The sequence below is a fragment of the Pontibacter qinzhouensis genome (assembly GCF_008017455.1).
GTDB lineage: Bacteria > Bacteroidota > Bacteroidia > Cytophagales > Hymenobacteraceae > Pontibacter > Pontibacter qinzhouensis.
Genome location: NZ_VRTY01000019.1, coordinates 1 through 57,671, shown reverse-complemented (window position 1 = coordinate 57,671; position 57,671 = coordinate 1). Strand labels below are relative to the sequence as shown.

The 57,671-nt window shown below is 48.5% G+C and carries 40 protein-coding genes (1 of these 40 running past the window's edge); 15 read left to right on the top strand and 25 right to left on the bottom strand.

Annotated elements, in window-relative coordinates:
* From FVR03_RS07015 to FVR03_RS06990, 6 genes are all read left to right on the top strand, one after another.
* Positions 1–1,040: the 3' portion of a tagaturonate reductase gene (locus FVR03_RS07015; RefSeq protein WP_147921027.1), read on the top strand. It extends 394 nt beyond the left edge of the window; 1,040 of the gene's 1,434 nt are visible here — the last part of the coding sequence; its start codon lies beyond the left edge, outside the window; it ends in the stop codon at positions 1,038–1,040.
* A gap of 427 nt (positions 1,041–1,467) precedes the next feature.
* Positions 1,468–2,715, top strand: a complete 1,248-nt coding sequence (locus tag FVR03_RS07010; RefSeq protein ID WP_147921026.1) for a tagaturonate epimerase family protein — start codon at positions 1,468–1,470, stop codon at positions 2,713–2,715.
* A 75-nt stretch (positions 2,716–2,790) separates the two neighbouring features.
* Positions 2,791–4,188, top strand: a complete 1,398-nt coding sequence (gene uxaC / locus FVR03_RS07005; protein WP_147921025.1) for a glucuronate isomerase — start codon at positions 2,791–2,793, stop codon at positions 4,186–4,188.
* Positions 4,189–4,432: 244 nt separating this feature from the next.
* A complete protein-coding gene (locus FVR03_RS07000) occupies positions 4,433–5,785 on the top strand; it encodes an MFS transporter (RefSeq protein ID WP_147921024.1) in 1,353 nt (450 codons plus the stop codon).
* A 237-nt stretch (positions 5,786–6,022) separates the two neighbouring features.
* A complete protein-coding gene (locus FVR03_RS06995; RefSeq protein WP_147921023.1) occupies positions 6,023–7,033 on the top strand; it encodes a Gfo/Idh/MocA family protein in 1,011 nt (336 codons plus the stop codon).
* Between the two features lie 268 nt (positions 7,034–7,301).
* Positions 7,302–8,669: a Gfo/Idh/MocA family protein gene (locus FVR03_RS06990; protein ID WP_147921022.1), complete on the top strand. Its 1,368-nt coding sequence runs from the start codon at positions 7,302–7,304 to the stop codon at positions 8,667–8,669.
* Positions 8,670–9,153: 484 nt separating this feature from the next.
* Here the strand turns inward: FVR03_RS06990 and FVR03_RS06985 are convergent, their stop codons facing one another.
* The 4 genes from FVR03_RS06985 to FVR03_RS06970 all read right to left on the bottom strand — a co-directional run bounded on the left by FVR03_RS06985 (position 9,154) and on the right by FVR03_RS06970 (position 15,583).
* A complete protein-coding gene (locus tag FVR03_RS06985; protein WP_147921021.1) occupies positions 9,154–11,370 on the bottom strand; it encodes a xanthine dehydrogenase family protein molybdopterin-binding subunit in 2,217 nt (738 codons plus the stop codon).
* 220 nt (positions 11,371–11,590) lie between these two features.
* Positions 11,591–13,813 carry a xanthine dehydrogenase family protein molybdopterin-binding subunit gene (locus tag FVR03_RS06980; RefSeq protein ID WP_147921020.1) on the bottom strand — a complete coding sequence of 741 codons (2,223 nt, stop codon included), beginning with the start codon at positions 13,811–13,813 and terminating at the stop codon, positions 11,591–11,593.
* Positions 13,814–13,949: 136 nt separating this feature from the next.
* Positions 13,950–14,933: an FAD binding domain-containing protein gene (locus tag FVR03_RS06975; RefSeq protein WP_147921019.1), complete on the bottom strand. Its 984-nt coding sequence runs from the start codon at positions 14,931–14,933 to the stop codon at positions 13,950–13,952.
* On the bottom strand, positions 14,930–15,583 hold the full coding sequence (locus FVR03_RS06970) for a (2Fe-2S)-binding protein (RefSeq protein WP_147921018.1): 654 nt from the start codon (positions 15,581–15,583) through the stop codon (positions 14,930–14,932). The genes FVR03_RS06975 and FVR03_RS06970 overlap by 4 nt, the downstream gene beginning before the upstream one ends.
* A 444-nt stretch (positions 15,584–16,027) precedes the next feature.
* Here FVR03_RS06970 and dnaK point away from each other — a divergent pair, with 444 nt between their 5' ends.
* Entirely contained in the window at positions 16,028–17,962 is a 1,935-nt protein-coding gene (dnaK, locus tag FVR03_RS06965; RefSeq protein ID WP_147921017.1) for a molecular chaperone DnaK, read from the top strand.
* A gap of 249 nt (positions 17,963–18,211) precedes the next feature.
* On the opposite strand, the gene FVR03_RS06960 is transcribed toward dnaK, so the two are convergent.
* The 4 genes from FVR03_RS06960 to FVR03_RS06945 form a co-directional block, all read right to left on the bottom strand.
* On the bottom strand, positions 18,212–19,063 hold the full coding sequence (locus FVR03_RS06960; RefSeq protein ID WP_147921016.1) for a universal stress protein: 852 nt from the start codon (positions 19,061–19,063) through the stop codon (positions 18,212–18,214).
* A 607-nt stretch (positions 19,064–19,670) separates the two neighbouring features.
* Entirely contained in the window at positions 19,671–20,105 is a 435-nt protein-coding gene (locus FVR03_RS06955) for a hypothetical protein (RefSeq protein ID WP_147921015.1), read from the bottom strand.
* A gap of 38 nt (positions 20,106–20,143) precedes the next feature.
* A complete protein-coding gene (locus FVR03_RS06950; protein ID WP_255474102.1) occupies positions 20,144–20,947 on the bottom strand; it encodes a thermonuclease family protein in 804 nt (267 codons plus the stop codon).
* Between the two features lie 129 nt (positions 20,948–21,076).
* The gene (locus FVR03_RS06945; protein WP_147921014.1) at positions 21,077–22,144 is read right to left on the bottom strand and encodes a DUF6687 family protein; all 1,068 of its coding nucleotides are present in this window, start codon (positions 22,142–22,144) and stop codon (positions 21,077–21,079) included.
* Positions 22,145–22,422: 278 nt separating this feature from the next.
* Between FVR03_RS06945 and FVR03_RS06940 the strand changes: the two genes are divergently transcribed.
* On the top strand, positions 22,423–23,916 hold the full coding sequence (locus FVR03_RS06940) for a nicotinate phosphoribosyltransferase (RefSeq protein ID WP_147921013.1): 1,494 nt from the start codon (positions 22,423–22,425) through the stop codon (positions 23,914–23,916).
* Between the two features lie 8 nt (positions 23,917–23,924).
* Here FVR03_RS06940 and FVR03_RS06935 read toward each other — a convergent pair whose 3' ends face one another.
* From FVR03_RS06935 to FVR03_RS06915, 5 genes are all read right to left on the bottom strand, one after another.
* On the bottom strand, positions 23,925–24,224 hold the full coding sequence (locus FVR03_RS06935; RefSeq protein WP_147921012.1) for an HNH endonuclease: 300 nt from the start codon (positions 24,222–24,224) through the stop codon (positions 23,925–23,927).
* Positions 24,225–24,628: 404 nt separating this feature from the next.
* The gene (locus FVR03_RS06930) at positions 24,629–25,048 is read right to left on the bottom strand and encodes a response regulator (RefSeq protein WP_147921011.1); all 420 of its coding nucleotides are present in this window, start codon (positions 25,046–25,048) and stop codon (positions 24,629–24,631) included.
* An 11-nt stretch (positions 25,049–25,059) separates the two neighbouring features.
* Positions 25,060–25,860: a sensor histidine kinase gene (locus FVR03_RS06925; RefSeq protein WP_147921010.1), complete on the bottom strand. Its 801-nt coding sequence runs from the start codon at positions 25,858–25,860 to the stop codon at positions 25,060–25,062.
* Positions 25,857–26,504: a hypothetical protein gene (locus tag FVR03_RS06920; protein ID WP_147921009.1), complete on the bottom strand. Its 648-nt coding sequence runs from the start codon at positions 26,502–26,504 to the stop codon at positions 25,857–25,859. The genes FVR03_RS06925 and FVR03_RS06920 overlap by 4 nt, the downstream gene beginning before the upstream one ends.
* Before the next feature lie 6 nt (positions 26,505–26,510).
* Positions 26,511–26,831: a hypothetical protein gene (locus FVR03_RS06915; RefSeq protein ID WP_147921008.1), complete on the bottom strand. Its 321-nt coding sequence runs from the start codon at positions 26,829–26,831 to the stop codon at positions 26,511–26,513.
* Positions 26,832–27,088: 257 nt separating this feature from the next.
* Between FVR03_RS06915 and trxA the strand changes: the two genes are divergently transcribed.
* Together trxA and FVR03_RS06905 are read left to right on the top strand one after the other, a co-directional pair.
* The gene (trxA, locus tag FVR03_RS06910) at positions 27,089–27,403 is read left to right on the top strand and encodes a thioredoxin (protein ID WP_147921007.1); all 315 of its coding nucleotides are present in this window, start codon (positions 27,089–27,091) and stop codon (positions 27,401–27,403) included.
* A 125-nt stretch (positions 27,404–27,528) separates the two neighbouring features.
* The gene (locus FVR03_RS06905; protein WP_147921006.1) at positions 27,529–28,494 is read left to right on the top strand and encodes a nucleoside hydrolase; all 966 of its coding nucleotides are present in this window, start codon (positions 27,529–27,531) and stop codon (positions 28,492–28,494) included.
* A 58-nt stretch (positions 28,495–28,552) separates the two neighbouring features.
* Here FVR03_RS06905 and FVR03_RS06900 read toward each other — a convergent pair whose 3' ends face one another.
* From FVR03_RS06900 to msrB, 7 genes are all read right to left on the bottom strand, one after another.
* Positions 28,553–30,160 (bottom strand): family 43 glycosylhydrolase, encoded by a 1,608-nt coding sequence (locus FVR03_RS06900; protein ID WP_147921005.1) that lies wholly within the window; start codon positions 30,158–30,160, stop codon positions 28,553–28,555.
* A 112-nt stretch (positions 30,161–30,272) separates the two neighbouring features.
* Positions 30,273–31,661 carry a family 43 glycosylhydrolase gene (locus tag FVR03_RS06895; RefSeq protein WP_147921004.1) on the bottom strand — a complete coding sequence of 463 codons (1,389 nt, stop codon included), beginning with the start codon at positions 31,659–31,661 and terminating at the stop codon, positions 30,273–30,275.
* Positions 31,662–31,961: 300 nt separating this feature from the next.
* The gene (locus tag FVR03_RS06890) at positions 31,962–33,821 is read right to left on the bottom strand and encodes a glycoside hydrolase family 2 protein (RefSeq protein WP_147921003.1); all 1,860 of its coding nucleotides are present in this window, start codon (positions 33,819–33,821) and stop codon (positions 31,962–31,964) included.
* A 561-nt stretch (positions 33,822–34,382) separates the two neighbouring features.
* Entirely contained in the window at positions 34,383–35,456 is a 1,074-nt protein-coding gene (locus tag FVR03_RS06885; RefSeq protein WP_147921002.1) for a glycoside hydrolase family 43 protein, read from the bottom strand.
* 231 nt (positions 35,457–35,687) lie between these two features.
* A complete protein-coding gene (locus FVR03_RS06880; protein ID WP_147921001.1) occupies positions 35,688–37,235 on the bottom strand; it encodes a RagB/SusD family nutrient uptake outer membrane protein in 1,548 nt (515 codons plus the stop codon).
* 26 nt (positions 37,236–37,261) lie between these two features.
* Positions 37,262–40,429: a SusC/RagA family TonB-linked outer membrane protein gene (locus tag FVR03_RS06875; RefSeq protein WP_255474101.1), complete on the bottom strand. Its 3,168-nt coding sequence runs from the start codon at positions 40,427–40,429 to the stop codon at positions 37,262–37,264.
* A 985-nt stretch (positions 40,430–41,414) separates the two neighbouring features.
* Positions 41,415–41,972 carry a peptide-methionine (R)-S-oxide reductase MsrB gene (gene msrB / locus FVR03_RS06870; RefSeq protein WP_147921000.1) on the bottom strand — a complete coding sequence of 186 codons (558 nt, stop codon included), beginning with the start codon at positions 41,970–41,972 and terminating at the stop codon, positions 41,415–41,417.
* 400 nt (positions 41,973–42,372) lie between these two features.
* Here msrB and arsS point away from each other — a divergent pair, with 400 nt between their 5' ends.
* On the top strand, positions 42,373–43,416 hold the full coding sequence (arsS, locus tag FVR03_RS06865; RefSeq protein ID WP_147920999.1) for an arsenosugar biosynthesis radical SAM (seleno)protein ArsS: 1,044 nt from the start codon (positions 42,373–42,375) through the stop codon (positions 43,414–43,416).
* A 236-nt stretch (positions 43,417–43,652) separates the two neighbouring features.
* Positions 43,653–44,255, top strand: a complete 603-nt coding sequence (locus FVR03_RS06860; protein WP_147920998.1) for a TIGR04282 family arsenosugar biosynthesis glycosyltransferase — start codon at positions 43,653–43,655, stop codon at positions 44,253–44,255.
* A gap of 2 nt (positions 44,256–44,257) precedes the next feature.
* Here the strand turns inward: FVR03_RS06860 and FVR03_RS06855 are convergent, their stop codons facing one another.
* Positions 44,258–44,956 (bottom strand): TIGR04283 family arsenosugar biosynthesis glycosyltransferase, encoded by a 699-nt coding sequence (locus FVR03_RS06855; protein WP_147920997.1) that lies wholly within the window; start codon positions 44,954–44,956, stop codon positions 44,258–44,260.
* A 502-nt stretch (positions 44,957–45,458) separates the two neighbouring features.
* On the opposite strand from FVR03_RS06855, the gene FVR03_RS06850 reads away from it, so the two are divergent.
* The 3 genes from FVR03_RS06850 to FVR03_RS06840 all read left to right on the top strand — a co-directional run bounded on the left by FVR03_RS06850 (position 45,459) and on the right by FVR03_RS06840 (position 50,887).
* The gene (locus FVR03_RS06850; protein ID WP_147920996.1) at positions 45,459–47,315 is read left to right on the top strand and encodes a M61 family metallopeptidase; all 1,857 of its coding nucleotides are present in this window, start codon (positions 45,459–45,461) and stop codon (positions 47,313–47,315) included.
* 444 nt (positions 47,316–47,759) lie between these two features.
* Entirely contained in the window at positions 47,760–50,081 is a 2,322-nt protein-coding gene (locus tag FVR03_RS06845; RefSeq protein ID WP_147920995.1) for a TonB-dependent receptor, read from the top strand.
* Positions 50,081–50,887, top strand: coding sequence for a DUF4249 domain-containing protein (locus FVR03_RS06840; RefSeq protein WP_147920994.1), 807 nt, complete (start codon positions 50,081–50,083; stop codon positions 50,885–50,887). Before FVR03_RS06845 ends, FVR03_RS06840 begins: the two co-directional genes overlap by 1 nt.
* A gap of 15 nt (positions 50,888–50,902) precedes the next feature.
* Here the strand turns inward: FVR03_RS06840 and FVR03_RS06835 are convergent, their stop codons facing one another.
* The 4 genes from FVR03_RS06835 to FVR03_RS06820 form a co-directional block, all read right to left on the bottom strand.
* Entirely contained in the window at positions 50,903–51,715 is an 813-nt protein-coding gene (locus FVR03_RS06835; protein WP_147920993.1) for a purine-nucleoside phosphorylase, read from the bottom strand.
* A gap of 438 nt (positions 51,716–52,153) precedes the next feature.
* Positions 52,154–53,917, bottom strand: coding sequence for a signal peptide peptidase SppA (gene sppA / locus FVR03_RS06830; RefSeq protein WP_147920992.1), 1,764 nt, complete (start codon positions 53,915–53,917; stop codon positions 52,154–52,156).
* A gap of 192 nt (positions 53,918–54,109) precedes the next feature.
* Complete coding sequence (locus tag FVR03_RS06825; RefSeq protein WP_147920991.1) at positions 54,110–55,378, bottom strand: replication-associated recombination protein A; 1,269 nt, start codon at positions 55,376–55,378, stop codon at positions 54,110–54,112.
* 412 nt (positions 55,379–55,790) lie between these two features.
* Positions 55,791–57,671: MBG domain-containing protein (locus FVR03_RS06820; RefSeq protein ID WP_147920990.1), on the bottom strand; the 1,881-nt coding region annotated here is incomplete at its 5' end.

Sequence of the window (57,671 nt, the reverse complement as noted above, 5' to 3'; positions counted from 1 at the left end):
ACAAAGACATGGAAACTCTGCCAAGCAGCTTCCCTGGCAAACTGACGGCCCTGCTTTACCACCGCTTTCAGCACTTTAACGGTGCCGCCGACAAAGGCCTGTACCTGATACCCTGCGAGCTGATCGAGAAAAACGGTGAGAACCTTAAAACGACTGTGCTGCAATTTGCCAGCCACTGGAACCTGCCAGAAACATTTGTAGCCTGGATTAACGAAAGCAACATTTTCTGCAACACCTTGGTAGACCGCATTGTGCCAGGTTTCCCAAGAGATACCATCAAAGAAATTCAGGAGGAGATTGGCTACGAAGACAACCTGGTTGTAAAAGCAGAGCCTTTCCACCTGTGGGTAATAGAGGCTCCGGCCGCCGTAGAAGCTGCCTTCCCGACGGAGCAAGCAGGCCTGCAGGTGAAGTTCGTATCTGACCTGACGCCTTACCGCACCCGCAAAGTAAGAATCCTGAACGGTGCCCACACGGTGCTAGTGCCTGCTGCTTACCTGCAAGGCTTGCGTACGGTGCGAGAGTCTGTAGAAGATGCCACAGCCGGAAAATTCATCAGAGAAGCCATTTTCGAGGAGATTGTCCCTACCTTAGATTTGCCTGCCGAAGAGCTGGAGCAGTTCGCAAACGATGTGATTGAGCGTTTCCAGAATCCGTTTATCCGCCATGAGTTGCTTTCTATTGCGCTTAACTCTGTTTCTAAATACAAAGTGCGTGTACTGCCATCGGTGCTGGAGTTCCACCATCGCACCGGTAAACTGCCGCAGCGCCTCCTGCACTCCCTTGCGGCCCTTATCTTGTTCTACAAAGGCGAGTGGAACGGCGAGCAAGTGCCTCTAAACGACACACCAGAAGTGCTGAACTTCTTTAAGAGCGCCTGGGAAAAAGAATCTGCAGAAGAGACTGTTGAAGCCGTACTGGCTAACACCTCTTTCTGGGGAACCGACCTGACCCAGGTAGCAGGCCTAACAGCAACTGTAGCAGCCGAAGTGAAGCAACTGCAGCAAACTGCCCAAACAGAAAAATTAGGATCAGTTTAAATAGAAAAGATGTACCTGCCCTGCCTGCGGCACTTACCTACCCTAAAACGGGGCAGGTACCTTTTAGCTTTTTAAGCGGCCTATACACTTCCAATAGGGCTTAGCACCCTTGGATATTTTTCCAGGAAATTCTGTCGGAAGGCCATTTTCATTAGAATAATTGAAGGTTGCACTCCTGGCACAATACAAAAGCGGTTATTAGTTTAATGAAGGCAAACCGAATTGTCCTGTGGTTGATGGCAGGAAAAAGCCTATGCAGCAAGTTTGTGAAATCTGAATTAAATAGTTACTTAGTACTTTCATGCATACTAGTGGCCTTTAGCTTATATTTTAACAGCTAAGTTCGGTGCATACCATAATAAAAGCCACATCATCTACAACTAACAGCACACATCTACTACGCGTTTAACTTTAACAAGAAAACTCCATGAAAACAATCGGAAAGTACTCCTTCGGTATCGGCGATCGCTTTGCACACCAGGGCGAGGCCCAGTTACAGGCTTTTATTAAGGCAAAAGAAGCAGGCGTTGAAATTACACCTACCTGGAACAAATCGAACCGGGAGCACCTTACCGTAAATTCGTCACCAGCCGATGTACGTGCCGAAGCTGATGCCGCCACCAAAGCCTTAGGCTGGCAAGGCGATTACCTGGTTGATGCCGACCACATTAACCTGAAAAATGTAGATCCGTTTCTGAGTGTTTCCGACTTTTTCACCATAGACGTAGCAGAGTTTATCGGCAAGCCGGCCAGTGCCGAAGAAACAGAGGCATTTCTGGAAGAAAACAAAGATCACCTGGGCGAATTCTCAATTCCGGGTATCTCACAACCGTTTTCTATAGATGAAAACCTGCTGCGCAATGTTGCAGCGCAGTTCCTGTATGCTACCAGGGAGGCTAAAAACATTTATGAGTACATCGCCAGCAAAAAAGGAGGCGATACCTTTATTACAGAGGTGTCTATGGATGAGGTAAGCCAGCCGCAGAGCCCTGTGGAACTTTACTTTATTCTTAAAATGCTGGCCAAGCAAGGCGTACCGGTTCAAACCATAGCTCCTAAATTTACAGGCCAGTTCTACAAAGGCGTAGATTACGAAGGCGATGTAAATCAGTTTGCCAAGGAGTTTGAAGAAGACATACTCGTTATTAACTATGCCATCGAAAAATTCGGGCTGCCGAAATCGCTTAAGCTGAGCGTGCACAGCGGCTCCGACAAGTTCTCGATTTACAAGCCCATCAGGGAGCTTATTCAGAAACACGACGTGGGCATACATGTTAAAACAGCCGGTACCACCTGGCTCGAAGAACTGGCAGCACTGGCAACCGCAAGTGAAGAAGGCCTCCAAATGGCAAAAAGCATTTACGCCGATGCCCTGGAGCACTACCAGGAACTGACAGAGCCTTATGCCACGGTGCTTTCTATTAACAAAGAGGAATTGCCGTCTGCAACCGAAGTAGCCGGTTGGTCTGGCGAACAGTATGCCGCGGCAGTACGCCACGATCAGCAAAACGCTGCCTATAACCCCAATTTCAGGCAGCTTATCCATTGCTCTTACAAACTGGCAGGTAAAAAAGGAGCAGCCTTTACCGATGCCCTTAAGGCAAACAAAGAGGAAGTAGGCAAGCACGTAACGGAAAACATTTTTGACCGCCACATTAAGCCACTTTTCCTGTAAGCAGGGTAGCTGCCAAAACATGGCCAGCACTTCATTTAAAGTATTATATTTAGTTATACATTATTATAAAACACCATGTCATTTTTAGACGAGAATTTTATCCTCAAGACCAAAACGGCACAAAAACTATATCATGAGCATGCCAAACACATGCCGATCATCGATTACCACTGCCACCTTCCCCCGGAAGATATCGCCTCCGACCGCAAGTTTAAAAACCTGACGGAGATTTGGCTTTACGGCGACCACTACAAGTGGAGAGCCATGCGCACCAACGGCATTGATGAAAAGTACTGCACCGGCGATGCCGATGACTATGCCAAGTTTGAGAAGTGGGCCGAAACAGTGCCTTACACTATGCGCAACCCACTCTACCACTGGACGCACATGGAGCTGAAAAGACCTTTCGGAGTTGAGAAGATTCTGAAGCCTGAAACAGCGCGCGAAATTTACGATTCCTGCACCGCCATGCTCCAGACAGACGAGTTCAGCGTTCGCGGCATCCTGAAAAAGATGAACGTAAAGGTGATCTGCACCACCGACGATCCTGCCGACAGCCTGGAGCACCACCAAAAAATAAAGGCTGATGACTTTGGTATTAAAGTGCTGCCTACCTACCGCGCCGACAAAGCCATGGCTCCGGAAGCAGACGGTTACGCAGAGTACCTGCAAAAACTGGAGAAAGCATCCGGTGTTGCTATCAACAACTTCCAGGGTCTGAAAGATGCCTTGAAACAACGGCATGATTTCTTCCATGAACAAGGTGGCCGTTTATCGGATCATGGCCTGGAAACAATCTATGCCGCTGACTACACCGACGAAGAAATAAACAGCATCTTCGACAAAATACTGAGCAAGCAGGAAATTTCGGGCGAAGAACTTCTGAAATTCAAATCGGCTATGCTGGTGTTCCTGGCCCTGATGGATCACGAAAAAGGCTGGACCCAACAGTTCCACCTTGGCGCGCTGCGTAACAACAACAAACGCATGATGCGCGAGCTTGGCCCCGACACTGGCTTCGACTCTATCGGAGATTTCGACATTGCGCAGCCACTGTCGAAGTTTTTAGGCAAGCTGGATAACAACAACCAACTGGCTAAAACCATACTTTACAACCTGAACCCAACCCAGAACGAAGTTTTTGCGACCATGATCGGTAACTTTAACGATGGATCTACACCGGGTAAAATTCAGTTTGGCTCCGGCTGGTGGTTCCTCGACCAGAAAGACGGTATGGAGAAGCAGATGAACGCCCTCTCTAACATGGGCCTCCTGAGCCGCTTTGTAGGTATGCTCACCGACTCCAGAAGCTTCCTCTCCTACCCACGCCACGACTATTTCAGAAGAATTCTTTGTAACCTGATCGGCAACGATGTAGAGAACGGGGAACTGCCTGAAAGCGAACTGGAATGGCTGGGCCAGATGGTGGAAGATATCTGCTACAACAACGCCAACAATTTCTTTAAATTCTAGACTCTACACTGCTCCTCCTGTTGCGGCACCCGTGCTTAGGCAGGAGGAGCTACTTACTGCCAAAAGAGCAGGTGGCCAGTACCAAATTTTCTTACGACACTTGCAAAACTGGTGAACCTTTACCTAACTTGAACGAACGTAAGCTCAACTTTAGTCATAAAACACCCTTGCCGACAGCGGTAAGTAACCAACAAAAGGGGCAGCCCATTAACTAAAAGTACTTAAATTTTAACGCATTATCCTTATGACAAAACCTACCCTTTCGAGTAGCGTCACGCAAAAAGTCGGCAATTACCGGTGGACCATCTGCGCGTTGCTCTTCTTTGCCACCACCATCAATTACTTAGACCGGCAGGTACTAAGCTTGCTGCAGCCTATGCTTGCAGAAGAATTCGGATGGACTGATAGTGACTACGGAACCATTGTTGGTGTTTTCTCTATTGTGTATGCTGCCTCCATGCTGTTTGCTGGTCGCTTTATAGATTGGTTAGGAACGAAAAAAGGATACGCCTGGTCCATTATCGTTTGGTCTATAGGAGCCATTCTGCATGCGTTCGCCACCTTTATACCAGGCCGCATTTTTGGCTTTACCCTTGGCCGTACCGTATTGGCCATAGGGGAAGCAGGTAACTTTCCGGCTGCTATTAAGGCAACAGCAGAGTATTTCCCTAAAAAGGAACGCGCTTTTGCAACCGGTATTTTTAACTCAGGTGCCAACGTAGGCGCTATTCTGGCTCCCATCGTAGTTCCCTGGATCGCCTACCACATGGGCTGGCAATGGGCCTTTATTATTATCGGTGCCGTTGGTTTTGTATGGTTAATCGCCTGGTTAATCATGTACGAAATTCCTTCTAAAAACAAGAACCTGAGTGCTGCTGAGTACATGTACATTCACAGCGATGATATTGCCAATGAGCAACCCATTGAGCAGGAAAGTGAAGACGACGGCCAAAAATTCTCTTTTATACAATGCCTGAAATATCGTCAAACCTGGTCTTTTGCCTTCGGTAAGTTTATGACCGACGGTGTTTGGTGGTTCTTCCTGTTCTGGACTCCTGCCTACCTGAAAGCACAGTATGGCATGGAAGGCATTGACATTCAGTGGCCTATTGCCTTGCTTTACACTATTACCGTAATTGGTTCGGTTGGTGGTGGTGCCTTCCCAACCTACTTCATCAACAAAGGAATGGAGCCTTATGCCGGCCGTATGAAAGCTATGTTCATTATTGCGCTGTTTCCGCTCGTTATTATCGGCGCGCAGTATTTAGGGCAGTACAGCTACTGGTGGGCTATGTTGCTGATCGGTATCGGTGGTTCTGCTCACCAGGCCTGGTCTGCCAACATTTTCACTACTGTAAGCGATATGTTCCCTAAAAAAGCAACAGCTACCATTGTGGGTATCGGTGGTATGGCGGGTGGTATCGGCTCGTTCCTGATCAACAAAGGCAGCGGCATGCTGTTCGACTATAGCGAAACTACCTGGGGAAGCAAAGAGCCCGGCTATACCATTGTGTTCTGCATTTGTGCAGTGGCCTACCTTATTGCCTGGTCTGTCATGAAATCGCTTGTTCCGAAAATGACTCCGCTTAAAATGTAATTCATTCAAAAGCCAAAAAAGAAGCGCTGCCGACTTAATTTTCGGCAGCGCTTCTTTTTTGCATGAGCCTGTCTCAACTGAATTCTTCTAATGAAAACTGCCTTCAGAAGCTAATCCATCATTTTTTTGCCAAGGGTCACCTTCCTGTAGCCACATAGTAAAGGAAAAACTGCTGCCCTGGCTAAAAATTACTAACTTAACTTCTCAATTAAATCAACAACCCTATCCCGCTAACCTATGAAAATGAATTGGGGCATATTAGGCGCAGCCAAAATTGCGCTCGAAAAAGTAATACCTGCCATGGCCGGCCATCCTGATTTCCAGGTGCATGGCATAGCCTCCCGCAACTTAGACAAAGCCAAAGTAGTAGCAGAACGGTTTGGAATTCCGAAAGCTTATGGCTCTTACGAAGAACTGATTGCGGACCCTGAGATCCAGATTATTTACAACCCGCTACCGAACCACCTGCACGCCCAATACACCTTAAAATGTATACAGGCCGGAAAACATGTACTCTGCGAAAAACCGATAGCCCTGAGTAGCGACGAGGTAAAATCGCTTATAGCAGCCCGGGACCAGCATCAGGTAAAAGTTGGCGAAGCCTTTATGGTGAGGTCGCACCCGCAATGGCAAAAAACCAGGGATCTGGTGCAACGGGGCACGCTCGGCAAAATAAAGTTAATTCAAGGGAGCTTTAGCTATTTTAACATCACACCAGACAATATCCGGAACATAGCGGCCTACGGAGGCGGCGCCATCTGGGATATAGGCTGCTACCCTATTACCATTTGCCGCTATGTACTCGGCGAAGAACCTCTCAGAATTATTTCGCTCCTGGAGACAGACCCGGGCTTCGGTACCGACAAACTGAGCAGCGTGCTCATGCAGTTCCCATCGGTGCAGGTATCTTTTTCGGTTAGTACCCAACTGGTGCCTTACCAGCGTATGCATTTTTTCGGAGAGAACCAGCAACTGGAAGTCCTGATTCCGTTTAATGCGCCAAAAGATACAGCTTGTGAAATAAAACTTAACGCAGGAGATATTCTTCAGAAACAGGTAAAGACCATAACATTTGATGTGTGCGACCAATACAGGTTAATGGCAGCAGCCTTTACAGAAGCTGTTCGGGATAACAAACCGGTACCCGTATCGCTAGAAGATTCGCTTGCGAACACGCTGGTAATAGAAGCCATTTTCAGATCGGCGCGCGAGCATAGGTGGGTAAATCTAAAAGAAATAAACGAATAGCTTATTACCGGCACAAGCAGGGCTACTACTGCTGTAGCTCGAACAACTGTAGCCTGCTTCTTTCTTACCCATAAATTTCTCCATAAACAAAAAATTCAGGTAAGTACAGGATGGTTTATTAAACAGGATTCCCTATTTTAACTACCGTTAGTTCATATTCTTGAATTAGCGGATAAAACAGGCTATTAGTTTACAACCGCAAAGCCTGGTGAAAAAAACCGGACAACAGTTTAACAAATCGAATACATCATTCAACTTTACAAGACCTATGAATAACAGTGATCATGCCGTTTCCAGAAGAAACTTTCTGTCGGCCACAGCGGCTATTGCAGGCTCCGTCATGCTTAATCCGTTTTCGGCTGTGGCCGCAGCGGCAGACAAAAAAATGAGAATCGCCATTGTAGGCACCAGTGGCAGGGCGCTGGGCATGTGGTCTAAATCGATAAAAGAAAAATATGGCGAAAGAGTAGAGTATGTGGGCCTTTGCGATATAAACCCTGGCCGCCTGGAGTACTTTAAAAAGAAAACCGGCTTTAAGTGCCCCACCTTCACCGATTTTGAGCAGATGATGAAAAAGGTGAAGCCCGACACGCTGATGGTGATGACAGTAGACAACACGCACCACGAGTTCATTATTAAAGGCATGGAAATGGGTGCCAACATTATTACAGAAAAGCCCATGACCACCGACGAAAAGAAATGTCAGGCCATTCTGGACACGGAGAAGAAAACCGGCAAAAAAGTTACCGTTACCTTTAACTACCGCTACTCCCCGCACCGCGCTAAATTATACGAACTGGTGCACAGCGGCGAAATAGGCGACCTGACTTCTGTTGATTTCCACTGGTACCTCGACACCCGCCACGGCTCCGATTATTTCAGGCGCTGGCACAGGCTCAAAGAGAAGGGCGGCACCCTATGGGTGCACAAAGCCACGCACCATTTCGACCTGCTGAACTGGTGGATCGAGTCGGATCCGGAAGAAGTGTATGCCACAGGCGCGCTGGAGTTTTACGGTAAAAACAATCCGTTCCGGCATACCAACTGCCGCCCTTGCCCGCACAAAGACAAATGCGATTTCTATTTCGATATAACTAAGCGGCAGCAGTTGGTGGAGCTCTACGTAGACCACGAAAAGCATGATGGCTACCTGCGCGATGGCTGTGTCTGGAAAGAGGACATCGATATTTATGATAAAATGGCGGCCACCATTAAGTATAAAAATGGTGTAGATGTAAGCTACTCCCTTACCACCTACTCCCCATACGAAGGCTACCGTATTGCCTTTAACGGCACCAAAGGCCGCATAGACTGCTGGGTAGAAGAAAGTAACCCGATAGTGGAGAAAGATTATGAGGAGATTGTGCTAACACGAAACTTCGGAGGCAGAGAAATAATAAAAGTGCCTCATGCCGAAGGTGGCCACGGTGGTGGCGACAAACTGCTGACAGATGCCATTTTTCTGGGAGTAAAATCAGACCCCATGCACCAGGCTGCAGGTGTTCGAGACGGTGCCCTGTCTATTCTGGTAGGTATTGCAGCACGCAACAGCTGTGAAACCGGCAAACCCGTAAAAATAGGCGACCTCACCAGCATTAAACCACAAGCGAAGCGTGAATTTGTGAAGCTGTCGTAGGTTAGCAAAATATTTGGTTTTCATTCAGGAAGCGTATTCACTTTTTTAGCGGTGTCTACTCTTCCTGATTGAAAACAATATAGTTGAACCGGTAGTACCCTTTAACAAATTCACTCCCGCGAGTTGGAAGCCTCACTCTGTTTCAATTTTTGCGAGCATTTAGAAGTCTCATTCCCCGGTTCTGGCCCCCGACAGAACCCTAGCTTGTACGTCTATTTCGGACAATACTAAAGTGCACTGTCAGGGGAGAGTGCAGGGAGAAAAGATTGCAGTTTTAATTGAAGTGTGCCACTCGCGAAATGAAAACTCTCCTCATTTAAAACCACGAGCTGAAAGCTCGCGGCAGGTCAGGTACAGCACTAACCAAGAAATACGAATAAATTTTTCTAATGAAAACGGCCTTCCAAAGGTTTTCTGACCATTATCAGTCAAGGGCTACACCTTATTTTCTCATTCATTCACTCACTCACAATCATTTTCACCTCTAAATCAGCAGCTTATCTGGTGTAATAGGCAAGTTCCGAATGCGTTTGCCGGTGGCGTTAAACACGGCATTGGCTACTGCCGGAGCCATACCGATTAGCGCAATTTCTCCTATACCCTTCGTTCCCAGTGGGTTCGATATCAAATCTGGCTTGTTTATAAAAATAACTTCTGCTTTCGGAATGTCGCCGTGCACCGGAACATGGTATTCTGCCAGGTCTTTAGTAACGTAGCGGCCATAGCGGTGGTCTATCACAGCGGCTTCCATCAGAGCCATGCCGATGCCGCCTACTGCTCCCCCTATCATCTGGTTGGCGGCTGTTTTCTCATTTATAATAGTACCGGCATCGGCACACGACACAATTTTGGTGATGCGTATTACACCAGTTACCGGGTGCACCTGTACCTCCACAAAATGCACCGAAAAAGAGTACAGCGAATAATGGCGGCGCTCTTTCCCAGGCTCTGCCTCTGCGGTTACAACCAGGCTTTCCAGTTGATGCTGTTGCAGCAGGTCTGCAAAAGAGACAGCAGCAGCATTACCCGGTAGGGAAATCCCCTCCTCTCCTATCATCACATTTTCAGTTTTTGCACCGCTAAAGGCAGCGCCACCTAACTTCTGCAGCTCTTGCTTTAGCGTAAAGCACACTTCTTTTACCGCAGATCCCACACTCGATATGGTAGAAGAACCTCCCTGCGAAGGCGAGTTCGGAAAAGCAGAATCGCCAAGCTCAAATTTGATTCTGTTGGGCGTTATTCCAAGCGCATCGGCTGCAATCTGCACCATGGCTGTACCTGTTCCGGGTCCGATGTCGGTGGTGGCACTTTGGATGATGATGGTACCGTCTGGCAATAACCTGGCTCTGGCTCCGGCACCTCCCTGGTTGGCTCCGAATGTTCCTACACCCATGCCATACCCCACCTGCCATTCACCGGCACGTACAGCACCCGGTGTCAGACTTCTGTTTTTCCAGCCGATTCGCTCGGCCCCCAGTTGCATGCATTCTTTCAGGTATTTGGTTGACCAGGGCAGCTTTTTATCCGGGTCTGTGTCGGTGTGGTTGCGCATCCTGAACTCAATCGGGTCGAGGTTCAGTTGGTGCGCCATTTCGTCCATCGCCGACTCCAGCGCAAAGGCACCGGTTGCCTCGCCAGGTCCGCGCATCCAGATCGGGGTACTCACGTCGAGCGGCAGAATGCGGTAGCGGGTGGTAATGTTGGGGCAGGCATACATCATCTTGGTCTGCTGCAACGTAGATTCGGTAAATTCTTCGTAAGAAGATGTCTGCCCAATGGCTTCGTGGGTAATAGCTGTTAATTTACCGTCGGGGGTGGCGCTCATGCCTACTTTTTGCCAGGTGTAAGGGCGATATCCTACCATAGTAAACATCTGCTCCCGCGTCAGCATCAGCTTTACCGGCCTGTTCACTTTTTTGGCGGCAATAATGGCAGCTGTTTCGTGCGGCCAGGTGTGCAGCCCATTGCCGAAAGCGCCACCTACAAACTTGGCGATCACCTTCACGTTCTCTGCCGGAATCTTCCATTCGTTCGCGAAAGCACGCTGAGTCCCTTTTACCGCCTGCGTTTTATCATAAACCGTCAGCTTATCGGTTGCTTCCCAATGGGCCGTAATGGCTTGCAACTCCATGGGGTTGTGCGTTTCGCTAGGCATTACATATTCTGATTCGAGCTTGATGGCGGCTGTTTTGTAAGCATCTTCTGTACCCCGAACATAATCAGCGAGTGGCGATTTCGGGTTTTTCTTCGCTTGTGAAGGCAGCACCGCCTTCTCCACGTTAGCATGGAAATTTGTCTGGTGCTCTTCTTTGGTGTACTCCACTTTCACCAGTTTTGCCGCATACCGCGCGCGTTCCAGGGTGTCGGCCACGACCATAGCAATTGGTTGCCCGTTAGAATACACTTTGTCATCGTAAAACACGCGCAGCGGCTGCCCACGTGTTGATGGCTCCGTGGGGTGGTCGCGTTGGGCATAGCCGGGCACTTTGGGTGCGTTTACATGCGAGAGAACCGCCAGCACACCTGGAGCACGTTCTGCCAGTTTGCTATCGATATGTTTTATGCGGCCTTTCGCAATAGTACTCTCCACCAACACGGCATGCACCAGGTCCGGCAATTGAATTTCAGCAGAATATTTGGCTGCCCCGGTTACCTTTAATCGGCCGTCTACACGGCTCATTGGCTCTCCTACTTGCTTCATACTTTTGATTGAGTGATTGAATGGATGATGAAATGATCCATTTGTTTTATACTTTAATCCTGGCACTTGACAGGCTAGGGCACCAAACATATAGCTGTTGGGGCTCTCCTTAATTCTTCTAATGAAAATGGCCTTCCGAAGAAGAAACCAGCAAAACCAGTCAAGGGTCTGTCACGAGAGGTTAGCCTTAAGCCAACAGTAACACCTGCCATTTATGCTGCTACACCAGCTTATCAGGTACTATCGGAAGTTCTCTGATGCGTTTGCCAGTGGCATGAAACACTGCATTGGCTACGGCTGCCGTAAATCCGACTAAAGGAATTTCTCCTATACCTTTGGCACCCATTGGGTCTATTACGGTATCTTTCTTGTTGATAAAAATGACATCTATATTCGGTATATCGGCATTCACGGGCACGCGGTAATCGGCGAGGTCGTTGTTCAGGTGCCGGCCGTACCGGTGGTCCACAATGGCATCTTCCATCAGGGCAATACCTATTCCCCACACCACTGACCCGTACACCTGGCTTTCGGCTGTTTTGTGATTGATAATGGTTCCTGCATCTACTACCGACACCACCCTGCTTACCCGCACCTGGCCGGTTACCGGGTGCACCTCCACCTCCACAAAGTTGGCGCAAAACGATTTCCCCGAATGCTTTTCCTGCTCCTCCCCTCCCTTCGACTCTACGTTTACCTGCACTGCCTGTAGCTGTTGGTTCTTCAATAAGTCCGTATAAAGCACTTTCTTTTCCGATCCTTTTAAAGAGATGGCATCTGCTTCCCACACCAGGTCATGGGCTGCAGCCTGGTATAAAGTTGTTCCTTTTTGGCTAACGGCCATGTCAGCTACCTTCTGCTTCAGTGCCACACATACATCGTACACAGCAGAACCAACAGAGGCTGTGGTATGCGACCCAAACTGCCCGGGAGCATCTGGCAAGGTGGAGTTTCCCCATTCAAACTGTATCTGGCTGGCATCTACACCAAGCGTATCGGCAGCAATCTGGGTAAAGATGGTGGCAGAACCGGGACCTACATCAGCCACGGCACTTTGCACCAGCACTTTGCCATCGGGCTGCAAGGTGGCGCGGGCATCGGCTTTGCTGCGCTCCGATTTATAGATACCTGCTGCCATACCCATACCTACCAGCATGCCGTTCTTCTGCATAGCACCTGGCTTTGGATTGCGTTTGCTCCAACCGAAGCGCTCGGCACCCAGTTGGTAGCACTCCCGCAAAAAGTTACTCGACCAGGGCTTGTCGTTAAAAGGATCTTTTTCGGCAAAATTTTTCAGGCGCAGGGCCAGCGGGTCCATGTTTAAAGCGTAAGCCAGTTCATCCATTGCAGATTCCAGCGCAAAGGAGCCGCTGGTTTCGCCGGGTCCACGGGTCCAGCAAGGGGTACTGTAGTCGAGCGGCACCAGCCGGTAGAGCGTGTTCAGGTTGGGGCACCGGTACAACGATTTGGTAGGGTCTATCAGTCGCTCCGTAAACTGTTCGTAGGTAGAAGTAAAACTAATCGCCTCGTGTGTGATGCCGGTAAGTGTACCATCTGCCGTGGCTCCCAGACCCACCTTCTGCAGGGATTTCGGCCTGTACCCTACCATGTTAAAGACCTGGTCGCGCTTCAACATGACCTTAACTGGTCGGCCAACCACTTTAGAACCTAGTATGGCAGCCATCTCCTGCGGCCACACCCGCGAAGAGCTTCCGAAAGCGCCACCTACAAAAGGCGAATGCACCTCCACATCCTCCGGCTTAAGCTGAAAAGCTTTGCATATTTCCTGCTGCGATATTTTGGTTGCCTGCGTTTTGTTGTAAACAGTCAGTTTAGTTGCACCTTCCCAAACGGCCGTGGCAGCATGCATCTCCATAGGCACGTGCACCTGAATCGGCGTTTGGTACTCCTGCTCTATTTTTACAGCGGCTGTTTTATATGTATCTGCCTTGCCCCGTGCATAGTCATTGCCGCGTGCCGGTTTTATGGCCTTACCTTTGTTTTGATGGATGTTGGTTTGGTGTTGCTCCTGCTCATATTCTACCTTCACCAAAGAGGCGGCATAAGTAGCTCGCTCAAATGTATCGGCAATGGCTAGTGCTACCGGCTGAAAGTTGTGGTAAATACGCTCATCATGAAACAACCTGAATTCCTGCCCATGTACCCGCGACCCTTCATTATCGACAGGATCCTGGAAACCGGGCACTTTAGGAGCGTTCAGATGCGACACAATGGCTAACACGCCTGGTGCTGCTTCGGCTGCTTTGGTATCGAGGTGGCGGATGCGGCCTTTGGCGATGGTGCTCGTAACCAGCACACCAAAGGTAACACCGGGCAAATTATACTCTGCTGCATACCTGGCGCTTCCGGTTACCTTCTGCCGGCTTTCTACCCGGTCGAGGGAGTCTCCGATTTGCGTTTTATTTCCAAAGAAATAAGTCATTGCTGCTGCTTAGTGAAAGTGTTAGAAAAAATTCAGCAATTCAAAAATTACGAACAGATAAAAATGCCACTTTATTAAACAGCAAAGCAGACTTTCTAACAATTCTTATTTTGAATTTCTAATTTGGCGAAGCCCCTTAGGCTATGCCAGCTGCTGTTTTTAGCGCCTGCACAACAACATTTGGTCCCATTTTTAGTTTGAAGGCATTATGCTCAAAAGCTTTCGCTCCCTGAAAAGCCGCCTCAACTGCCTGCCGGAACGTGGCTTCGGTAGCAGGTTTGCCAGCCAGCATTTTCTCTGCCTCAAACAATCGCCAGGGTTTATGTGCCACGCCACCCATTGCCAGGCGGGCACTTTTTATAGTGTTCCCATCAAGGTCGAGTGCTGCAGCAACCGAAACAAGGGCAAAGGCATAGGAAGCGCGTTCTCTTATTTTGAGGTAGTGCAGGTGCTTGTGGTAAGGGTTGTCTGGCACCTCCACACTTAGTATGAGTTCGCCGCGTTGCAGATTGGTGTCTACCTCCGGGTTGTTGCCAGGCAAGCGGTGGAAATCATCGAAGCGGATGGTGCGTTCACCTTTCGGCCCCGACACGCGTACGGTTGCTTCGAGAGCTGCCAACGCTACACTCATGTCGCTGGGGTTCGTGGCGATGCATTTTTCGCTATGCCCGAAAATGGCATGCATGCGGTTGTGCCCTTCCAATGCGCCGCAACCCGTGCCTGGCTCACGTTTGTTGCAGGGCATGGCTGTGTCGTAGAAGTAGGGGCAGCGGGTGCGTTGCATCAGGTTGCCTCCTACAGTCGCCATGTTCCGGAGTTGGGCTGAAGCTCCCGCATTTAGGGCCTGCGCCAGTAGCGGCAGCTTTTCCTGCACCAGTTTGTCTTCGGCCACGGCACTGTTCAGGGCAAGGGCTCCTATACTGATGCTTTTCCTTTCTTTCCCGATCTTCCGGAGTGGCAGCTTGTTTATGTCCACCAGCTTTTCAGGTGCCATAACGCCCCGCTTCATCAGGTCTATCATGTTGGTGCCACCGGCTATAAACATGGCTGCCGGGTCTTTTGCCAGTGCCTCTATGGCAGCTTTCGGTTTGGCAGCGCGTACATACTGAAACTGGTTCATACTTTCTGCCCTCCGTTTTTAACTTCCGTAATGGCATTTACAATATTGGAGTAAGCACCGCAGCGGCAGATGTTCCCGCTCATGTACTCCCTTATCTCGTCTTCGGAGTTGGCATGTCCTTCGCGAATACAAGCCACCGCCGACATAATCTGGCCGGGCGTGCAGTAGCCGCACTGGAAACCGTCGTGCTTTACAAAAGCCTCCTGCATGGGGTGTAGCTTTTCTCCATCGGCCAGGCCTTCTATGGTCGTTATTTTCTTGCCTTCCTGCATCACGGCAAAGGTGAGACAGGCGTTAATGCGTTCGCCATCGGAGTGGACGGTACAGGCACCGCACTGGCCGTAGTCGCATCCTTTTTTGGTACCGGTTAAGTCGAGTTGCTCGCGAAGCAGGTCCAGCAGCGTTACCCGTGGCTCTACCGACAGCTGTACTTTTTTGCCGTTTATCTCCAGCGTTAGGGGCACCTTCTCAAATTTTTCCGCCACCTTTTCATCCCATTTCGAGTCGGCTGCTTTCAGAACAGTGGCGGGAGCCAGTGCCAGTGCGGTTAAAATAGAAGATTGTTTAAGAAAATCGCGGCGGGCTTCGTTGTGCTGCCTGTTAGCTTCTGCATCGGGCGAGGAGGCATTACAGGCTTTTTCTTCTGCCATAAAAAATGGGTTATGGTTAGCTTATCGTTTTCTAAACCTATCATACGCAGGAGCTGCCTTAACAGCACAAGCATTCCTGATATTTCTACCTTCAAACCTGTTTCTTACTGTAAAGTGTGTTTAGCATATCTGGTTTCTCATAGCTACTGAAGGAAGGTCGCTAAGATGTTTCCGGATTATTCGAATGAAAAGAGCCTTCAAAAGGAATTTGATCGAATTCTTGTCAAGGGTCTCTGGTGCTGCGCCAAACTTAAAATTAGCTCTCTGAAAAACTGTCGTATCAGTCTGACTTAACGATTATTTAGGCAGACAAGCGCCAAGGAGAAGCAGCTGTTGTGACATATTGACATAAATTTGGCCTGATTCCCCGCTTGGCACAAGCCTTGTTATAAACCTGACATCAGAAGAAATTTGATTAAGAAATTATATTAATAAAACTATAGAATGGGAAAGATAATTGGTATTGACTTAGGTACTACGAACTCATGCGTTTCTGTAATGGAAGGTAATGAGCCCGTTGTTATACCTAATAGCGAAGGCCGCAGAACTACTCCATCTATCGTTGCCTTTCTGGACAACGGTAATGGTGAGCGCAAAGTAGGTGACCCTGCAAAACGTCAGGCAATCACGAACCCACAGAACACGATTGCTTCTATCAAGCGTTTTATGGGCCACAGCTACAACGAAGTAAGCGAAGAAGCAAAGCAGGTATCGTACAAAGTGATACAGGGCAGCAACAACACGCTACGTGTAGAGATCGGCGACAGACAGTATACGCCACAGGAGATTTCAGCGATGGTGCTTCAGAAAATGAAAGCCACTGCCGAAGATTACCTGGGAACAACTGTAACGGAAGCTGTTATTACCGTACCGGCCTACTTTAACGATGCACAGCGCCAGGCTACAAAAGAAGCCGGTCAGATTGCAGGCCTCGAAGTAAAACGTATTATAAACGAGCCTACAGCGGCAGCGCTGGCTTATGGCCTCGACAAAAAACATAAAGATCAGAAAATTGCCGTTTTCGACTTAGGTGGCGGTACATTCGATATCTCGATACTGGAGCTTGGCGATGGCGTTTTTGAAGTACTTTCTACCAATGGCGACACGCACCTTGGTGGCGACGACTTTGACCAGGTAATTATTAACTGGCTGGCGCAGGAGTTCATCAACGACGAAAACATTGACCTGCGCAAAGACCCAATGGCGCTGCAGCGTTTAAAAGAAGCTGCTGAAAAGGCCAAGATTGAACTTTCAAGCTCTAACGAGACAGAGATCAACCTGCCTTACATTATGCCGGTAAACGGTATTCCGAAGCACTTGGTACGTAAGCTGACCCGCGCTAAATTCGAGCAGCTTTCTGATGACCTGATCCGCCGCTCGATGGAGCCTTGCCGCAAGGCCCTGAAAGACGCCGGTTTATCTACTTCTGATATCGACGAAGTGATTCTGGTAGGTGGTTCTACCCGCATTCCGAGAGTACAGGAAGAAGTAGAGAAGTTCTTCGGCAAGAAACCATCTAAAGGTGTTAACCCGGATGAGGTTGTTGCCATCGGCGCTGCCATACAAGGCGGTGTGTTAACAGGTGAAGTAAAAGACGTGCTCCTGCTGGACGTAACGCCACTTTCGCTGGGTATCGAGACAATGGGCGGTGTTATGACCAAACTGATCGAGTCGAACACAACCATTCCTACGAAGAAGTCTGAGACTTTCTCTACTGCTTCTGATAACCAGCCATCTGTAGAGATTCATGTGCTTCAGGGTGAGCGCCCAATGGCCCGCGACAACCGCACCATCGGCCGCTTCCACTTAGATGGTATTCCGCCAGCACCTCGTGGTGTTCCGCAAATCGAAGTAATTTTCGACATCGATGCGAACGGTATCCTGCACGTAACTGCCAAGGATAAAGCCACTGGCAAAGAGCAGAAAATCCGTATCGAGGCATCTTCTGGTCTGAGCGAGCAGGAAATTGAGCGCATGCGGCAGGAAGCTGAAGCCAACGCTGAATCTGATAAAAAAGCGAAAGAAGAGATCGAAAAGCTGAACGCAGCCGACTCTATGATCTTCCAGACCGAGAAGCAGCTGAAAGAGTATGGCGACAAACTTTCTGAAGGCAATAAAACTGCCATTGAAGGAGCACTTGCTCAACTGCGAACTGCACACGGCGCGAAAGATGTAGCCGGTATAGATGCCGCTTTAGAAGGCCTGAACAACGCCTGGAGCGCAGCCTCTCAGGAAATGTATGCAGCTACGCAAGGTCAGCCAGGTGGTGCACCAGGCGGCAACGGCCAACCAGGCGGACCTGATGCAGGTGCCCAGGGAGCCACTGCCGACGGCGGTGTGACCGACGTTGACTACGAAGAAGTAGACGGTAACAAGTAATTTCCCAATAAGTATATAGAAAAATCCCCCGCTCGTTCAGCGGGGGATTTTTTGCTTTTAGCAGTACCGTACCTAAATTTACCCTTGGCTTCTAAAAGCCCTTTTCTCTTTGGAAGGCCAAATTCATTACAATAATCTGAATGAAAATTTGTTAATGTAGGTATCAGATCGGCCAGAGGCCGTGGAATAGTAGACACGAACGAAGACGCTCGCGCCATAATAATTTCTAATTTCTAATTTGGCCAATCCCTAATGTTTCAGGGTGTGCAGCACGAGCAGGGGAACATCGGCTTTGTATGTCATTTTTTCGGCAAGGCTTCTGGAGAAAAGCTCTTCGAAAAAGCCTTTGTCTTTGCGCAGAATAGCGACCAGGCTTGCTCCGGATTCGTTATAATAGGCCTTTATGCCATCCTGGCGGTGCCTGCTAACTACCTCCTGGAACTGCAACGGACTTTGCGGATACGCCTGCTGAAGTTCTTCCCAGAACCGTTGTGACTTGGTTTTGCTTTCCGGGGTTGCTTCTTTTACCACATGAATCACATCTACGGTAGCGTTAAACAGTCGCGCCAGTTCCAGCACCTGTTGCAAAGCAAATTTGTCATCTTCTACATAATCGGAGGCATACACAATTTTGCTGATGTCGGGTTGGGTAGCAGATGCAGGAATGGTAAGAACCGGGCATCGTACCTGATTGATCACGGCTTCGGCGTTGCTCCCAATCAGGAGTTCCTCCAGGGCGCTACCTCCACCGGTTGTTCCCATCACCACCAGGTCGTAGCCTTCGCGGCTGGTCAGGTGTTCTGCAATATCTGTTAAGAGCGATTCTTTAACGATGAAGTCGCAGGTGAAGGCTCCCCTGTTTGCCTCGTATTGCTGCTCTATGTCGTACAGCAGCGCCTGCATTTTTTCACTGGCATCGCGTATCTGATCCTGCAGCAGCTCGCTGGCAATAAGTGCGGTTTCGGAAGTATCGACTACAGGCAGGTGCACCACATGCATAAGCGTAAGATGTGCGCCTGCGCGTCCGGCAATAGCTGCAGCATATTCCACAGCCTTGCTGGCTGTTTTTGAGAAGTCGGTTGGGCAAAGAATCTTTTTCATAGTAAACTGGTTTGGGTGTGCCAGAGCGTTAATATCCTGGTTTGCCTATGTATACGAGCAAACAGAAAAGTGATCAGCTTTTTTGTCTATATAGAACTAGGCATTATTTACTTTCAAGAGTTTCTTCACCAAATTTTTCTAATGAAATAGCCCTTCTAAAGGATTTATTGATGAAAATTGTCGAGGGCTGCTGATTGGTTGAGGAGCAGCCGGACTAAAGATTCTCACCTAAGTTACGGGTTGTAGTAGTCTTTTATGTGTATTACGACAGGAAACAACAGGGCGAACACCTTTGCCAGGTGCACAGATCGAAAATAAACTGTCTGAGCGTTCAGCGAGTGGGGGAAGGGGCCCTCGATTTTTATTTTCTTGCTATTGTTACAGCTGTAACAGCTACAATGTAAACTTAAACCATACTTTCCATAGCCAAAGCTAACGGATCTTGCCCACAAGATCCCTTCTGGATAACAAAAAGTGTGGCGGTGGAAGTAGAGACAATTAACTATTTGCTACTGCACAACGTGAGGTACTTTAATGCAAACAGCCTTGTGAAGGTTTACAAATATTTGTAGACCTTCACAAGGCTGATAAGTGGGAGGAGACTTGTTTAGCGTTTCTGAATAACTTGCTGGTCATCAAAAATAACAGCCAGGTCTTTGCTGCAGATGTCGCAGTTGTAACGACCGTAGTCTTCTACGGCACGAATAATGGTTACATTCTTCTTAACGGTTTTGCAAGCGGCCAGTAGCTCGCAGTCGTATTGGGTGTGAAAGACATCGGCATTGGCATCGTCGCAGACATATACCCTTTCCTGCGCCATATCAGTTGGTATCCGGTGGAACTCGGGTGCAGGCCGGCGTTCCTTCTGCGCAAGCGAATCGGCCAGCGAGGTAGTTGGCGTTTGTTCAGCAGCCACGGTATCTGCCTGATTTTGCTCCGGGCTTTGGCAGGCAGTAAAGCTCAGCAGAAATACCAGCACCGACACCTGCATTTCTTTTAAAAAGGCAATTTTAAAGTTGAGTTTTTTGGGCGTTGTTATCATGAAAAATGTACAGTTTTAACATAAAGCCTAAGCGACGCTCAGGAGCCACACGTTTTATCGAGCCGGCGGCCATGCTCTCGTATTGCCTCTGCCTCGGTTATTTTCAGTACCTCGGCTTTGCAACGCTTTAATACGGAGCAGGTGGCAGAAACATGGTAAACAGCAGATCCGGAGCTATCGCAAAGGTAAACAATTCGTTTAGTTGCTCCTGCCGGTATCGGAGATTTTGCTTGCTCCGCGGCGGCAGTTTCGGCGGTGTTGCTGCTTTTGTTCTTGCGGAAGTCCCAGGGTGGCGTGGGGTTTGGGTCTTGCCAGAGGCCTCGCTTAAAACGGCGGGCATCGGTTTCGAGGTTAGCCAGGCTCAGGTCTTTAGAATATGCTTTGTAGTGCCATGCAAACCCACTGCGTACCATCTCCTCGTTCAGGTTTCGCCCGTCTGGCAAAATTATGGTACCTACGGTGCGGCCGTAGCGGTCGGTGTTGTGCGCTATGAGCTGCACATATTTACCGAAAGCCAGGTCGGAGGCAAACTGCTTTGCCCGTTGCCCGAAATCCTGGTTCTTTTCGGGACTGTCTATGCCGTAGAGGCGTACTTTGATTACCTGCCCGTTTCGTAGCAAATCCATGGTGTCGCCATCTTTTACAGCTATTACCTTGTCGCCGGCAGTGTTTTCAGGCTTCCGGCTTTCGGATTGCGACAGTTCTTCTGTTTTGGCCATGGTGGCATCGGCTGGTTGCTCCTGCCGGTGGCGGGTCTCATGGGTATTGCCAGGGTCCTGCTGGCAACCCGAAACGAGCAACAGCAGGTAAAGTAGCCAATTTTTAAAAGAAAGCAGTTTCAAGATGATGCTGGTTTAGTAGTAGTTGGCATGCACGAAGCTTCAAAATAAAGCTTGTATATTTATACGCCAATACGTACGGTTTATTTGGTTCAGTTGTAATTTTGTCTGCGGCTTCTGTACTCCTTCGGGCTACAGAGGCAGCGCCAGTTGCAGCTCCTTTATTTCTTTCCAGGTCCAGAAAGTACGCGGCTCAATGCCCTGGTAGGCTGTTCTAAAATAATTGACCACGACCTCCTGTAGCTCCTCCACAGAAATAGAAGAAGCATGTATAATTCGTGCCGTCGGGTTATCGTAAGTTTCAACCTGCGTCAGTTTATCTCCGTTGAGCCGCAGCAGGGGGCCTGTCTCTGTAATGGCATCGTAGGTCCAGGTGTGGCCGGAGGTCTCCAAGGCATTTAAACGTGCCGCCAGAGGAGCCAGGTTGATGCGCGGCAAGGTGGGCCTGGAGCCAAGATCGACCCAGGTGGTGTACTTGTATTCCAGCTCATAGCGGTTACCGCTGTAGCACGAAAGCACTATATCGAAGCCCTGGGTACGGCTAAAGAGCGCATAGTAATGCAGTGGCTCCGGAAGCTGCAGCACAACCAGGCCAATGTCGGGGTGGCGGCTAAGTTTTGTGGTGGGTTTGTACATATCGCGGTAACCCAGCAACACCTCTCCTACTTCTTCTTCCCAGGCAGCTTTTTCCCAGTTAGGGTCTTGCAGCACTCGTCCAAATTCCCGCAAAAAGTAAGCGAACTTTTTAGGGCAGAGCGTTACTTCCGGCTCCGGCAGTTGCTCGGCACCAAAAGGCGGGTAAAACAGTTGCTTTTCGCGGGCATTTATCCAGCATACCAACTTCAGGGCCTCCCCCGCCAGCGGGTGGTTCAGGTCGAGTTCCCTGAAATCGCCAATCAGGGCCATTTGCCTCAACAGTTCCTCGTTCTCCAGCGCCAGCTCCAGGTTTAGCAAACTCCATACTCCTACAAAACCATCGATATCGAAATGATTGGCGGTAACGTATGGCAGGTCCAGGCCAGGAAGGTTAAACCGTAGTGCATGCAGCACCATGGCCGCACTCGTATTATCGCGGACTTCGGCAGGCGTAGGTGCTCCCCGCCAATGCGATAAAACCAGACCGTTGGGGTGCATACTATCCACCACAATGGCTTTGCGGTGCTTCAGCTCAGAGAAAGGAATAAATCGGCGCTTTGTCATGGGGTAAAGTTAAAAATTGTGACGGTGAATTGTTGCCTCATCCAACGATAAATACTTACTTGAAACCAGCTAAGGAGCTTCGCCAAATTAAAAATCAGAAATTCAAAATTAGAAATGTTGAACAAGGTACTGCAACTGCCTGTTTAGAAACATTTTCTCCGGTTTTTTAGTTGGGAGTTGCTGATTTGCTATGACAGCTTTGCTGAACTAATTTTGCAAAGCAGCCTGTACCCGAAGTAAAAAGCTATTTCGGGATATTTAAAGCTACACCACTTGCCATGAAACTGAAAGACATTTACGCCACCTCCCTCTCACTACTCACCGACCTATACCAGCTCACCATGGCGTATGGCTATTGGAAGCAGGGCATGGCGGAGCAGGAAGCTGTTTTTCATTTATATTTCCGAAAAAACCCTTTTAAAGGCGGCTACACAGTGGCAGCCGGCCTGGCCTATGCCATCGATTACCTGGAGCAACTGCGTTTTCAGGAGGAGGACCTGGTGTACCTGGCCAGCCTGAAAGGAAGCCAGCAGCAGCCGCTTTTCGAACCTGCTTTTCTGGATTACCTGCGCGAGATGCGTTTTACCTGCGATGTAGATGCCATTCCCGAAGGCACGGTCGTGTTCCCCAATGAGCCACTTGTGCGGGTGCGCGGACCGCTGCTGCAGGCACAGCTCATCGAAACACCGCTTCTAACCATCATCAACTTCCAAACCCTGATCGCGACCAAGGCGGCACGAGTAGCTGATGCGGCAAAAGGACACAAGGTATCAGAATTCGGTATGCGCCGTGCGCAAGGCATAGACGGTGCGCTGGCTGCCAGCCGTGCCGCGTATATTGGCGGTGCCGCTACTACTTCAAATGTATTGGCGGGCAAACTGTTCGGCATTCCGCTTAGTGGCACCCACGCCCACAGCTGGGTACAAGCCTTTACGACAGAACAAGAAGCTTTCAGGGCCTACGGTGAGGCTTTCCCGTTCGACTCTGTTTTTCTGGTAGATACTTATAATACCCTGGAAGGCGTAAAAAATGCCATTGCCACGGCCAACGAGCTTAAGCAGCAGGGCTTTAAATTCAATGCCATCCGCCTCGACTCCGGCGACCTGACCTACTTGAGCGTAGAAGCCCGGAAGCTACTCGACGAAGCCGGCTACACCGACACCAACATTGTAGCCAGCAACGATCTCGACGAACACATCATTACCAGCTTACGGCAGGAAGGCTCCAAAGTGAATATCTGGGGTGTAGGCACGCAAATGGTAACTGCCTGCGACCAGCCAGCGCTGGGTGGTGTGTATAAACTGGCGGCGCTGCAACAGAAAAACGGCGACTGGACCTATAAAATAAAGCTATCGGAGCAGCTGGCTAAAACCTCTACCCCCGGCATTTTGCAGGTGCGGCGATTCTACACCGAAAGCGGCTACCTTGCCGACATGATATTTAACGAAGCCGAAACGCTACCCGAACGTATAGTAATCGTGGACCCGGTAGACAGTACGCGACGCAAAACCATTGCCGCAGGCTCTGCCTCTAAAGACTTGCTGGAGCCTGTTTTCGTAAAAGGAAAATTACAGTACACACCTCCTACCCTGCCCGAAATAAAAGCAAAGGCGCAGCAGGAGCTAAGTTCGTTGCATGAGAGTATCAGGCGCTACCTGAACCCACACAGTTACCCGGCCGGGCTGGAAGAAAGCCTGCATCATTTTAAAATAGACCTGGTACTGAAGCTAAAGGAAAAAGGAAATAGTGAGAATGGCGAGGAGCTGCTGTAGAAGGCACCTTACCGTTTGCGTCTGTCGCGGCTTCTGCGGTTAGCTATTCGCTCTATGGGTTTGTTTTTTACCCATTTCAGGTATTTCTGCAGACCTTCTGCCGCTTTAAGAGCACCAATGCTGTTATAAAGAGTTGCCAGTTCCTGGTTACTGAAAGTGAGGTGCAAGGTGCTGTGGCAGGGTTGGCAAAGCTCGGCGGTCGGTCCATAGCGACCACCTTCTTCGCGCGGAACCAGGTGGTGCCGCGACAGGTCCTGTACTTCCCGCTCACATAGTTCACAAATTAGTGTCTCGTGCTTTCTGGCCATTCCGGACGCAATACGTTACTTACTAAAAAAGGAGGTAGCCAGCCAGATGCTTGTTACCCATGCAACCGGCATTTGCTGGTAATAGGCAGCTGCCTGTGCTCCTTTTAACAATTTTATAACAGATATAGTTTTCTTTTTTCTGCTTCTGCGCAAAGCTGAGACACAATTTAGCTAATACGGCAGTAGCAAGCTACCTGCAATTCGCCCTTACGAAGAAGAAAACTTAATGGCTGATAAGATAAAATCAGGACAGATAAAAATGATAGTGCTTGCCAGGAAGGTTCGGAGGGGGAAATAAGGTTTCAGGCCTTGGCGAGTACCAGGGCTAAAATGCTTCGGAAGGGCAAATTCATTAGAAAAATTACATAGCCATGGTTAGCCGCAAGAGCACATTGAAGCTACTGCTAAATGGCAAACGGATGATTTTGCTGCTTCTGAACGTATTTACCGCCCTGGTACACAACCTGCAGGGCATTTCGCAGTTCGTCTGGCTCAGAGGCTTTGGTCAGGTAACCATGCACCCCTTCTTCCAGCAGGTTCTCCACCAGTTGCTCTTCGCCGTACATAGAGAGCAGCAGAATTTTAACCTGCGGATACTTACTGATAATATAACGGGCCGTTGCTATTCCGTCGATGTCAGGCATCTCCAGGTCCAGGAGCACCACATCTGGCATCGCGTATTCAATTTTTTCAAGCAATTCAAAGCCAGTGCCTGCATCGTAGAGTAAGGTTACCTCTTCAAAGCTCTTCATGATTTCCAATAGTCCTTTTCTGAAAAGGGTATGATCATCGGCTACGGCTAACGTTATAGGCATTCGGTTCATAATACTTTACTTTAAAATTCAGTCAGTAACGGAACATTGGCTACCACCGAAATGCCGGCACCAAGTTCTGAGTTAATTGAAATTGTTCCATTCAAAAGAGCAATTCTGCTCTGGAGGTTTGTGAGTCCAAGCCCCGTGGTGGTGGTGTTTTCTGTTAAATCTGCAGAACTGAAACCTTTGCCGTTGTCGGTGTACACTAGTTCCAGTTTATAGGTGTTGAATGTAAGCTTTATATAAACTTCGGATGCCTGCGCATGCTTCAGGGTATTGCCGAGTAACTCCTGCACTATTCTGTATAAGGCCAGCTCCAGCTTCTGCCCCACGCGCCGGTCAGGCTCATTGCACTCAAATTTTATACCAATATTACTATCTACGGGCATGCTGCGCTTTAAACTTTCGATGGCCTGCACCAGCCCGAATTTGGTAAGCACAATAGGCATCAGATCATGGGTAATGCGCCGCACACTATTCATCACCTCGTCGAGTTTCAGTTTCAGGTTTGTAACCGGTTGCTGCCCTTCTGCAATTTCACCTTTGCCAAAGCCATTGCTCCACTGCCCGGCCTGCAGCTTTACCAGGGCCAGCATGGTTCCTACTTCATCGTGCAGGTCGCGGGCAACACGGCGACGCTCGGCCTCCTGCGCCTCGAGTGCCGCCTCCAGTAGTTGCCGTTGCCTGGTTTCCTGCAGCTGCCGCAAATACTCCTGGTGTTTCATGAGGCGCTTCTGGTACATAACCACAAAAACCACCACACCCAGCGCGAGCAGTAGTATAATAGAGGTGGCAATTATAAACGGAATAAACGGACTCAAACTCTGGGGGCTCTCCGAAGCACCAGTACTAAAGTGGTATTAAAAAGCACATTTAAAAAGTTTAACACAGCCAGGCACATCAGCATTATTTCAGCAGGGTATTGCAACATTACATTAAAAAGCGAATTGATGACCGAAGAACCCGCAAAGTTAACAATAACTCCTACACTCAATAAAAAATAGGGGTCGGTCAGTAAATCAGCTTTATCAATATCTTTAAAAACCTTGTAAAAGTAAAGCAGGCTCAGTAAAACCATCAACACACTCTCAATTACCCTTGGGTAAGAGTTATAAATGGTAAGACTTTCCAAATATACTATATCGAGGGCGCAAAACAAGAAGAAAAGCACGACCGAACCAATAATTAATCTCTTGATTATCTTATTGTTAAAGATGCACAAATACATATAAGCCAAAATCGCATACTCTAAGGGAATGTAAACATGCGACATCCAGAGGTTGTTAAGGCCTTTATAAGAGCTAATCCAACCTGCTGCCTCCACCACTGCTATAAAAACCGAAAAACCGAAGATCTGCCAAGTGAGTCTGCCAGCCTGGCGCTGCCATAGCAGCACCAGGCTATAGATAAGCGGTGGTAAAATACTGAAGATGGAAAGGTACTGTATAATATTGTATACTTCCATTCAATATTAACCAGCCAAAGAGGAACCAACCGAACAGTTAGGAGGGCAAGGGCTCGATTTATCCAAGATAATGCCATCTTCCAGGTCGGTTCCGTTGGCATCCACTCCCACCAGTATCAATTGCTTTTTGCCTTCTTCGTCAAGGCCATAGTACATTCTGGCTCCTACGCAATCTTTTTGGGCGAGCAGCCTTTCCAGCACTTCTCTTCCAAAGAAATGAGCTTTTACAACATCCGGGTCATTCTGCTTATCCCGGTAATTTTGGGTCAGGGCTTTAGCGGTTGCCAGATCTATTTCGCCGCCTTCGCTCCCGTTGAATACTGCCATATAAGTATGATTTATATTTATGGAAGCCTAAAAATAGCAAATATTATATGTAATAGCAGAAACGGGTTCTATTTTTTTTAAAACTCCTGTAAATCAAGGCTTACCAATTTTGTTTTATTTTACTGAAGCCGTTTCATTGTATTGCAAAAATTGTACTTTTACCTGATTATTTTCTCAAAATCCAGAATTTAAACTAATAATCATTCTGGACCTGAATTGCGTATTAGCTAGGGTAAACCATTTAGATTGTAGGCAACATGGCAAAGAAATCTTTTAACGACCTGATTAATAGCCCGGGCATGCCCGTTTTAGTTGACTTTTATGCCGATTGGTGTGGCCCCTGTAAAACCATGAACCCTATTGTGGAGCAAGTGGCGAAGGAGTTTTCGGGTAAACTGAAGGTGCTGAAAGTAAACGTAGACCACAACCAGGCTGCAGCCAGTCAGTATCGTGTGCAGGGTGTGCCTACGTTTATTCTTTTCCATAAAGGGCAGATTGTCTGGAAACAGGCTGGCGCTGTGCCCGGCCACCAGCTTAGCCAGGTAATAAAGCAGGCCATAGCCAAAGAATAAAAGAAGACAACCGTACCCTTGACAAAAAAATAGCATAAGGCCTTTGGAAGGGCTTTTTCATCTGAATAATTGCGGCAGGCAAGGCTGCATTTTGAGCCTCAGCAGATCCTGTGCTATATTGCCGAATGAACCACGCTACTTCACAACCTGCCAAGCCTGTTCTGTTCGACCACGATGGCGGGGTAGATGATTTTTTATCGCTGCTGTTGTTGTTACTTCTGGATGAAGTGGAGCTACTGGGCGTTTCGGTAACTCCGGCCGACTGTTACGCCGAAAATGCCCTGGATACAACTCATAAACTGCTCGCGCTCACCAATAAGCTGCACATAGAGGTGCGTGCCGGCAATTTCCATGGCATTAATGCCTTCCCGGCCGACTGGCGCGCCAAACCTAAAATGCTGAACGCGCTCCCCGACATGATTAACGTTGAAAGCCACAGCACACCTCCTGCTGCTGAAGACAGCGTGGATTTTATGATCAGGAAGCTTTCTGCAGCTGAAGCACCTGTTACGGTACTCCTGACTGGCCCCTGCTCTAACCTGGTGCTCGCCCTGCAAAAGCAACCCAGCATAAAAGCCAGGATTACAGAAGTAGTCTGGATGGGAGGCGCTATTGATGTAACGGGAAATGTACGCACTTACAACCACGATGGCTCCGCCGAATGGAATGTTTTCTGGGATCCAGTGGCTGCGAGCGAACTTTTTAAACTCGGCCTACCTCTAACAATTGTGCCACTGGATACTACTAACCATGTGCCAGTTACTTTCCAGTTCCTGAAAACGCTTGCGGCACAGTCATCTGCCTTTTTTGCGCATCTCGCCGGTCAGTTCTGGGCCACCACCATCGACACTATTCCGGCCTACGATTATACTTATTTTATGTGGGATGTGCTCACGACCAGTTACCTTGCCATTCCGGAGGCTTTTACGCTGGAGCAGATCGAGCTTGATGTTGTGCCAAAAGGGCCATCGGCTGGTAAAACCGTGCGTGCTCCGGGCTCCGGGCAGTGGGTACAGGTAGCTACGGATGTAGATAAAGACTTTTTTTACAACTTTCTTTTCGAGAAGCTGACTTCTACACTTCGGTCTTAAAAAGCACTGGCCGCTGTGAAGTTCAACCCACAGCGGCCAGTGTTTTCCATGGTCTCCCTTACTTGTTATTAACCATCCGGAACCAGTTAAAAGTGGCTGTGGCAGAGGCTGGTCCTTTGGCGGTTAACCCTACACGCACTCCTCTGTCCCAGGGTGGAAGGTAGGCAGCGTCTACTGCTTTGCCACCATTAAGCTCTTGCCACTCGTTGCCATCGGTGCTCCACGCAAAAGTTAGTTGCTCCCCATTTTGAGCAGTGAGCCGCAGTTGTATGGCGTCTGCGTTAGGCGCGGCAGCTTTCGCAATGGTTTCCTGCCTGCCACCCTTAACAGACCAAAGCAGAATCTCCTGGCGGCTAACAGCCACTCCAACTGCGTTTTCCTGATCGCCTATGGCGGTGAGGCCTGCCATGGTACCTGCAGGCAAATCACTTTTCCGGATGGCGGTAGTGGCGGTGTAGTTGGCTTGCAGCGTGCGTTGCGCCAGCGTAGCGCCAATGTTGGCAGGCGAGGCTTGCAGCGCCAGAGTTCCTTCCGAGGCTGCACTAAGCGTAAACGGTGGCTTCTGCCCCACCGGCCACTGCCACCTCTGCGACAAGGCAGTTTCGGTAAACTCCTCCTGCACCTCCGTGGCTTTTGCTGGGGCTCCGCCAGTGTTGTGCGCAAGTTGTGCCGTAATAGCAGGCGAACCGGTTTCGAAGCTTGGCCAGCCGCTTTCTTCGTAGGTCACTTTATCGAGCATACCTTGGCGGCCTGCGTAAACGGAGGCGCTGGTGCTGTAGGCGTGGTACAGCATATAATCTTGCCCACCTGGGTCTGTAACTACCGTGCCATGGCCGGGGCATTTCCAGTCGTCGTTTTTCTGCATAATAGGGTTATCAGGGTGCTTCTCCCAGGGGCCACGCAAGGTTTTAGCTCTGGCTACGCCTATGCCATAGGTGCAATCGCGGCCACAGCAGGCATCGCCGGCATAGAAATGATAAAAGTACTCGCCTCGTTTCACCAAAGCAGAACCTTCTACCAGGCCACCCTCCCAGGTGTTGGGGTCGTTGCGGAACATCTCGAACATTTCGCCGGTTAAGGCTGTCCGGTCTTCGTTCAGGCGCTGTGCCCATATAGGAGTTGGCAGGCCTCTGCTGTTGCCGTCTTCCTTCCAGACCAAATAAAGATCTCCGTTTTCATCTCTGATTTCGAACCCATCAATAGAGCCAACTTCCTGACAAATGAGGGGGCCGTGGTCGGTATAAGGGCCGGTGGGACTGCTGGCACTGGCCACTCCCACACACAGGTTACCACCTTTCTTTTTGGCAGTGTAGTAGATGTAGTACTTGCCGTTTTCGTGTGCAATTTCGGGAGCCCAGAAATGCGCTTCGGCCCATTCAGGCAAACTCTCCGGAAACACATGGCCTACTGTTGCCCAGTTCACGAGGTCTTTGGAGTGCAACAACGGAAACAGCGGTGCCCATTCTGAGGAGGTAGCAGTTGCCCAGTAGTCCTCCCCGACCCGCACCACCGACGGATCGGCATAATCGCCCGGGAGCACTGGATTGGAGTAACTGCCACCTACCTTGCCGGCAGTAGCTGTATCTTCGGTCGCAACGTCGGAGGTATTGCTGCTGCACGAAAAAAGCCAATAACTGAGAAAAATTAAGAGAAAGTGTTTCTTCATGGTGTAGATTGTTGTTGCTTTATGATACTTGTTTTTAACCCTGTGTGGCTTGTGCTCTAAAAATGCTTCGGAAGGGCATTTTCGTTTAAATAATTTGCCGCCAGCTCTTAAACTAAAACAGCTTCAGCTCCCACAGGCCGGTTCTTTCTGAATTGGATATGTTATTGGTAATATTTATCCGGATGAACCTGGCTTTCACCTCTTTCTGGTGCTCTACCGGCCACTCTTTTGCGGCAGCGTTGTTGCCTGCTGCATAAGGGCTCCAGGTTTGCCCATCAGAGGAGCTTTCAATTTTATAATCGTAATTCCCCATTACCTCATCAAAGACAGGCGCTACTGCTTTAACGGTTGTCTCTTCTCCTAAATCGGCTTGCAACCAGGAGGCAGCTGTGGTTTTGGGTGCTGCCCAGAGGGTACCGTTGTTATGGTCGAATGCCTTGTCCGCTTCGTAATCGGAGCTTACCACACCAGAGGTCTTAACTTCGACAGGCTGAAGTTGCTTACGTGTAGCCGTTGCCTTGGCAAAACCTAACGGAATGCCCTCCTGCGTAGCAACCATGCGTTTAATAGCGCCATCTTCTTCGAACTCCATCTTATCGATGCAGACCTGCCGGATGCCTTTGTAGAACGGGTATACGTGGCGATGGTACACCATATAATAATCGTTTTGGAGCTTTATGGTGGAGTGGTGGCCGGGGCCGCTGATTTTACCATCGGGAGTAGCGGTTAAAATCGGGCTGTTCTTGCCTTGCAAGAACGGACCTGTCGGCTTATCGGACATGGCGTAGCGTACTTTGTAGGTGGAGTCGTAGTAGAGGCCGTCGGAGTACATGAGGTAGTAGATGTCGTTGCGCTTCATCATGTGCGGACCTTCAAAATAACCTTTGGGCGTAACCAACTCTGGTTGCTTCTTAAACGAAGCCATATCGTCGTTGAGCAACCCTACGGCACAAATGCCATCTTTAAAGTCGAAACCGGAGCCCCAGTAGAGGTATGCCTGGCCATCATCATCAACAAATGGGTCGGCATCTATGCTGTGCATTTTGCTCCACCACTGCCTGTTTTCAATAAAGATGCTATCGCCTCCGAGCAGGTTCGTGAATGGGCCAAGCGGATGTTCGGCTACTCCTGCATAAATGTTATGGTCGGTGGAGGTGTAGAGGTAGAATTTTCCGTCTTTGCCCTGCGTAATGCCCGGTGCCCAGATATCAGGCTTCTGCATGCTGGTGGGCCAGTTTAATTTGGTAAGGCGCCAGTTCACAAAGTCGGCAGAGCGCCACACGGTAGCCTCGGCACCGGTAGTAGCATATATGTAGAAAGTGTCCTGGTGCTGTATGATGTGCGGATCTGCGAAATTGCCAGGCAGAATCGGGTTGCCGGTATAGGCTTGTTCGCCGGCAGTAGCCTGTTGTTCCTCTGCGGCTTTATCAGAAGCAGGACTGCAGGCTGTAAAGGCGAGAGCCAGCAGCAGCAAGAGTTGCGTTGGTGCTAGTTTCATCATGGGGTATAGCTTTATAGAATATGTATCGGCTTCCTGCCATCCGAAGTTGTTCCACTTCTGTAACCAGGACACAAGTATCAAGATATAAGAATTTTTGCCTGTTTTAAATTTAAAAAATCTGTAAAACGTTCTGAGGGCTTCAATTTAATCTTCGGTTACATAAGGCCAGAATTATTTAAAGGAAAAATGCCTTCAAAAGCCATTAGGTCGGTTTTCAGGTCAAGGGTTGACAATGGTTTTGCTGTATCGCCATAGCGCTCACTTCACCGCATGTGGACCTGCAAGCGCTATGGCAGATTATTACTTCAGCTTCACCTGGTTGGGTTTATACAGTTTGCTGTGCACCTGCTTTAGCTTCTGGGCAGGTAATTTTACCACTTTCCGGTCGTAGGTAATGAGGCCGTTGGTTTCTATCTCTACATCGGTGGTCTGGGTATAAACAGCCGCCGATAAGCCTCTTGGAATCAGTTCTTCGAGCCTGTCGATAAAGGAGCTGTAGCGTTTAAATAGTTCATCGGTACTTTTGAAGCTTTGGTAGCCCCAGTTGTCTTTGTCCTGCCAGGTGTGGCCCTCTACCGGCAAACCGAGGCCACCGTACTCTCCGAGCACCAGTATCTGCTTCTGCCCGAAAAGGTCTGCCCGAGGCATAGCAGGGTCTGGATAGTTATGCAGGTCTATGATATGCCCTACCGGATGAAAGTTGCCGCCACTGGCGCTGTTCACTAGCCGCGAAGGGTCCTGTTGCATAGTCCATTCGGTAATTTCTACGGTCTTAAACTGGCCCCAGGCTTCGTTAAACGGCACCCACACCACAATACTCGGGAAATTGTGCAGGGCGCTCATGATGGCAGCCCATTCGGTGCGGAATATTTTCTCAGATTCAGGAGTTCGGGTCATGTCACCGCCACGGCCTTCTATGCCCGGGTTGTTTTCCCAGAACTGGCCCCAGTCGCCGTTCGGCATATCCTGCCACACCAGCATGCCCATGCGGTCGCAGTGGTAGTACCAGCGGGCAGGCTCAACCTTCACGTGCTTCCTGATCATGTTAAAGCCCATCTCTTTTGTCTTTTCTATGTCGAATTTCAGGGCTTCTTCTGTTGGGGCAGTGTATAAACCATCGGGCCACCAACCCTGGTCCAGAGGCCCGAACTGAAAAACAAATTCGTTGTTGAGCAGCATGCGTTGTATGCCGTTTGCATCGGGCTCCATACTGATTTTGCGCATGGCGAAATAGCTTTTCACCTGGTCTACCACTTTGTTGTTGCGCACCACCGCCACCTGCAAGTCGTACAGGTGCGGGTTCTCCGGTGTCCAGAGCATTGGGTTTGCCAACTTTAAAACAGCCTCTGCATTAGCGGCAACTTCCTGCTCCACCAACTTCTTTTTGCCCTGCCAGGCCGATACTCTTATTCTGTCGTTTGCCTGCGCCTGCTCCACATTGGCTGTAACGGTAACGGTGCCTGCATCTACAGAAGGTGTCTGGCGGGTGGCGGCAATGTAGGTGGCAGGAACTGCTTCGAGCCAGACTGTTTGCCAAATACCGGTTACAGGCGTGTACCAAATCGACTCCGGTTTCTTAACTTGTTTGCCGCGTGGCTGCGGCCCATCGTTGCTCGGGTCCCAAACGCTTACAGCTATTTCCTGTTGGCTTGAGTTGGTGAGGAAAGAGGTAATATCTATTGAAAACGGATCGTAACCTCCTGCATGACTTCCTGCTTTTTTGCCATTCACGTACACGTCGCATTGCCAGTCTACGGCCCCGAAATGGAGCAGCACCTGCTGGCGACGCAGTTTGGCAGGCACCTGCACCTGCTTTCGGTACCACAGCACCTGCTCCGCTCCCACTGTTTTACCTACCCCCGAGAGCGCCGACTCTACAGCAAAAGGCACCAGAATGCGTCCCTCGAAAGCCGTTGGTTTGGTGCTTTGCTGCGCCTTCGGCACGATGGCATAATCCCAGAGGCCGTTCAGGTTTTGCCAGTTGTTTTCGCGCACCAGCTGCGGGCGCGGGTATTCCGGCAAGGGGCTTTCAGGATTCACCTTGTCTGCCCAGGGGCTCATAATTTTGCCTACTACGGGCTGCCATTTTGAATTTTGAGCAGTTAATAAGCCTGCCTGCAACAGGAAGATGAGCAGCAAAAGTATACGGTTCTTTCTCATGGTCTATGTCGGAGTAATGTATCGTGGTTAGTTTAAAGGAATGGGCACTCAACTAGTGACTCAATTTGGAAACTCTGAATATTGGGTAGGCTATACGTTACCGTATTAGTCAGGCTAGGCAAGACAAATTATACATCCTTACATGCAGTTAACTTCAGCTGCTATGTTCATTGGCGAAATCAAATTATTAGAATGAAAACAGCCTTCAGAAGCTTTTGTGACGAAAAATTGTCAAGGGTGTAAATTTGCTTTCTCTTCCTTATCTACTAATAAATTTAAAAGTGAAAAAGCAGCCTTCTACCCTTGGCATAAAAAGAGCGAAAAAGCTTCTGGAGGCTAATTTCATTTAAATAATCTGCCAAACAGCAACTTGGCTCTTCTCCGGAAACAACTTGTCTCTAACCCTGCGAGTACCTGATCTATAAGCATTTACTACTTGGCAAAAATAAATATTCATACTACCAGTATTCTCAGCAAGCTAATATGCCTGTTTACTTCAGGAGTGGAAGGTACAAGTGGCAGAATCTTTACAACTTCTTCTAGAATAAACTTCACAGGTTATTATTTCACCTCGCCGGAAGGTCTAGTTTGTTGTGCGCTAAGCGGAACAGGTTCGCCAAAATTCGGAGTTCCGTCTGCATTCCAGGTAAATTTCTGAATTCTGGGGCTTCGCGATCCGCTGCAACCTTGCCCGGGCGAAGGGTTAGCATGGTAAATAATCCAGTCTTCGGTGCCGTCTGGCGATGTAAAGAAGCCGTTGTGACCAGGACCATAAGCATTGCTGGCCGGTCTTTTAGAGAAAACCGGGTTAGGGTGTTTACTCCAGTCAGATGGCAACAGCGGGTTTCCTCCTTCTTTCAGAGTCATCATACCCAGTGTATAATCATCTGTCCAGCAGCCGCTGGCGGAGTAGATCATAAATACGCGCCCATCCTTATTTTTAAGTATTTGAGGGCCTTCGTTTACAAAGCCATTTCGCTCCCAGGGGTAAACAGGTTCTGAAAGCATCACGCGTTCTCCTACCAGCGTCCAGGGGTTGCTCATGCGGGCAATGTAGAGTTGCTGAATGCCCGGATCGTTATCGCCCCTCCAACCTGACCAAAGAAAGTAGCGCTCACCGTTGTACTCCAGCACCGTGCCGTCTATGGCCCATTTATCTGAGGTATCAGAAATTTTGCCTTTAAACTCCCAGGTGCCGGTGGTGGGATCATCAGAAGCATTTTCGATAACGTACATGCGGTGGTCAACATCCTGCCCGCCGTCTGCCGCGAAGTACACATACCATTTGCCATCTAACCTGTGTAGCTCCGGTGCCCACAGGTTGCGGGAATAAAGACCAAGTGCAGGAGGTGTCCAGACGGTTTGCAACGGAGCCTCCTTCAGTTGCGACATGTGCTTTGTTTTGGCCAGCCCGATGCGGTTGCCTAAGGTATGGGTGTAGTAGTAAAAGCTGTCTTTTTGAGCCACCCAAGGGTCGGGGCCGCTTGGCAGCAAAGGGTTTGAAAAAGTAGTTTCGGGACCTGAGGGAGGCGGTGTGGTTGTCGTTTGGCCCGGATCTGTTTCTTTTTTGCAACCTGCACTGCTACACAACAGAAAACAGCAGAAAGCCAGCAAGAAGGTATGGGTATGTTTCATAGTTTATAATGTCGTTTTAGCAGCGATATGGCTATGAGGTGGGGCAAAAGCACCGCCTAAAAGAGCTTACGCAGCATTAGAAATCGGGACTGAAAGTAGCACTAAAATACACGAACATTTGGTAGTTACAGTCATTAAGCACTTAAATATTTGCGTTTCCGTCTAGGCATAAAAAACAGAGCCCTGCTTCGCCTTCTCAGACAAATGCAGGGCCCTGTTAGTGGTAATAACCTAAGATGAATAATTCGGGTTTTGAACCAGATTAGGGTTGATATCAACATCGCGTTGCGGCAGAGGCAGCAGTCTATGACGATCTAACCGGAAGGTGTTAAAAGCCGGATCTCTTTGGATAAGTATATTCAGCTTATCCTGCGATTCGAAATAACCCCAACGGTCAAGATCATTCCAACGGTGGCCTTCGCCGGCCAGTTCTGTTACACGCTCATGCTCGATCTGCTGGCGGAATGCTGCCTGGTTGAGCCCGGGTCTTGCCTGCGTTAAGGAACGTAAGCCAACTCTTTGTCTAACACGGTCCACATGCGGATACGCTTCTGCTGTTCTGCCAAGTTCGTTTAGCACTTCAGCATACATCAGCAGCACATCGGCATATCGGATAAAGCGATAATTATTAGCAGAACGGAACCCTTCGGCTCCACGACCCGGCTCTGCATCGTTTGAGAATTTTCTAAGCCAAACCCGGTTATCGTTTGCACCATAACGCTCTGTAAATGTTACTCCGTAAATCATCGTGTTTGCAGGGCCTCTCTCATCCATAAAATCGAAGAAGAAAGATGCAGCCACACGCGGATCTCTTTGACCGTTCGCAGTTTGTTCGTTAAACTCCTCTACTACCCAGCGGTGCATTTCGGCATCGGAGAAACCTACGTTTGCCGGCGCAATAAACTGGGCAAGCGGAGAACCATAGTTATGATTTGGCGTCTGCACATCGTTATCGGTAAACTCAGACTCGTTCGTAGCAAACTGCCACTCGAACACAGACTCTATGTTGTTCTCAGTAGTAGCCAAAAAGTTATGACGGTAGTCAGGTACCAGGTCATATACACCATTTCCTTCGCCGGTTACTAACCATTCTAACGGAACACGGGCGGCATCCCAGTTGCGCTGCTGCATATAAACCTTAGCTAATAGTGCATAAGCTGCGCCTTTTGTTACCCGGCCCACATCGTTGCCACTATAGCGGAGGGGTAGTGCCTCAGCTGCCTCTGTCAGGTCTCTGGCTGCCTGCGCCCATATTTCCGCTCTAGTGGCATTGGGCGGCAGGTCAGTAGGAAGTGATGGCTCTACAATAAGTGGAACATTGCCGAACAAGCTTGCCAGATTGTAATAGAAGAACCCTCTGAAGAACTTAGCTTCTGCTAAAATGCGCGCCTTCAGTGTCTCGTCCATTTCTATGTCAGGCACATTGGCCAGCACCTGGTTCGCACGAAATATACCAATGTAATTATTGCCGTATACATCGTTCGTTCTGCCGAAGTTAAAATCTGTAATTAAGAACCGGTCCATGTTATTGGGAATCGCAACATCCGGGCTTCGGCTAAACGCTTCATCGGAGCGAACGGTATAGTAGAACCACTGCCACAATACAATAGGCCCACGGTGTAGTGTACTGTAGACAGCATTCACGCCCTGCTGCGCATCAGTTGCAGTCTGCCAGAACTGTCCTGTTGTAGGACGATTAGGGTTCGGAATATCCAGGTCAGTATTACAGCTGGATAAAATTGCTCCGAACACTAAAAAATAGCTTATTATCTTTTTCATAAAGAAGTTCGTCTTTAGACTAATAATTAAAACTCAAAATTTAAGCCTACAGAATATACTCGGCTGGCTGGCCAGCTACCTGCATCCAAGCCTCTTTCCAGAATACCAACGCCAGTTATATCAGGATCTAGGCCGCTGTACTTGGTAAAAGTCAAGAGGTTTTGTCCACTGATGAATACACGGGCATTGTTGGTGTGGATTCTGCTCAGGAAAGAAGCAGGCAGGTTGTAGCCAAACTCAATGTTTCTAATCCGAACATAAGAAGCATTCTCAAGCCAACGGTCCGATTGCCCTTGGTTATTGAATATGATACCTTCTTCTGTATTACGGGCTAATCGTGGGTCAGAAGTGTTGGTGTTCTCTGGTGTCCAGGGGCTGATGTCGCGACGGAAGTTGGTGTTTACATAAGAATCGAGGATTCTTCTCACATCGTTGTAAACAGTGTGCCCGAACACGCCAATTAGTTGCATGTTAAAAGTAAAGCCTCTGTAAGAAGCATTGAACTGAGCCCCTGTTTGCAAGGTAGGCCAGGGAGAGCCGGAAAATGTACGGTCGCCGTCGTTTACCTGTCCATCATCATTTAAATCTTTAAAACGGATATCGCCAGGTTTAGAGAAAGGCTGAATGATGGTACCATCAGAACTTACGTGGTTACGAACTTCTTCTTCGCTCTGGAAAATACCATCTGTTTGCAGCACGTACCACTCACCAATGCCTCTGCCAATCTGCGAACGGGTATTACCTGCAATTAAGTAGTCTATGCCTTCACCCAGGTTACCAACATCTTCTACCCTGTTTTTAATGGTAGTAAAGTTTGCTGTTACGTCCCATTTAAATGGATTCTCCTGGCTACGGTAAGTGGCAGAAAATTCAACCCCCCGGTTACTGATAGAGGCAGCATTCACAAAAGGATCTCCCTCTAAGTTACCAGTATAGAATGGTATTGGCAGACGCGTTAACACATCTTTCGATAAAGAATGGTAGTACTCAGCTGTTAAAATGACTCTGTTATTAAACAAAGCAGCATCAAAACCAATGTTCTGCGATGTTCTGGTTTCCCAACGTAGGTCAGGGTTAACCAAGCTTGCCTGGTAAGCACCTACTCCTATAAAATCGTTGTTAGGTCCAAATACAACTCTTGGGTTATTATTGATTACCCCGATGTAGTCCCATGATCCTACTGTAGCTATACCTAACTGGCCGTAAGATGCACGAAGTTTTAAGTCAGATAACCATGGCGCATTCAGGAAGTTTTCTTCGCTTATTCTCCAGCCCAGTGCAATAGATGGGAAGAACTTACTACGGTTATCGGTACCAAAACGAGAATCCTGGTCATAACGGCCGGTAAGGGTAACCAAATATTTATCATCAAAAGTATAGTTCAATCGACCCAAGGTACCGAAGATGCGATAGTTCTCCATAATACCACCTTCTGAGGTCTGGTCGCCGATGGCGGAGCCAATGGTTGTCAGGTACTCGCCGCCAAAGTTAACCAATTCATTACGTCTGGCTTCCATTCTATCTCTTCTGTTATACTGTTGGGTATAACCAACAACACCATTAATATTATGGCGATCGAATGTTTTACCAAAGTTCAGGGTATGTTCGAGAAGTACGGTATTGAAGTTCTGCCTGTCCTGATACACGTGGGTTGGCTCGAAGGCCTGCGCTAACACCCAGTTACCCTGCCTGCGCACGTTCTGGTGAAAATCGAAGCCGGCATCCAAACCTGCGTTAAAGCGGTATTTCAACCAGTCAAAAATCTCGAAGTCGGCGTAAGCGTTACCTACAACTCTCGAGTATTTGTGTGTAGACTCAAACAGTTCGCGCATGGCCAGGTAGTTCCAGCCATAAATAGGAGCAAAAGTCTGGTCGCCCAATCCCCAACCACCAGGGTTATCGGCTGTAATCATGTTTGGGTGCCGAACCGGAATAACCGGCAGTAGTTGCGGCATGTCGTAAAACGGGTTTACCAAAAGCGGACGCTCTTCCCAGGAGTGGGTCAGCACCAGGTTCTCACCAAAGGTAAACCGGCCTTTTTTGCCTTGCGTGTTTATACGTAAGCTGGCCCTATCAAAAGTATTCCCTTTTACAACACCATCATTGGTGAAATAAGAACCCGAGATAAGATAATTACCAGCCTCTCCTCCGCCTGATAAGGTAACATTATAGTCTGACAGTGTACCGAGTTGAGTGGTTTCGTCCTGCCAGTCGGTATCTGTTACAGTCCAGTGCCTTACGCTGTTAGGGCCTGTGGCTGGCGGAGGAGTTAGCGAAACGCTACCCGGAGGGGTATCGCCTGAGTTTGCGAACTGCTGACGCTGTGTAGCGGCAAACTCTTCGGAGTTCATCACATTCCAGAGTTTAGGTATCTGCTGCACCCCTTGCTTAATAGAAACACCTATTTTGGCTGGTCCTTGTGCTCCTCTTTTAGTCGTGATAATAATTACACCGTTACCAGCCCTGGAACCATAAATGGCAGCTGCCGACGCATCTTTCAGAATCTGGATAGACTCAATATCATTAGGGTTAATGGTTGGGCTGGCATCTGCAATCATACCGTCTATTACATACAAGGGGCTGGTGTTGGTAAAGCTGGCCACACCACGAATATCGATGGCAGCACCTGCTCCTGGCCGGCCTGAGTTTCGCACCGTAACACCTGGTGCCAGGCCTTGAATAGATTCTGCCACGGTAGCCGCTGTTACCTGTCTGGCAGCCTCAGGGGCAATAACCGAGGCAGCGCCTGTCAGGTCTTCCTTACGAATGGTCTGGTAACCGATTACTACGACTTCACCTAGTGTTCTGGAATCTGGCGCCAGCTGAATGCTGATGTTAGACCGGTTGTTAATTGGAACCTCCTGCGCCGTATAACCCACGTATGTAAAAACAAGGGTGCCGCTTTCCTGGCCATCAGGTACGTTCAGCGAGAAATTTCCGTCAATGTCAGTAACAGTACCAATAGATGTTCCTTTTACTGATACCGATACGCCCGGCAAACCGCCGCCATTCTCGTCTGTTACCTTTCCGGTTACCGTTATGGCAACTTTCAGGTTATTGCTGATGACATGCCGGGAACGCAAATAGTCATTATCGGCAGCAACAGCGGTGTTATGCAACGAAAACTGCACCAGCATAATGGTTGCAGTAGTACTTGCCACACCTGATAAGAGATTTGATAAAGTTTTGTTCATACAATTTTCGGCATGTAGGTAAATAAAGTTAAATGTTTAGAAATTTTGGATGGAGGCATAAGCTGTTAAACCCAGGTAAACTGGCACCTGGAGTATGCTGCCTCAGTGGAAAGAAAAACGAGGGAATTGGTATTTGAATATGCATCCGTATTCTGTTTATGCTGGTGTTAAGTACGTGTAATAACCCTAGTTGATTTGAATGACGGTTTGTTTTTTTTAAATCTGTTAAAAGGCTACTGTTTACCATTTGAGATGTAGTTTTTACTCAACTAACTTCTTTCCTTTCAAAAGCGTAGAGAACTAACTTTTGTTTGTTTTTCAACTTAAAAAATAGCTTTACCTTTTCATTTTTTAAATATTTCAACAGAAGTAGCAATTAGCTGTTATTACACCAATAAACTAAGTGTATTTTTGACATATATTATTTCTGGCAAATTTTTTTAGATCATTAAACCTACTTTATTTTAGTTAGTGAAATCATTTTTTGCAAAAACAAGTTGTTTGTATACTAATTCAGGTAATAATTGCACTAAAAGCTGATACTTAAATAACAAGTATAGTACGTAAATTCTGAAACTATTGCCGTATCAAGAGAAAAAAAGTTAGCAGCAGTATTTTAAATACAACAGACAGCTTTTAAAATAATCATATTAACAATAATTTAATGTAATTTTGACAATTATAACTAACATTCGTTGAAATTCCAATTTTATCGTGCACAGCACTGAAGTGATTTGCTCAATTCTATAAAATTTCCTGCTGATTTGCAACAACCTGCCAATAAATAAAAGATACGATTAAGCAATTTTTAAAAGCAGTTTTGGCACTATTAAGGCTTACCTTCTGCAGCAACTTTCTGTCTTACATGCAAAAGCGCAGTTACCACTTATATTTGCCTCAGCTGCTTTGCCAGAGAGGCTGTTCAGAGATGATGACCATTGAACAGCCTCTCCGATTTGTAGCTGTTTCTGCATCTTTTCTGATGCTACAGCCCCTGCTCGAAGTCGAGTACAACAGAGTTCATGCAGTAGCGTTTGCCGGTTGGCGGCGGTCCATCATCGAACAAGTGCCCCAAATGCCCATCGCAGCGGCCGCAAAGCACCTCCACCCTAATCATACCATGCGAACGGTCTTCCTGGTAGGTAACACCGTTTTTACGGAGTACTTCAAAAAAACTGGGCCAGCCACAATCGCTGGCAAACTTGGCATCGGAGCGGAACAAGGCGTTGCCGCAAGCGCCGCAATAATAAGTGCCAAGGCCGGTGTGGTTCCAGTACTTGCCTGTAAAAGCACGCTCTGTTCCTTTTTTCCGGGCTATCTGGTACACATCTGCCGGGAGCACACGTCGCCAGGTAGAGTCGGGCAACACCAGTTTGGTGGTATCGGTGCGGGAGTAGTAGGGGTTTTTCTGCTGCTGATTCGAAACTGACGTCAGCCGCGCTTCCGGCTCTTTGGTCTGCACCTGCTGCACATCAGCAGTGGGCGACTGGCAACAGAGCAAGGCTAAAACAGACAGCAGCATCAGGCTTATACATTGGTTCATATAGTCGGGGTTAAATAAATAAGAGGAGCTACAAACAGTTAAACAACAACAGACAGGTTGCTGTTTAAAAATATACGAAATAACCTACACCACCAGATTGCCAGGGTAGGCTGCATGTTAAAAATTGTGATTAGTGACGAGTTAAAATTTCAGTTGCCCATTTAAAACTAACATTCCTTCAACTTCAAGTTCCCGAATCCTCCCAATTTACAATTCTATACAGAACCAATGCGTAACCAGCTACCAATTATTCAAATAAAAACAGCCTTCCAAAGGTTCTGCGGTTATTTTTCGCCAAGGGTTAAGGCTACCGGACAGGCTCCTGATGCTGCGGCACCTCTTTCCGGAAACAAACGTACAGGCATGTAGGTACATCTGCAGCACCAAGCATTTACTATTTATGATCAAAACACTTCAAGCTCGAGGAAGCTACCTTGCAAAAGCTACCGAGCAGGTTCAGTTTCTGGAATCGGGTAACTCTCAGATCGAAAAATTTGATGCTAAGCTAAAAGCATTAGGCCTTTACCCGCTACAGGCTGTTACCCTCGATATTCTGCAGGTAAATGTGGGGTACATGTGCAACCAGACCTGCACCCACTGCCACGTAGATGCCGGCCCCGACCGCAAAGAGATCATGACGCGCCAGACTATGGCAGCTTGCCTTGAGGCTGTAAAAGCGCTGGAGATAAAAACCGTAGACATTACAGGCGGTGCACCAGAAATGAACCCTGATTTTGTGTGGTTTGTAGAGGAGCTGGCAAAGCTGCAGGTCGAGATTATTGTTCGTAGTAACCTGACCATACTGGTTGCAAATAAAAAATACGACAGCTACCCCACCTTTTTTAAGGAGCACCGGGTACAGGTAATCGCATCGTTACCTTGCTACACCATGGCCAACACCGATAAACAACGCGGTAACGGCGTTTTTTCGGCCTCGATAGAAGCCATTAAGCGTCTGAACGCAATTGGCTATGGCAAAGACGGAACCGGGCTGCAGCTAAACCTGGTCTACAACCCAGGGGGAGCAGCCATAGCACCCGACCAGCAGAAGCTGGAGCAGGACTATAAACAGCAGCTGTGGGAGCATTTCGGCCTGGAGTTCAATAAACTGTTCACGATCACCAACCTCCCGATAAGCCGGTTTCTGGACTACCTGCTGCTAAGCGAGAAATACGAAGAATACATGCACAAGCTGGCCAATGCTTTTAATCCGGCTGCTGCCCGCCACGTAATGTGCCGCAACACCTTATCGGTAGGCTGGGATGGCAGGCTCTACGACTGCGACTTTAACCAGATGCTCCAGCTCCCCCTGAAAATGCACCTGCCTCAGCACATTCAGGATTATAACGCCGAACTGCTCCGTAACCGCGACATCGTGCTCGGCCAGCACTGCTACGGCTGCACGGCCGGTGCAGGGTCGAGTTGCCAGGGTGCGCTTGTTTAGTTTTTTGAAAAAACAATCCATTTCCAAGTTATCTAGTGCTGTGTGTATTGGTTAAAGCCATGTGTTCTGAGAAAATATAAGGTGTCATCTGGAGTTGAAAACAGTAGTTGCCGTCTCCTTCCACTAATCAAAGGTTAGCAAACACTATTGAGTTATCCAATTATTCAAATCAAAATGGCCTTCAGAAGAATTGTAAGCTGTTTTTTGCCAAGGGTCCGGCCTTTTATGTTGTTTATATGAACGAAAACCTTTTGATTATTTTTGCCAGAAATCCTGAGAAAGGGAAGGTCAAAACGCGACTTGCTAAAGATCTGGGCGATGAAAAGGCACTGGCAGTTTACAAGCAACTGCTGCTACACACCTTGCAGGTAGCGGAGCAGGTGCCCACAGCCGACAAAGCCGTTTATTATGCCGAACTACCAAAACCTGCAGCCAACCATACCAAACAGCCATACCACACCTTTACTCAAAAAGGCCAGGACCTCGGCGAGCGCATGCACGCCGCCTTTGTAGCTGCTTTTGAAGCCGGGTATAAACAGGTAGTGCTCATTGGCTCCGACTGCCCGGAACTGGCGCCAGCGCACCTGCACACGGCCTTTGAGCAGCTAAGACAGCACCCTGTGGTAATTGGTCCTGCCACAGACGGAGGCTACTACCTGATTGGCACTTCCGAGCCATTATCGGAACTTTTCCTGAACCGAACCTGGAGCACCGACCAGGTACTGCAGCAGACACAGCAAACCTTGCAAGCGCTTGGCAAAACAGCCTTCCTCCTCCCCACCCTCTCCGACATCGACATAGCCAGCGACCTGGCAAAGTTCCCACAGTTTAAGGTCTAAACCTAAAGTTTCGATTTTCTGATGAGGCGGTTATAGATGCTGCGTAGCTTTTGCTGTGGCACCTTCAGGTAGTAGAGCGTGTAAATTACAAAGAAGATGCTCTGCAACCTGTAAACGCCATTTTCCCGGTACTTCTGGGCAGAGGTAGTAACGGCAGCAGGCAACAACTTAAACCGGCTTACCTGCCTGATGCGGCCAATAATTTCCTGGTCTTCCATCACCATCAGATCTTCGCGGAAACCGCCTGCCTGCTCAAACAGCTCTTTACGGATAAACAGGCTCTGGTCGCCAAACCGAAACCGATCTACATTAAAGCGTGTAAAAAAAGCATTGGCCTTCAGAAACCAATGGTCCATGTCGAACCGAAGCCTGAAGCAACCTGCTCCGTAACCAGCAGCCAGACTCTCAGAGATAAGGCTCACGAAATGGGCTGGCGGAAATGTGTCGGCGTGCAGAAAATAGAGCAGTTCTCCGGCAGCGGCTCTTGCTCCTGCATTCATCTGAGCCGCTCTGCCTTTTTTAGGCGATGTCAGCACCTTTGCGCCGGCAGCTTTGGCCAGAGCCTGGGTATTGTCGGTGCTGCCACCATCAACCACCAGAAACTCGGCGGCAGGCGCATGCTGCTGCAGGTACTGGAGGAGCCTCACAATGCCCCCCGCTTCGTTGTAAGTTGGTATTAGAATGCTGATGCTCTCGGCCATAATTTGCAAAAAATTATTGTACGGCCGTAGCCTCAGGAAAGAACAAATAACACATCACTTCCGAATTATTTGCGCAAGTTATAGCCTGCGTCTTCATGTATCGGAGTCCGAAATTGCATCGCCTCGAAAAATACGACACAAATAACACGATTCATGACACACGAATTTTCATGATTTGTATAAAAGTTGTTACAGATTCCGATAAGTTGTATCGCAGTTTATATGTACTGGTGAGACAAGCAAAACAAATCTATAAATAGCCTCCTTTATTGACTGTACTAAACATCAATTATTCAAATAAAAAAGCCCTTCCAAAGCAAAAAAGTCATTTTCATGTCAAGGGTTAACCCAAAATTTACAAAGAACAAGAAGGCTGAAAAATTAATCTCAGCACCTTAGAAGCCACAACCCAAAATTGGCGCTATCACCACCTCTTCACCAAAACATACCCAAAAAGCCCGCCTTTCCGTTAGCTAAATATCTGAAACCAAAAAACCTACGCATGACGCTTCGCAGAACATTTTTACTCCTGGGGCTGAGCCTGTGCCTGCAACTGGCTGCCTTTGCTCAACAACCTGACCGCTATACCTTTACCCTCGACCTGACCAAGGTACAGAACGACCGCGTTATGGTTACGATGCTGGCGCCTGCCATTAAGCAACAGGAAATTGTGTATAATATGCCGAAGATAGTGCCGGGCACATACTCTATTTCTGACTTCGGAAAGTTTATTAACGAGTTTAAGGCGTATGATAAAAGCGGAAACCAGCTGAAAACGGAAAAGCTGGACAACAACCGCTGGAAAATCAACAATGCCACCGCCCTGCATAAAGTAACTTATTGGGTAGACGACACCTTTGATACGCCAAAAAAGGAAGACATCATTTTTGAACCGGCCGGCACAAACATAGAAGAGAACAAGAACTTCCTGCTCAACACCTTCGGCTTTATCGGCTACTTCGATAACATGAAGCAGGTGCCTTATGAGCTGAACATAACAAAACCAGCCGGCTTCTACGGCTCCACTCCACTTCAAGCTGTGTCTACCACCGCCACTTCCGACAAGTTTCAGCTGGACAACTACATGGACCTGGCCGATAACCCCCTGATGTACAACGTACCTGACACTACGGTACTGCGCCTCGGCAAAACTGAAGTGCTGGTATCGGTTTACAGCCCGTCGGGTAAAGTAACCTCGGGACCGGTGGCAGCCAATGTGCAGGATATTCTGGAGGCTCAGCGAAGCTACCTTGGCGGCACCCTGCCCGTTGACAAATACGCCTTTCTAATTTATGTGCCGGAGAAAGTAGGTAAATCTGGCTCTTATGGTGCGCTCGAGCATTCTTACTCTTCGGTATATTTTCTGCCCGAAATGCCCGAGGCCCAATTCAGTTCCACGGTACGCGATGTGGCGGCACATGAGTTTTTCCATATCGTGACGCCGCTCTCCATCCACTCCGAAGAAATCGGGAACTTCGATTATATAGAACCTAAAATGTCGAAGCACTTGTGGCTGTATGAGGGGGTAACGGAGTATTTTGCCTCACATGTGCAGGTGTATGAGAAACTTATTTCTGTTGAAGAATACATGGACAAAGTGCGCGAATACATTTTTACGGCCCGCAACTACTACAACGACACTCTGCCCTTTACTGAAATGAGCGCACGCGTGCTGGAGGAGCATGAAAACCAGTACCCGAACGTGTACCAGAAAGGTGCCCTTATCGGGTTGGTGCTGGATGTGCGGCTGCGGGAGCTGTCGGAGGGGCAGTACGGGCTGCGCAACCTCATGCTCGACCTGGCCAAAACCTACGGCAAAGACAAGCCTTTTCAGGATGAGGAGCTGTTCGATAAAATCACAGAGCTGACGTTTCCGGAGATCAGGGAGTTTTTTGCGCGCTATGTAGAAGGCCCGGAGCCACTGCCACTGCAGGAGACATTTGCCAAAGTAGGTGTAACCTACGACCCCGATGGCACCCAAACAGTGAACTCCTACGGTGGCTTCGTGCCTGGCCTAGACCAGGAGACCGGCCGCATTATAGTAGCAGAAACAGGCGAGATGGATGCTTTTGGAAAGAAAATCGGCTTTAAACCCGGAGACCAGCTACTCGCCATGAATGGCAAAGAAATTACGCCAGAAACCATACGCGACCTCATAGGTTACGAACTGCAAAATGCAGCACCCGGTAGCAAAATTGAGTTTACAGTGGCTCGCCCCAACAAAGCCGGCAAACTTAAAAAGAAGAAGCTGAAAGGAAAAGTAACCGCCGTTAACAGCTCCGTGATGCACCGCCTCGAACCTTCGGCTGCCCCTACTGCCGAACAACTTGAGTTGCTGCGAGCGTGGCTGAACCTGTAAAAAAAACTTACAAGCATTAGCTTATCCGCAAAATCAGTAAAAAAGCCACATCTACAAACAGTGTGGCTTTTTTACTGATTATCAGGCTTAAAATTAACTGGAGCTTACAAACAAAGGCTTGTTCAAAGTGTTACTTCGTCAATAATTATTAACTTTATAAGACTTGATTTAGTGACCCTTGGCATCAAAAACACGAAAATGCTTCTGAAGGCAATTTTTATTTGAATAATTGCTGGTTGATTTAATTGTTGGTTGTTAGTTGCTTTTTGTTGATTTCAACTTAGAGATAATAAAATTTTGAATGAAGAAAGCTTTCTCAATTTTTTCCATTAACGGATATAGCATAAAGGAAATGGGAAATGCCATTTCAGTTGGGCCCAATTAACCTCTCAGAAACCTTTTCTTTTAGTTTATCCTTTACACTCCGACTACCATACACGCCACATGCACCTGCCGTCTTACCTGCTTTCTCTCTTTCTGCTGCTGCTACTCGTTAAGGCTCCTTTGGCGCAGGCACAGGTGGTGAATGCAACAATTACCGGACAGGTACGCTCTGCCACAGATAGGCAGCCATTGCCAGGCGCAACAGTGGGTGTGCCCCAACTGGGTATCGGCACCATTACTGATGCAAAAGGCATGTACCGGCTGGAGTTACCAGCCGGAACTTACACCCTGCAGGTCTCATTTATCGGTTACGAAACCATCACGCAACCGCTCACTGTCGGTAGAACAAACCAAGAGCTTGATTTCAGGCTCGAAGATGGCGGCAATATGTTGCAGGAGGTGGTAGTGGAGGCTAACACGCTGCGCCAGAAACTCAACACAAACCAAATGAGTGTTGAGCAACTCACCTCCACAGAAGCCAAGCTGCTGCCGGCGCTTTTCGGGGAAGTAGACCTCCTGAAAACGCTGCAACTGAAACCGGGGGTGCAGTCGGGTGGCGAGGGTGCCTCCGGCTTGTATGTGCGCGGCGGCGGCCCCGACCAGAACCTGGTGCTCCTCGACGATGCGGTTATTTATAACCCTTCGCACCTTTTCGGCTTTTTCAGTGTGTTTAACCCGGATGCGGTGCGAAGTGTGGAGCTCTATAAAGGCGGATTTCCGGCCCAGTTCGGAGGCAGGCTGTCGTCGGTGGTAGATGTGGAACTGAATAAAGGAAACCCCGATAACTATAGGGTAACAGGTGGGTTAGGTGTTATCTCCTCCCGCCTGACGCTGGAGGGGCCGCTGGTAAAAGACAAGGCTTCGTTTATAATTTCTGGCCGCCGCACCTACTCCGATGTGTTTACGCGCATGCTCAACAAAGCCAACGAAGGCAGCGCCGACTATAGCCCCATCCCCGATTATTATTTTTACGACCTAAACGGCAAGTTTAACTACAAACTCTCCCGTAAAGATGAGCTAACCTTCAGCAGTTACTATGGCAGAGATTTCTTTAAATTCAGCGATGCAAGTTTTAAGGTTGGCTTTGATTGGGGCAACACCATGGCTTCGCTGGGCTGGCGCCACAGCTTTAATGCCAGAGCTTTTGTAAATACTACCGTTTCTACCAGCAGCTACCAATATACCATTGCCAACCAGATAGATGTTTTCTCGCTCAGGCTCCGATCAGATATTCAGGACTTTACGCTCAAAACCGATTTCAACCTGATCCTGAATGAAAAGCATCATCTAAAAATTGGTGCCGTGGCTACTAACCACAGCTTCACGATTGGCCGCCTGAACTTCGACGGTGACGACGATAGGTTTTCGGTGGCGACAGGCAACAGTTTCGGGGCAATAGAATTTGGCGCTTATGTCTCAGATGATTATGAGGTAAACCCGCTCCTGACACTGAACTATGGCTTGCGTTTCTCGGGCTTCAGCAACAGCGGCAAAAATTATTTCGGAGTAGAGCCACGTGCCTCCGCCAAATATAACCTCACCGAAACACTGGTGCTGAAAGGAAGCTTTGCCAGCATGATGCAGTACATCCACCTGGTGGCTAACTCAGGTGCCTCGTTGCCAACGGATGTCTGGTATCCTTCGTCGCCGAACGTAAAGCCGCAGCGCTCGCAGCAGGTGGCATTTGGGGCAAGCAAACTACTCGGCAAAGGTAAATACCTGCTCACCAACGAAGTGTATTACAAATGGATGCACAACCAGATCGACTTCCGCGACGGCGCCAACCTGTTCGTAAACGATAGCCTGGAAAATGAGTTTCTGTTCGGCAAAGGCGAAAGTTACGGCAACGAACTCTACCTGGAGAAGATACAAGGTAGAACCACCGGCTGGATCGGGTATACCCTCTCCTGGACCTACCGCCAGTTTGCAGATATAAACGATGGTCGCCGGTTCCCAAACCGCTACGACCGCCGCCACGATATAAGTGTGGTGTTGCTGCACAAGCTCAACAAACGCATTAGCCTGACCGGGGCCTTTGTATACGGCACCGGCAATGCCTACTCGCTTCCGGTTGCCCGCTTTGCCATGCAAGACATAGAAGGCCGCACAGCCTCCATTGTACCTATCTATTCCGATCGTAACAGTTTCAGGTTGGCGGCTTACCACCGCCTCGACCTAGGCCTGGTACTTAAGATGAAACCAAAACGCGGTGAGTCTGATCTAACCTTCAGCATCTATAACGCTTACAACAGGCGCAACCCCTATTTTGTGTATTTCGACCAGATTAACCATGAAACAGAAAAAACGCCCATCGCTTTTAAGGCCAAGCAAGTATCGCTGTTTCCGGTTATTCCATCTGTTACCTATAACTTTAAATTCTGATGAAGCTGCCAAACACCCTGTACCTCCTCCTGCTTCTGCCGCTACTTGCTGGCTGTAACCTGCAGAAAGACATTGATGTGGTGTTGCCACCACATAAGCCTGTGCTGGTGGTAGAAGGGTACCTGGAGTATGGCAGGCCACTCCGCATTACGGTGCTCGAGAGTTCCAGCTATTTCGATGAGCCAGAGGTGCCGCTTGTGCCTGATGCTAAAGCGTTTATTACCTACAAAGGCCGCCGTATTGCCTTACGTTACCAGCCACATGCCGACCCGGTGTACAACAAATATTACACGCACCGTTCCGATGAGATAATGACCGGGCAACCCGGCGATATGTATACCCTCGATGTAAGCGATAACCAGGGCCGTAAAGTTACGGCCACCACCACCATCCTGCCTCGCGTACCCATCGATACGATTGAGTGGCGCTTCAACGAAAAGGAAGAAGCCCTGCTACTGACCTCTTTTCAGGATGATCCTGACAAAGCAAACTTTTACCGCTACGTAGTGCACCGCGACAGTGTAGAAAAAGCCTCTGCCCGCGATTTTTTTGTAAACGATAACCTGACAAATGGCCAGCGTGTCAGCATTGGGAGTGGCTATAACTACAGAAAAAACGATACGCTCATCATCTCACTCTACCACATCGAGCAAAAGTATTACGACTTTCTCACCTCCACCTCCGATGCCAAAAATGCCAATGGCAACCCTTTTGCTCAGCCTTCGCGCATTAAATCTACAGTAGAGGGTGGAATAGGCATATTTACCAACCTGGTTTACGACCGGAAAATGGTTATAATTAAATAGCAACGGCAACTGGTACTACTGCAGCCTGATTAGTTCCCGGATCAGCATAGTCATGTGTGGTTCTGCTTTGGCGGCGGCTTCGAGAATATCGGCCAGCACTACTTTTTTAAGCCTGTCGGGGGTACACATATCCGTTATAACAGATACCGCAAAAACAGGCATGTTCATGTGGCGGGCAGCAATTACTTCCGGCACAGTAGACATACCCACAGCATCTGCGCCTATTAACGATAGGTAACGGTATTCTGCTTTTGTTTCCAGCATCGGGCCAGGCACGCTCACATACACACCTTCCTGCAGATCAAAATCAGCGTCTTCGGCGATTACCATCGCCTGTCTGATCATTTTCTCATCGTACACTTCGCTCATATCCGGGAAGCGCACCCCAAGTTCATCCAGGTTTTTGCCTACCAGCGGGTTGCTTGGCTGCAGGTTTATGTGGTCGGTAATCACCATCAGGTCGCTGGTTTCGAACTGGGGGTTTAAACCACCAGCGGCATTAGACACAAACAGCCTCTGCACCCCCAGCAGCTTCATGACACGCACCGGAAACACTACCTGGTTCATGGTATACCCTTCGTAGTAATGAAAACGGCCCTGCATTACCACTACCTTCCTGCCTGCCAGCAAGCCGAAGATCAGTCTGCCCGAGTGGCTTTCCACCGTCGAAACCGGGAAGTTAGGAATGTCGGCGTACGATAAGCTGAATTGCACCTCTATCTCCTTTACCAGTGCGCCAAGCCCGGTGCCCAGTATGATACCGAATTCAGGAGAAAAACTGTTGGTCTGCTGGTTTATAAATGAGGCGGTTTGCTGTAGTTGCTGCATGTTGTAGTTTTGAATTTTGAATAAGTGGATGAGTAGATTTTAAAATTTTGATTGAATGGATGAGTGAATAATAGACAAGTAAGCTGACATAATTATTTTGAAATAAATCAATTTACTACTCACTGGTTATCAAAGTATTATTTTTAACTCAATCATTCAATCAGTCATTGTAATTAAATAGAATTATCGTGCGCTGGCTGTAGCAGCTACCCTCTTTAAACAGATTATTCTAATGAAAACAGCCTTCAAAAGGTATTCCATCAGTTTTCGGAGAAGGGTCTAAAGTGTGCCTGTAAGAGCTTCTTTCTAGACCAAAATTAATAAATTCACTTAATCACTCATTCAAAACTATTTGTCACTCATTCAAAATACAAAATAAAAAAGCCGCTTTCAGAATCATGATCCTGAAAGCGGCTTCTGCTTTTAAGGGAAAGCTCGTTACTGTATTGACAGTTCGAACGGCATCCGGGCCTGCATACCCTGCATGTTTTCCACTTTTTTATAAAGCTTATACATGGGGTACATTTCGCCAAGTTCTGCTTTAACGGCACGTTCTTTTACCTGCGAACCCATATCGCCCAGCAAACCTTCGAACAACGATTTAGCACGTGGCAGCTCCCGTAGGCGATAATCATCGGAAATACCTGCTTTTGCTGCGGCAATTTCAATGGCTGTTTCAAGGCCACCATGCACATCTACCAGCTTGCGTTCCTTAGCTTCTATACCAGACCAAACCCGGCCCGAGGCAAACTGCTTGAGCTGATCCTGCGTCATGTTCCGGCCCTCTGCGGCTTTGCTCGTAAACACTTCGTAAATATTGTTTACCTCCCGTTGTACCACTTCTTTCTCGAAATTGGTCATGGGGCGGCTAACGGTTGGCACATCAGAGTATTGGCCGGTGCTTACTCTGTCGGTGGTTATACCCAGTTTATTTTTGAAGAAACCTTCCATGTTCGGCACAATACCAAACACCCCAATGCTGCCCGTAATGGTGTTCGGGTGGGCCACAATTGTATCGCAGCCCATGGCCAGGTAATATCCTCCTGATGCAGCCACATCAGACATAGAGGCTATAACAGGCTTCACTTTTCTGGTAAGCTGTATCTCGCGCCATATAACGTCAGAGGCCAGGGCACTGCCGCCCGGTGAACTGATGCGCAACACTACGGCTTTGGTCCGGTCGTCGAGGCGGGCGGTGCGAATGGCATCGGCAAAACGGTGGCTACCGATTTCATTCTCATCGCCTTTGCCGTCTACAATGTCGCCTTCGGCATAAATAACGGTAATCCGGTTTTTAGAAGAAGATGACTCTTTATCACCTTCAACATTTTTGTACTTTTTAAGCTCTACCAGGTGCAGTTTTTCATCCTCTTTCAGGCCGGCCTGCTCCTTCATAAAGGTAATGGCTTCGTCGTAGTACCCTATATCGGTAATAAGGCCAAGTCGTTTTGCATCCTGGGCGTCGCGCACCAGCATGTTGTCCGAAATGTTTTTGAGTTCCTCGTATGTTTTGCCTCTGGCTTTGGCAATGTTCTGCAGTTGGTAATCGTTTATGGAGTTCAGGAATGAGTTCATCTGGGTGCGGTTGGCCTCGCTCATTTTATCAAGGAAAAAGGGCTCTACAGCACTCTTAAAATCGCCAACCTTGAAGATCTGCGCCTGAATATCGAGTTTCTCCAGGGTGCCTTTAAAGAAAAACACCTCGGAGCTGATGCCATTGAACTCCAGCGTGCCCATCGGGTTCAGGTAAATTTTGTCGGCAACTGAGGCCAGGTAAAAAGCTTTTTCGGAGGTTACATCGCCATAAGACACAATGTACTTGCCCGACTTCTTAAACTCAATCAGTTCGTTCCGGATTTCCTCCAGCTTGCCCATGCCGGCATCTACAAAGCCCATGTTCAGGAAAATACCATTGATGTTGTCGTCGGTGCTGGCTCTGCGAATGGCGGCCTTAATCTGGTCGAGGCCATCGGTGCTGGAGAAAGCGCCAAACGAAAAGCCAAGTTCCTGCAGCGGGTTGTTCGGGTCTCTTTCCGATATCTGCCTGTCGAGCTTCAGTTCCAGTACCGAGTTAGCAGCAATTTCCACATCACCTTTAGAAGCAGTGGCGGCTACTATGCCGAACATGATCAGCATTCCTACAAAAAAGAATATGAACAGGCCCAGGATGGTGGCCAGCACATATTTCAGAAAATTTAACATTTGTTATAGCGGGTTTTAGTAAGCATTAAGAAAAGCCAACCGGGGCTCTTTTATTACAATAAGCAAATTTACACCTAATAGTTCAACTCATGTAGCTACCTTTTTTACTATTATACCAACAAGCTCTTTTTATAGACGAACCTTTACATTGGCGGTCTATTTTGAGCAGAGGCACAGGCACCTGGCCGGAGTTTAATACCGGTATTTACTCCCCCACTGTGTTTTAAGTTGTTTCCGCATGTCATTCTCGCGGGCATTCTGACCAGGGTCGTACAATATTCTGTTGGCAACGCCATCGGGCATAAATTCCTGCGCCACAAAATTGCCGCTGTAGTCGTGGGCATATTTGTAGTTGCTGCCATAGCCTATTTCCTGCATAAGCTTGGTAGGTGCATTGCGCAGGTGCAAGGGCACGGGCAGGTTGCCGGTTTGCTGCACCAGCTGCTTTGCCTGTTTTATGGCTTTGTAAGAGGCATTGCTCTTAGGCGATGTTGCCAGGTAAACAGTTGCCTGCGATAGTATAATTTCTGCTTCAGGGTACCCGATCATCTGCACGGCCTGAAAGCAGGAAGTTGCCATGAGCAGCGCATTCGGGTTAGCCAGCCCAATGTCTTCTGATGAAGAAATAAGCAGCCTGCGAGCTATAAACTTAGGATCTTCGCCACCCTCTATCATGCGGGCCAGCCAGTAAATGGCTGCATTGGGGTCGCTGCCTCTGATGGATTTTATAAAAGCAGATACCAGGTCGTAATGCATCTCACCAGACTTGTCGTACATCACGATGTTCTGCTGGGCCACCTGCTGCACCATGTCGTTCGTTACGATTACCTGCTCGCCTTTTACACCTTCGGCCACAATCTCCAGCAGGTTGAGCAGTTTGCGGGCATCGCCTCCTGAAATGGTAAGTAGCGCCTCATAGTCCTGCACGGTTACGTTCAGGTTCCGGAGCCATTCGTCTTCAGTTAGGGCTTTGTTTACGAGCGCTATCAGTTCGTCTTTCGTCAGGTGCTTGAGTATGTACACCTGGCAGCGCGACAAAAGCGCTGAAATTACCTCGAACGAAGGATTTTCGGTGGTGGCTCCTACCAGCGTTACGGTTCCTTTTTCTACAGCACCCAGCAAGGCATCCTGCTGCGATTTATTAAACCGGTGAATCTCGTCTATAAACAATACGGTACCGTGCCGTTTGCGGGCCTGTTCAATTACCTCCCGGATGTCTTTTACGCCGGAGTTAATGGCGCTGAGAGCCACGAAAGGCAATTTCATCTGGTTCGCAATTATGTTGGCCAGTGTGGTTTTGCCTACGCCCGGAGGTCCCCACAAAATCATGGAAGGAATAACGCCACCTTCTATGTATCGCCTTAAAATACCGTTTGGCCCCACCAGGTGCTGCTGCCCAGCATATTGGTCTAATGAGTGTGGGCGCATGCGCTCGGCCAGTGGTGTGTTTGGTTGAATCATCAGCAAAAAAATTAGCCCCTAAGTTAATCAATTCAAAGCGGACTATCTTTCCGGAATCATCAGATTTGGATATTCCATGCCTGAGATCATTTTATCTTCACTTAATACCCTTGGCACATTTTGGCTAAATTGGCTTTGGAAGGCTATTTTTATTCGAATAATTTGATTGTTGATTGTTGGTTGTTGGTTGGTTGATTGGTTAGATTACTGATTTGAAGATTAGGAAATTTGGAAATTTGAAGATGAAGAAATTTTGAGTGAATGAATGAGTGTATGAAAACTTGTATCCCATACCTTTTAACTGATTAAAAGTCTCTAATCTAACATCTAGTATCTAACATCTTTTTAGAGTTTCCGGAAGGCCATTTTCATTTGAATAATTGGTTTTTATTATGCCAAATAAAGCCCGCTCCTACTGCTTCACCAGCTTCAGGACTTTTCTGAAGTTGCGGGTAGTCGTAAGTTGTAAAGTGTACTGCCCCGGCTTCAGGTCAGGATTCAGGTGTAGTTCCAGCTCACCGGAAACATCAGCTCGTAGTTGCCCTTGCCACACATTTCGGCCGGTAACATCTAGCACCTGCACCTGTATAGTTTGCTGCTGCTCCACCCCGGTTATCCTGATGTGGCCAATACTGGTCGGGTTCGGATACAGCCTTATTTCGGAGTTAGAGGCAACTGCGGTGCCTGCTGCTGTTGGGCCCAATATCCGGAGAGTAGCTGTTACTTCGCCTGTGTAGTTTTCGTTTTCTATAACGGCACGCACTGTATACTCGCCAACTGCCATAGGTGCCGCCGTGGAGCCATTATAGGTTACGGCCACAGGCAAACCTGATGGCGTGGTGGCGTAAAGTACCTGCTTCGCTTCACCGTTATACAGCTGCTCCAACTCCGAGAGTGCAATAACAGCGGTGGCCTTGCCAATGGTAAAGGTACCTGCCTCATACCTGAATGTGTAGTTTTCGTCTTCCCCTCCTGCTACTACAATCGGGTAAGTACCCACAGCACTTGTGGTGGTGGCAGTGGTGGTAGCCACAGGAGCCTTAGCCAGTGCTGCCTCAGAGTCACCGTTTATAAAACCGCTGTAAGTAAGTGTTAAGCCGGGATTAGTTTCGCCGTATACACGCTGCTTATCTGCCGCCTTCACAGTAAGTTCTTTTTTGGCCACTCGGAAGCTACGTTCTACTGCCGGAGCTGCCGTGTAGTTAACATTTCCGGGTTTAGTGGCGCGCACTCTTACTTCTCCGGCTCCTGTTAGAGTTAGCTTACTTCCTGCCACAGTGGCTGGCCCAGACACAACGGCATAGTTTATAGGCAAGTCGGATCCGGTGCTGGTGGCATTCAGATCAAGAGCAGCATCGCCGTAGGTTTTGTCTGCCAGAGCCGGAAAAGTTATCTGTTGCGATGCTTGGCTCACCAAAAGTTCTCCGATCGCCTCTCCCGTATAGTTCGGGTCAGAAATGGTGGCCGCTACCGTATAAGTGCCGGCATTTACGGGTGCTGCGGCGTTCCTATTGTAGGTGATGCTTGTGCTCAGGTTCGCTGGTGTGGTAGTAGCTGTAACCGGTCGGGCTTGGCCTGTATAGGTTTGACTCAGGTTGCCCAGGGTAATAGTAGCAGAGGCCTTGCTGATTACAAGCTCCGCCTCTTTGGTGGCTGCACCGAAATTCGCCTGTTCGGCCATAGTGGCGCGTAGCTTCACTGTACCCGCTTTTTTTATCGTAACAGTCCTGCTCCCACTCCCCGACAAGGCAACCTCACCGGTACCTCCTGCTACAACACTGTAGGTAATGGTTCCGGCTACATCTGCTGTTGCAGCCAGGTTAAAGGCATTGTCGCCATAGGTTTTTAACATGTTGCCGAAAGTTATAACCGGCACTATCTTTTTAACTAGGAAGCTCTGCTCTACAGCAGGTGCTGCCTCGAAATTGGTATTACCTGCCTGGGTAGCCCGAATAGTAACAGTACCAGCACCCGTTACCGTTACCTTATTACCAACCATAGTTGCCGGACCAGATTTCACCTCTAAAACCACTGCATTGCCAGATCCGCCTCCTGTAGCAGCAACATCGAAAGGAGCCACGCCAAAGGTTTTATCCGGAATGGCAGCAAAAGAAATTGTTTGGGTTCCTTTCACGATCGTGACGATGATGTCGCGGTAGGCTTGCCGAAACCGGAAGTCTTCGGCTATTGTTGCCCGTAGCAGCACCGTACCTTGCTTTACCGTTTTCAGCAGCTGGTTGTTGGTGCCCGAAAGCGTGGCCTCTCCGGTGCCACCCGGTAGCAGCATGTAAGA

What these genes read in the sequence shown, in the direction of transcription:
- FVR03_RS07010 (WP_147921026.1), top strand. Translation starts at nt 1,468, where the DNA reads ATGAAAACAATCGGAAAGTACTCCTTCGGTATCGGCGATCGCTTTGCA.
- uxaC (WP_147921025.1), top strand. Translation starts at nt 2,791, where the DNA reads ATGTCATTTTTAGACGAGAATTTTATCCTCAAGACCAAAACGGCACAA.
- FVR03_RS07000 (WP_147921024.1), top strand. Translation starts at nt 4,433, where the DNA reads ATGACAAAACCTACCCTTTCGAGTAGCGTCACGCAAAAAGTCGGCAAT.
- FVR03_RS06995 (WP_147921023.1), top strand. Translation starts at nt 6,023, where the DNA reads ATGAAAATGAATTGGGGCATATTAGGCGCAGCCAAAATTGCGCTCGAA.
- FVR03_RS06990 (WP_147921022.1), top strand. Translation starts at nt 7,302, where the DNA reads ATGAATAACAGTGATCATGCCGTTTCCAGAAGAAACTTTCTGTCGGCC.
- FVR03_RS06985 (WP_147921021.1), bottom strand. Translation starts at nt 11,370, where the DNA reads ATGAAGCAAGTAGGAGAGCCAATGAGCCGTGTAGACGGCCGATTAAAG.
- FVR03_RS06980 (WP_147921020.1), bottom strand. Translation starts at nt 13,813, where the DNA reads ATGACTTATTTCTTTGGAAATAAAACGCAAATCGGAGACTCCCTCGAC.
- FVR03_RS06975 (WP_147921019.1), bottom strand. Translation starts at nt 14,933, where the DNA reads ATGAACCAGTTTCAGTATGTACGCGCTGCCAAACCGAAAGCTGCCATA.
- FVR03_RS06970 (WP_147921018.1), bottom strand. Translation starts at nt 15,583, where the DNA reads ATGGCAGAAGAAAAAGCCTGTAATGCCTCCTCGCCCGATGCAGAAGCT.
- dnaK (WP_147921017.1), top strand. Translation starts at nt 16,028, where the DNA reads ATGGGAAAGATAATTGGTATTGACTTAGGTACTACGAACTCATGCGTT.
- FVR03_RS06960 (WP_147921016.1), bottom strand. Translation starts at nt 19,063, where the DNA reads ATGAAAAAGATTCTTTGCCCAACCGACTTCTCAAAAACAGCCAGCAAG.
- FVR03_RS06955 (WP_147921015.1), bottom strand. Translation starts at nt 20,105, where the DNA reads ATGATAACAACGCCCAAAAAACTCAACTTTAAAATTGCCTTTTTAAAA.
- FVR03_RS06945 (WP_147921014.1), bottom strand. Translation starts at nt 22,144, where the DNA reads ATGACAAAGCGCCGATTTATTCCTTTCTCTGAGCTGAAGCACCGCAAA.
- FVR03_RS06940 (WP_147921013.1), top strand. Translation starts at nt 22,423, where the DNA reads ATGAAACTGAAAGACATTTACGCCACCTCCCTCTCACTACTCACCGAC.
- FVR03_RS06935 (WP_147921012.1), bottom strand. Translation starts at nt 24,224, where the DNA reads ATGGCCAGAAAGCACGAGACACTAATTTGTGAACTATGTGAGCGGGAA.
- FVR03_RS06930 (WP_147921011.1), bottom strand. Translation starts at nt 25,048, where the DNA reads ATGAACCGAATGCCTATAACGTTAGCCGTAGCCGATGATCATACCCTT.
- FVR03_RS06920 (WP_147921009.1), bottom strand. Translation starts at nt 26,504, where the DNA reads ATGGAAGTATACAATATTATACAGTACCTTTCCATCTTCAGTATTTTA.
- FVR03_RS06915 (WP_147921008.1), bottom strand. Translation starts at nt 26,831, where the DNA reads ATGGCAGTATTCAACGGGAGCGAAGGCGGCGAAATAGATCTGGCAACC.
- trxA (WP_147921007.1), top strand. Translation starts at nt 27,089, where the DNA reads ATGGCAAAGAAATCTTTTAACGACCTGATTAATAGCCCGGGCATGCCC.
- FVR03_RS06905 (WP_147921006.1), top strand. Translation starts at nt 27,529, where the DNA reads ATGAACCACGCTACTTCACAACCTGCCAAGCCTGTTCTGTTCGACCAC.
- FVR03_RS06900 (WP_147921005.1), bottom strand. Translation starts at nt 30,160, where the DNA reads ATGAAGAAACACTTTCTCTTAATTTTTCTCAGTTATTGGCTTTTTTCG.
- FVR03_RS06895 (WP_147921004.1), bottom strand. Translation starts at nt 31,661, where the DNA reads ATGATGAAACTAGCACCAACGCAACTCTTGCTGCTGCTGGCTCTCGCC.
- FVR03_RS06890 (WP_147921003.1), bottom strand. Translation starts at nt 33,821, where the DNA reads ATGAGAAAGAACCGTATACTTTTGCTGCTCATCTTCCTGTTGCAGGCA.
- FVR03_RS06885 (WP_147921002.1), bottom strand. Translation starts at nt 35,456, where the DNA reads ATGAAACATACCCATACCTTCTTGCTGGCTTTCTGCTGTTTTCTGTTG.
- FVR03_RS06880 (WP_147921001.1), bottom strand. Translation starts at nt 37,235, where the DNA reads ATGAAAAAGATAATAAGCTATTTTTTAGTGTTCGGAGCAATTTTATCC.
- FVR03_RS06875 (WP_255474101.1), bottom strand. Translation starts at nt 40,429, where the DNA reads ATGAACAAAACTTTATCAAATCTCTTATCAGGTGTGGCAAGTACTACT.
- msrB (WP_147921000.1), bottom strand. Translation starts at nt 41,972, where the DNA reads ATGAACCAATGTATAAGCCTGATGCTGCTGTCTGTTTTAGCCTTGCTC.
- arsS (WP_147920999.1), top strand. Translation starts at nt 42,373, where the DNA reads ATGATCAAAACACTTCAAGCTCGAGGAAGCTACCTTGCAAAAGCTACC.
- FVR03_RS06860 (WP_147920998.1), top strand. Translation starts at nt 43,653, where the DNA reads ATGAACGAAAACCTTTTGATTATTTTTGCCAGAAATCCTGAGAAAGGG.
- FVR03_RS06855 (WP_147920997.1), bottom strand. Translation starts at nt 44,956, where the DNA reads ATGGCCGAGAGCATCAGCATTCTAATACCAACTTACAACGAAGCGGGG.
- FVR03_RS06850 (WP_147920996.1), top strand. Translation starts at nt 45,459, where the DNA reads ATGACGCTTCGCAGAACATTTTTACTCCTGGGGCTGAGCCTGTGCCTG.
- FVR03_RS06845 (WP_147920995.1), top strand. Translation starts at nt 47,760, where the DNA reads ATGCACCTGCCGTCTTACCTGCTTTCTCTCTTTCTGCTGCTGCTACTC.
- FVR03_RS06840 (WP_147920994.1), top strand. Translation starts at nt 50,081, where the DNA reads ATGAAGCTGCCAAACACCCTGTACCTCCTCCTGCTTCTGCCGCTACTT.
- FVR03_RS06835 (WP_147920993.1), bottom strand. Translation starts at nt 51,715, where the DNA reads ATGCAGCAACTACAGCAAACCGCCTCATTTATAAACCAGCAGACCAAC.
- sppA (WP_147920992.1), bottom strand. Translation starts at nt 53,917, where the DNA reads ATGTTAAATTTTCTGAAATATGTGCTGGCCACCATCCTGGGCCTGTTC.
- FVR03_RS06825 (WP_147920991.1), bottom strand. Translation starts at nt 55,378, where the DNA reads ATGATTCAACCAAACACACCACTGGCCGAGCGCATGCGCCCACACTCA.